Source organism: Rhodopseudomonas sp. G2_2311, from assembly GCF_047501505.1.
GTDB classification, from domain to species: Bacteria; Pseudomonadota; Alphaproteobacteria; order Rhizobiales; family Xanthobacteraceae; genus Rhodopseudomonas; species Rhodopseudomonas palustris_H.
This window is the reverse complement of the sequence record NZ_JAZDRK010000004.1, coordinates 108,074-165,539: the sequence shown is the minus strand read 5'-3', so window position 1 is coordinate 165,539 and position 57,466 is coordinate 108,074. Positions and strand designations below refer to the sequence as shown.

The 57,466-nt window shown below is 65.9% G+C and carries 46 protein-coding genes and 1 pseudogene (1 of these 47 only partly in view); 29 read left to right on the top strand and 18 right to left on the bottom strand.

Annotation, left to right across the window (positions count from 1 at the left end; genetic code table 11):
- The 4 genes from VRZ08_RS08480 to murJ all read left to right on the top strand — a co-directional run.
- Positions 1–154, top strand: the 3' portion of a protein-coding gene (locus VRZ08_RS08480; protein WP_414532272.1) for an NAD-dependent epimerase. Its footprint begins 839 nt before the window's first position; only the last 154 of its 993 coding nucleotides appear in the window; its start codon lies off the left edge, out of view; it ends in the stop codon at positions 152–154.
- 140 nt (positions 155–294) lie between these two features.
- Positions 295–1,290: a Gfo/Idh/MocA family protein gene (locus VRZ08_RS08475; RefSeq protein ID WP_164601509.1), complete on the top strand. Its 996-nt coding sequence runs from the start codon at positions 295–297 to the stop codon at positions 1,288–1,290.
- 56 nt (positions 1,291–1,346) lie between these two features.
- Entirely contained in the window at positions 1,347–2,498 is a 1,152-nt protein-coding gene (locus VRZ08_RS08470; protein WP_107356658.1) for a DegT/DnrJ/EryC1/StrS family aminotransferase, read from the top strand.
- A gap of 221 nt (positions 2,499–2,719) precedes the next feature.
- The gene (gene murJ, locus VRZ08_RS08465; RefSeq protein WP_414532271.1) at positions 2,720–4,249 is read left to right on the top strand and encodes a murein biosynthesis integral membrane protein MurJ; all 1,530 of its coding nucleotides are present in this window, start codon (positions 2,720–2,722) and stop codon (positions 4,247–4,249) included.
- Here the strand turns inward: murJ and VRZ08_RS08460 are convergent, their stop codons facing one another.
- Positions 4,250–6,055 carry a carbamoyltransferase gene (locus tag VRZ08_RS08460; protein ID WP_414532270.1) on the bottom strand — a complete coding sequence of 602 codons (1,806 nt, stop codon included), beginning with the start codon at positions 6,053–6,055 and terminating at the stop codon, positions 4,250–4,252. It lies immediately after the preceding gene.
- A gap of 425 nt (positions 6,056–6,480) precedes the next feature.
- Here VRZ08_RS08460 and VRZ08_RS08455 point away from each other — a divergent pair, with 425 nt between their 5' ends.
- The 4 genes from VRZ08_RS08455 to VRZ08_RS08440 all read left to right on the top strand — a co-directional run bounded on the left by VRZ08_RS08455 (position 6,481) and on the right by VRZ08_RS08440 (position 10,864).
- A complete protein-coding gene (locus VRZ08_RS08455; protein WP_107345668.1) occupies positions 6,481–6,774 on the top strand; it encodes a hypothetical protein in 294 nt (97 codons plus the stop codon).
- Between the two features lie 244 nt (positions 6,775–7,018).
- Positions 7,019–9,340 carry a xanthine dehydrogenase family protein molybdopterin-binding subunit gene (locus VRZ08_RS08450; RefSeq protein WP_414532269.1) on the top strand — a complete coding sequence of 774 codons (2,322 nt, stop codon included), beginning with the start codon at positions 7,019–7,021 and terminating at the stop codon, positions 9,338–9,340.
- A 110-nt stretch (positions 9,341–9,450) separates the two neighbouring features.
- Complete coding sequence (locus VRZ08_RS08445) at positions 9,451–9,900, top strand: c-type cytochrome (protein WP_414532268.1); 450 nt, start codon at positions 9,451–9,453, stop codon at positions 9,898–9,900.
- Between the two features lie 34 nt (positions 9,901–9,934).
- Positions 9,935–10,864: a c-type cytochrome gene (locus tag VRZ08_RS08440; protein WP_414532267.1), complete on the top strand. Its 930-nt coding sequence runs from the start codon at positions 9,935–9,937 to the stop codon at positions 10,862–10,864.
- Between the two features lie 7 nt (positions 10,865–10,871).
- Here VRZ08_RS08440 and VRZ08_RS08435 read toward each other — a convergent pair whose 3' ends face one another.
- Entirely contained in the window at positions 10,872–11,117 is a 246-nt protein-coding gene (locus tag VRZ08_RS08435) for an Lrp/AsnC ligand binding domain-containing protein (protein WP_107345664.1), read from the bottom strand.
- 138 nt (positions 11,118–11,255) lie between these two features.
- Between VRZ08_RS08435 and thiD the strand changes: the two genes are divergently transcribed.
- The 5 genes from thiD (at position 11,256) to VRZ08_RS08410 (ending at position 15,754) form a co-directional block, all read left to right on the top strand.
- Positions 11,256–12,056, top strand: a complete 801-nt coding sequence (gene thiD, locus VRZ08_RS08430; RefSeq protein ID WP_414532266.1) for a bifunctional hydroxymethylpyrimidine kinase/phosphomethylpyrimidine kinase — start codon at positions 11,256–11,258, stop codon at positions 12,054–12,056.
- A 92-nt stretch (positions 12,057–12,148) separates the two neighbouring features.
- A complete protein-coding gene (locus tag VRZ08_RS08425; RefSeq protein WP_107345662.1) occupies positions 12,149–12,805 on the top strand; it encodes a class I SAM-dependent methyltransferase in 657 nt (218 codons plus the stop codon).
- Between the two features lie 53 nt (positions 12,806–12,858).
- Positions 12,859–13,656, top strand: coding sequence for a UDP-2,3-diacylglucosamine diphosphatase (locus tag VRZ08_RS08420; protein WP_164636744.1), 798 nt, complete (start codon positions 12,859–12,861; stop codon positions 13,654–13,656).
- On the top strand, positions 13,656–14,711 hold the full coding sequence (locus VRZ08_RS08415) for a glycosyltransferase family 4 protein (protein WP_414532265.1): 1,056 nt from the start codon (positions 13,656–13,658) through the stop codon (positions 14,709–14,711). The genes VRZ08_RS08420 and VRZ08_RS08415 overlap by 1 nt, the downstream gene beginning before the upstream one ends.
- A gap of 47 nt (positions 14,712–14,758) precedes the next feature.
- Entirely contained in the window at positions 14,759–15,754 is a 996-nt protein-coding gene (locus tag VRZ08_RS08410) for a threonine/serine dehydratase (protein ID WP_414532264.1), read from the top strand.
- 44 nt (positions 15,755–15,798) lie between these two features.
- Here VRZ08_RS08410 and VRZ08_RS08405 read toward each other — a convergent pair whose 3' ends face one another.
- Positions 15,799–17,259, bottom strand: coding sequence for a hypothetical protein (locus VRZ08_RS08405; protein ID WP_414532263.1), 1,461 nt, complete (start codon positions 17,257–17,259; stop codon positions 15,799–15,801).
- Positions 17,260–17,335: 76 nt separating this feature from the next.
- Between VRZ08_RS08405 and VRZ08_RS08400 the strand changes: the two genes are divergently transcribed.
- Complete coding sequence (locus VRZ08_RS08400; RefSeq protein ID WP_414532262.1) at positions 17,336–18,544, top strand: MFS transporter; 1,209 nt, start codon at positions 17,336–17,338, stop codon at positions 18,542–18,544.
- Here VRZ08_RS08400 and dgcA read toward each other — a convergent pair.
- A complete protein-coding gene (gene dgcA, locus VRZ08_RS08395; RefSeq protein ID WP_414532261.1) occupies positions 18,514–19,509 on the bottom strand; it encodes an N-acetyl-D-Glu racemase DgcA in 996 nt (331 codons plus the stop codon). The two genes, VRZ08_RS08400 and dgcA, sit on opposite strands and share 31 nt — an antisense overlap.
- Before the next feature lie 104 nt (positions 19,510–19,613).
- Between dgcA and VRZ08_RS08390 the strand changes: the two genes are divergently transcribed.
- The 3 genes from VRZ08_RS08390 (at position 19,614) to VRZ08_RS08380 (ending at position 22,572) form a co-directional block, all read left to right on the top strand.
- The gene (locus tag VRZ08_RS08390; protein WP_346295436.1) at positions 19,614–20,765 is read left to right on the top strand and encodes an MlaE family lipid ABC transporter permease subunit; all 1,152 of its coding nucleotides are present in this window, start codon (positions 19,614–19,616) and stop codon (positions 20,763–20,765) included.
- Between the two features lie 2 nt (positions 20,766–20,767).
- Positions 20,768–21,541 carry an ABC transporter ATP-binding protein gene (locus VRZ08_RS08385; RefSeq protein WP_107345654.1) on the top strand — a complete coding sequence of 258 codons (774 nt, stop codon included), beginning with the start codon at positions 20,768–20,770 and terminating at the stop codon, positions 21,539–21,541.
- Between the two features lie 137 nt (positions 21,542–21,678).
- Positions 21,679–22,572, top strand: a complete 894-nt coding sequence (locus VRZ08_RS08380) for an MlaD family protein (RefSeq protein WP_263989422.1) — start codon at positions 21,679–21,681, stop codon at positions 22,570–22,572.
- A 241-nt stretch (positions 22,573–22,813) separates the two neighbouring features.
- On the opposite strand, the gene VRZ08_RS08375 is transcribed toward VRZ08_RS08380, so the two are convergent.
- The 3 genes from VRZ08_RS08375 to VRZ08_RS08365 form a co-directional block, all read right to left on the bottom strand.
- Positions 22,814–23,617, bottom strand: coding sequence for an NYN domain-containing protein (locus VRZ08_RS08375; protein ID WP_414532260.1), 804 nt, complete (start codon positions 23,615–23,617; stop codon positions 22,814–22,816).
- A 254-nt stretch (positions 23,618–23,871) separates the two neighbouring features.
- Entirely contained in the window at positions 23,872–25,356 is a 1,485-nt protein-coding gene (locus VRZ08_RS08370; protein WP_414532259.1) for an amidase, read from the bottom strand.
- Between the two features lie 424 nt (positions 25,357–25,780).
- Entirely contained in the window at positions 25,781–31,858 is a 6,078-nt protein-coding gene (locus VRZ08_RS08365; RefSeq protein WP_414532258.1) for a negative regulator of septation ring formation, read from the bottom strand.
- 440 nt (positions 31,859–32,298) lie between these two features.
- On the opposite strand from VRZ08_RS08365, the gene VRZ08_RS08360 reads away from it, so the two are divergent.
- Both VRZ08_RS08360 and VRZ08_RS08355 read left to right on the top strand, forming a co-directional pair.
- The gene (locus VRZ08_RS08360) at positions 32,299–32,658 is read left to right on the top strand and encodes an Hpt domain-containing protein (RefSeq protein ID WP_164570998.1); all 360 of its coding nucleotides are present in this window, start codon (positions 32,299–32,301) and stop codon (positions 32,656–32,658) included.
- Between the two features lie 96 nt (positions 32,659–32,754).
- The gene (locus VRZ08_RS08355; RefSeq protein WP_011159492.1) at positions 32,755–33,075 is read left to right on the top strand and encodes a 2Fe-2S iron-sulfur cluster-binding protein; all 321 of its coding nucleotides are present in this window, start codon (positions 32,755–32,757) and stop codon (positions 33,073–33,075) included.
- 178 nt (positions 33,076–33,253) lie between these two features.
- On the opposite strand, the gene VRZ08_RS08350 is transcribed toward VRZ08_RS08355, so the two are convergent.
- A complete protein-coding gene (locus VRZ08_RS08350) occupies positions 33,254–33,709 on the bottom strand; it encodes an acyl-CoA thioesterase (protein WP_263989418.1) in 456 nt (151 codons plus the stop codon).
- 161 nt (positions 33,710–33,870) lie between these two features.
- Here VRZ08_RS08350 and VRZ08_RS08345 point away from each other — a divergent pair, with 161 nt between their 5' ends.
- Positions 33,871–34,899 carry an NAD(P)/FAD-dependent oxidoreductase gene (locus VRZ08_RS08345; protein WP_107356640.1) on the top strand — a complete coding sequence of 343 codons (1,029 nt, stop codon included), beginning with the start codon at positions 33,871–33,873 and terminating at the stop codon, positions 34,897–34,899.
- Positions 34,900–35,072: 173 nt separating this feature from the next.
- Positions 35,073–36,350: a chloride channel protein gene (locus VRZ08_RS08340; protein WP_414532257.1), complete on the top strand. Its 1,278-nt coding sequence runs from the start codon at positions 35,073–35,075 to the stop codon at positions 36,348–36,350.
- 21 nt (positions 36,351–36,371) lie between these two features.
- On the opposite strand, the gene VRZ08_RS08335 is transcribed toward VRZ08_RS08340, so the two are convergent.
- The 3 genes from VRZ08_RS08335 to VRZ08_RS08325 form a co-directional block, all read right to left on the bottom strand.
- Entirely contained in the window at positions 36,372–37,355 is a 984-nt protein-coding gene (locus VRZ08_RS08335; RefSeq protein ID WP_414532256.1) for an NAD-dependent epimerase/dehydratase family protein, read from the bottom strand.
- A complete protein-coding gene (gene gmd / locus VRZ08_RS08330) occupies positions 37,355–38,341 on the bottom strand; it encodes a GDP-mannose 4,6-dehydratase (protein WP_414532255.1) in 987 nt (328 codons plus the stop codon). The genes VRZ08_RS08335 and gmd overlap by 1 nt, the downstream gene beginning before the upstream one ends.
- Positions 38,342–38,409: 68 nt before the next feature.
- Positions 38,410–39,471, bottom strand: coding sequence for a glycosyltransferase family 2 protein (locus VRZ08_RS08325; RefSeq protein ID WP_414532254.1), 1,062 nt, complete (start codon positions 39,469–39,471; stop codon positions 38,410–38,412).
- 137 nt (positions 39,472–39,608) lie between these two features.
- Between VRZ08_RS08325 and VRZ08_RS08320 the strand changes: the two genes are divergently transcribed.
- The 3 genes from VRZ08_RS08320 (at position 39,609) to VRZ08_RS08310 (ending at position 42,986) form a co-directional block, all read left to right on the top strand.
- On the top strand, positions 39,609–40,949 hold the full coding sequence (locus VRZ08_RS08320) for a glycosyltransferase family 4 protein (RefSeq protein ID WP_414532253.1): 1,341 nt from the start codon (positions 39,609–39,611) through the stop codon (positions 40,947–40,949).
- A gap of 7 nt (positions 40,950–40,956) precedes the next feature.
- A complete protein-coding gene (locus VRZ08_RS08315; RefSeq protein ID WP_414532252.1) occupies positions 40,957–42,225 on the top strand; it encodes an O-antigen ligase family protein in 1,269 nt (422 codons plus the stop codon).
- Positions 42,226–42,314: 89 nt separating this feature from the next.
- Positions 42,315–42,986, top strand: coding sequence for a DUF2147 domain-containing protein (locus tag VRZ08_RS08310; protein WP_414532251.1), 672 nt, complete (start codon positions 42,315–42,317; stop codon positions 42,984–42,986).
- 144 nt (positions 42,987–43,130) lie between these two features.
- On the opposite strand, the gene VRZ08_RS08305 is transcribed toward VRZ08_RS08310, so the two are convergent.
- Positions 43,131–45,206, bottom strand: coding sequence for a hypothetical protein (locus VRZ08_RS08305; RefSeq protein WP_414532250.1), 2,076 nt, complete (start codon positions 45,204–45,206; stop codon positions 43,131–43,133).
- Between the two features lie 93 nt (positions 45,207–45,299).
- Complete coding sequence (locus VRZ08_RS08300) at positions 45,300–46,391, bottom strand: UPF0104 family protein (RefSeq protein ID WP_414532249.1); 1,092 nt, start codon at positions 46,389–46,391, stop codon at positions 45,300–45,302.
- Between the two features lie 392 nt (positions 46,392–46,783).
- On the opposite strand from VRZ08_RS08300, the gene VRZ08_RS08295 reads away from it, so the two are divergent.
- Positions 46,784–47,290 (top strand): ferritin-like domain-containing protein, encoded by a 507-nt coding sequence (locus tag VRZ08_RS08295; RefSeq protein WP_263989409.1) that lies wholly within the window; start codon positions 46,784–46,786, stop codon positions 47,288–47,290.
- Positions 47,291–47,391: 101 nt separating this feature from the next.
- Here the strand turns inward: VRZ08_RS08295 and VRZ08_RS08290 are convergent, their stop codons facing one another.
- On the bottom strand, positions 47,392–47,829 hold the full coding sequence (locus VRZ08_RS08290) for a hypothetical protein (protein ID WP_107345639.1): 438 nt from the start codon (positions 47,827–47,829) through the stop codon (positions 47,392–47,394).
- Positions 47,830–47,945: 116 nt separating this feature from the next.
- Here VRZ08_RS08290 and VRZ08_RS08285 point away from each other — a divergent pair, with 116 nt between their 5' ends.
- A complete protein-coding gene (locus VRZ08_RS08285) occupies positions 47,946–48,575 on the top strand; it encodes a hypothetical protein (protein WP_414532248.1) in 630 nt (209 codons plus the stop codon).
- Between the two features lie 21 nt (positions 48,576–48,596).
- On the opposite strand, the gene VRZ08_RS08280 is transcribed toward VRZ08_RS08285, so the two are convergent.
- Both VRZ08_RS08280 and VRZ08_RS08275 read right to left on the bottom strand, forming a co-directional pair.
- The gene (locus tag VRZ08_RS08280; protein WP_164636700.1) at positions 48,597–49,028 is read right to left on the bottom strand and encodes a universal stress protein; all 432 of its coding nucleotides are present in this window, start codon (positions 49,026–49,028) and stop codon (positions 48,597–48,599) included.
- Between the two features lie 46 nt (positions 49,029–49,074).
- Positions 49,075–49,605, bottom strand: coding sequence for a SixA phosphatase family protein (locus tag VRZ08_RS08275; protein WP_107345636.1), 531 nt, complete (start codon positions 49,603–49,605; stop codon positions 49,075–49,077).
- Positions 49,606–49,745: 140 nt separating this feature from the next.
- On the opposite strand from VRZ08_RS08275, the gene VRZ08_RS08270 reads away from it, so the two are divergent.
- From VRZ08_RS08270 to VRZ08_RS08260, 3 genes are all read left to right on the top strand, one after another.
- A complete protein-coding gene (locus tag VRZ08_RS08270) occupies positions 49,746–51,206 on the top strand; it encodes an NAD(P)/FAD-dependent oxidoreductase (RefSeq protein WP_414532247.1) in 1,461 nt (486 codons plus the stop codon).
- Positions 51,207–51,341: 135 nt separating this feature from the next.
- Positions 51,342–51,839, top strand: a complete 498-nt coding sequence (gene msrB / locus VRZ08_RS08265) for a peptide-methionine (R)-S-oxide reductase MsrB (RefSeq protein ID WP_107345634.1) — start codon at positions 51,342–51,344, stop codon at positions 51,837–51,839.
- 154 nt (positions 51,840–51,993) lie between these two features.
- Entirely contained in the window at positions 51,994–53,487 is a 1,494-nt protein-coding gene (locus tag VRZ08_RS08260) for a glycosyltransferase family 39 protein (RefSeq protein WP_414532246.1), read from the top strand.
- Between the two features lie 36 nt (positions 53,488–53,523).
- Here VRZ08_RS08260 and VRZ08_RS08255 read toward each other — a convergent pair whose 3' ends face one another.
- Positions 53,524–53,796 carry a hypothetical protein gene (locus tag VRZ08_RS08255; RefSeq protein WP_107345633.1) on the bottom strand — a complete coding sequence of 91 codons (273 nt, stop codon included), beginning with the start codon at positions 53,794–53,796 and terminating at the stop codon, positions 53,524–53,526.
- Positions 53,797–53,984: 188 nt separating this feature from the next.
- Positions 53,985–57,380: pseudogene (locus VRZ08_RS08250) on the bottom strand (ATP-binding protein); the annotation flags it as partial.
- Positions 57,381–57,466: the final 86 nt, after the last annotated feature.

Genomic DNA, 57,466 nt, shown 5'->3' with positions numbered 1-57,466 from the left:
CAAGGAGATGCTGCCGATGCAGCCGGGCGACGTGCCGGCGACGTTTGCGGATGTCGAAGCGCTGGTCCGGGACGTCGGCTTCCGGCCTTCGACCCGGATCGAGGATGGGGTCCGCGCCTTCGTGACCTGGTTTCGCGACTACCACCGGGTGTAGTTTCCTGCGTCTAATTCGCAGTTCTGGCCTTACGTGTAATCAATTGAATCAAAACGTGTTTGGGCATGTTTCCCGAACGTTCGCCACATCTGTGGCCGCGTGCTAGGAAGCCGCACCTTCAATTTCCAAGGCGCGATGCCATGACTTCCAGCACTGAAACGGCCAAGACCCCCTCGCTCCGGATCGGCGTGATCGGCGCCGGGGTGATGGGAACCAACCACGGCCGGGTGCTGGCGGGACTGCCGGGAGTGACGCTGGTCGGGATCGTCGATCCGCTGCCGGAGCACCGCGACCGCGCGGTCGAGCTGATCGGCTGTAAGACCTTCGCAACGCTCGACGAATTGCTGCTGGCCGGGGTCGACGCGGTGACCATCGCGGCACCCACCCACCTGCATCATGACGTGGCGCTGACCTGCATCGGTCGCGGTATCCATGTCTTGGTCGAGAAGCCGATCGCCTCGACGGTGGCCGAAGGCCGCGAGATCGTCGCCGCCGCCAAGAAGGCCGGGGTCACCCTGATGGTCGGCCATGTCGAACGCTTCAATCCGGCGGTCGCGGCGATCAAGCAGGCGATTCGTGACGAGGACATCCTGTCGATCGGCATCACCCGGGTCGGCCCGTTCCCGCCGCGGATGTCGAATGTCGGTGTCGTCATCGACCTCGCCGTCCACGACATCGACCTGATCCGCTGGTTCACCGACTCGGAAATCACCGAGGTGCAGCCGCAGCTCTCCAGCGCCATCGCCGAGCGCGAGGACATCGCGCTGCTGCAGTTCCGCACCGCTTCGGGTGTGCTCGCCCACATCAATACCAACTGGCTGACCCCGTTCAAGGCGCGCACCGTGACGGTCGCGACCCGCGGCAAATACGTGATGGGAGACCTGCTGACCCGTCAGGTCACCGAGTGCTTCGGCTTCAAGGCCGACGGCAGCTATTCGATGCGGCATCTGCCGGTCGGGCACGACGAGCCGCTGCGCGCCGAGCTGATCGCCTTCGTCAATGCGGTGAGCAGCAACGGCACGCCCGCCGTGACCGGCGAGGAGGGCGTCGCCAGCCTTGAGATCGCGATCCAGTGTCTCGATCAGCCCGCACGACCCGCGGCGACCGCCGCTGCGCCCCGCCGCGCGGCCGGTTAGCCCAACGCGCGACCTGTCTTCAGCGCATTCCCGTCATCCGAACCCGGCAAGGCCCCATGAATCAGCATCTCCGCAACGACCCGGTGCCCTTCATCGATGTCGGCGCTCAGCGCCGCAGGTTGGGGGCCGGCATCGACGAGGCGGTCGGCAAGGTGCTGAACCACTGCCAGTTCCTCAACGGTCCGGAAGTGATCGAGCTGGAGGCGAAGCTCGCCGCTTTCGCCGGCGCGCGTCACGTCGTGACCTGCTCGAGCGGCACCGATGCGCTGTTGATGGTGCTGATGGCCAAGGGCATCGGTCCCGGCGACGCCGTGCTGTGCCCGTCCTTCACGTTCTGCGCGACCGGTGAAGCGGTGGCGCTGACCGGCGCGACGCCGCTGTTCGTCGATGTCGACGAGGTCACGTTCAACATCGACATTGCCTCGCTGAAGCGCGGCATCGGCACCGCCAAAAAGCTCGGCTTGAAGCCGCGCGCGATCATTCCGGTCGATCTGTTCGGCCAGGCCGCCGATCACACCGCGGTCGGCGCCGTTGCGGCGGACGAAGGGCTGTTCGTGCTCGATGACGCGGCGCAGGGCTTCGGCGCCAGCCACCGCGGCAAGAAGCTCGGCAGCTTCGGCCTCGCCACCGCCACCAGCTTCTTCCCGGCCAAGCCGCTCGGCTGCTTCGGCGACGGCGGCGCGATCTTCACCGATGATTCCGAATTCGCCGAAGCGCTGAAGAGCGTTCGCGTTCACGGCCAGGGCACCGACAAGTACGACAACGTCCGGCTCGGCCTCACCGGCCGTCTCGACACCATCCAGGCGGCGATCCTTCTGCAGAAGCTGACGATCTTCGAAGACGAGATCGCCGCGCGCAACGTCGTCGCCGAGCGCTATTCGGCAGCGCTGGCCGATGTCGTTACCGTTCCGCGCCTTGCCGAGGACTGCACCTCGGTGTGGGCGCAGTACACCATCCGGTTGCCGCACGGTGTCGATCGCGACGGTTTTGCCGCGGCGCTGAAGGCGCAAGGCATCCCGACCGCGATCTATTATCCGAAGTCGATGCACCAGCAGACCGCGTATCGCGGCTTCCCAGTCGCTGATGGCGGCCTGCCGGTGTGCGAGCGGCTGTCGCGTGACGTCATCGCGCTGCCGATGCACGCCTATCTTGATGCGCCGACGCAGGATCGCGTCATCCATGCGGTGCGCGGCGCGCTGGGACGGTAAGGCACCGTCCTTCGGGTCGAGCACTGAGCCTCCCCGTCATTCCGGGGCGCTCGCGTAAGCGAGCGAACCCGGAATCTCGAGGTTGCCGATAGGGTGCTCCCACCACATCGGGATTCCGGGTTCGCGCCCTGACGGGCGCGCCCCGGAATGACTCCCGTGTGAGGGGATCGTAGCCAGCCATTCCTGTTTTGCGCTGTCGCGACTTCCTGTAGAAGCGCCCCATGCTCAAGCGCATTTTCACCGTCGGCGGCTTCACTTTGCTGTCGCGCCTGACCGGCTTTGCCCGCGACATCATGCTGGCGGCGATCCTCGGCGCCGGTCCGGTGGCGGATGCGTTCTTCGTGGCGCTGCGACTGCCAAATCACTTCCGGGCGATCTTCGCCGAGGGCGCGTTCAACGCTGCCTTCGTACCGGCCTATGCGCATGTCCATGGCGAGAAGGGCGAGGCCTCCGCCAAGCTGTTCGCCGACCGCATCTTCACGCTGCTGTTTCTGTCGCAGCTGGTGCTGCTCGCCGTTGCGCTCGCCTTCATGCCGCAGATGATGAGCATTTTGGCGCCGGGTTTCACCGATGATCCGGAGCAGCGCGCGCTGGCGATCGAGCTGACGCGGATCACCTTTCCATACCTGCTGCTGATCACCCTGGTGACGCTGTACGGCGGCATCCTCAACGTGATGCAGCGCTTTGCCTCCGCCGCCGCCGCTTCGATCTTCCTCAACATCTCGATGATGGCGACGCTGGCGCTCGCCGCGTTCTTCCCGAGCGCAGGCCATGCTGCTGCTTGGGGCGTGCTGATTTCCGGCGTGCTGCAGTATCTCCTGCTCGCCGGCGATTTGTCGCTGCACGGCGGACTGCCGCGATTCTCCAAGCTGAAGCTCGACGAGGATGTCCGCGCGTTCTTCCGCGCGCTGGGGCCGGCGACAGTCGGTTCGATGGGCACCCAGATTGCGCTGTTTGCCGATACCATCATCGCGACCTTCCTGCCGGCCGGCGCGCTGTCGGCGTTGTATTATGCCGACCGGCTCAACCAGTTGCCGATCGGCGTGATCGGCATCGCGATCGGCACCGTGCTGCTGCCGGAGATGTCGCGGCAGCTCACCGCCGGCGACGATGCCGGCGCCAAGGCATCGCAGCGCCGCGCGTTCGAATTTACGCTGCTGTTCTCGGTACCTTTCGTCGCCGCCTTCCTTACCGTCCCGGATGAGATCATGCGGGCGATGTTTGCGCGCGGCGCCTTCACCCGCGCCGATGCGATCTCGGCCGGCACCACGCTTGCCGCCTATGCGATCGCGCTGATCCCGTTCGTCTTGATCCGCAGCGCGGTGGCGCCGTTCTATGCGCGCAAGGACACTGCGACTCCGGTGAAGGCGGCGCTCACCGGTGTCGCCACCAACGTGGTGCTGAAATTTGCCCTGATGGGCTCGCTGGCGCAGGTCGGCCTGGCGCTCGCGACCGCCGCAGGCGCCTGGATCAATCTGCTGCTGGTGATCTTCTTCTCGGTGCGTGCTGGTTACCTGGAGTTCGATCGCGAACTGGTGCGCGCGATCTTCAAGTTTGGCGTTATCGGCGTGCTGCTCGGCGCCGCGTTGTGGCTGGCCGCCTTGTTCGCGCCGCCGTATCTGGCATTGCTGCCCGCGCTGCGTAGCGAAGCCGCGCTGGCACTGTTAATCGCGGTCGGCGCCGTCACCTACGGCGCCGCGATCCTGATCCTGTTCGGACCGCGCTGGATCAAGCGCCTGCTGCGCGGCTGATCAAGCCGCGGTGGTCGACCGCACCAAGTTAGTGACGTCGGAATACACCTGCAGCACCGGATTGATGAAGCGGTGCGCCTTGTTCTTCGACACGATGGTGTCGTGCATCACCAGATGGTCGATGCCCGTCGTGAGGAAGCAGGCCATCGCGTCGCGCGGCGTTTCGACGATCGGCTCGCCCTTGATGTTGAACGAGGTGTTGACCAGCACCGGCACGCCGGTCAGCGCTTCGAACTCTTTCAGGATGTAATAGAGGTCGGGCGCGGTCTCTTCGTCCACCGTCTGCACGCGGGCGGAGCCGTCGACGTGGACAACGGCCGGAATCTTGTCGCGCCATGCCGGCGCCACCGGTTTGGCCATCAGCATGAAGGGCGAGTCGCCCTTGCCCTCGAAGATCTCGTCCGCGCGCTCCTTCAGGACGATCGGCGCGAACGGCCGGAACGGCTGGCGATGCTTCACGCGGCTGTTGAGGATGTCCTTCATCTCGGCCCTGCGCGGATCTGCCAGCAGGCTGCGATGGCCGAGCGCGCGGGGGCCGAATTCAGAGCGGCCCTGAAACCAGCCGATCACCTTTTGATCGGCGAGTAGCCGCGCGGTTTCCTTATAGACCTCGCTCGAGCGGACCACGTTGATCTGCGGCTTGACGAAGAACCGCTGCGTCGCTTCCTCGACCTCGGCGTCCGAATACGGCCGGCCGATATAGGCGTGCTTCATCTCGAAGCCACGCTGCTTCTGCTGGATCACCAGGTGGCCATAGTAAGCGCAGCCGATCGCGATGCCATCGTCGCCAGCCGCGGGCTGGATCCAGACATTCTCGAAGCCCGCCTCGCGGGCGATCCGGCCGTTGGCGACGCAGTTGAGCGCGACGCCGCCGGCGATGCACAGGTTCTTGGCGCCGGTGGTCTCGCGCAGCCAGCGCGCACGTTCCAGCAGCACCCGCTCGGTGTCGTCCTGCACCCGCCAGGCGAGATCTTCCCAGTGCCGCATCGACGGGTTGTCTTCCCACTTGCCGGGGCTGTCCATGATGTAGGGCTGGTTCAGTTCCGGCGTCCAACGTGGCACGGTGAGCTTGTTGTTCTCGAACTGCAGCATCGGCGGGATGGCGTCGGGCCGGCCGTAAGGCGCCAGGCCCATCAGCTCGCCGCATTTGTTCCAGTCGCCGAACACGTAGGTGGAGGCACGGCTGTAGTAGGCGCCAAGCCCCGGCATGTTGTAGAACTCGTCGCTGAGAAAGCCTCGTTCCGGCTCCATCCAGACCTTCTTCAGGCACTCCAGCTTGGTGCCGCTGAATTTGTAGTAGCTCTCGGATTCGCGGGCGAGCGGCGAGGCGTCGTCGCCAGGAAACTGCTCGTCGACATCGGCCCGGTAGCTGCCGACGCCGTCGACGATCATCACCACGCCTTCTTCGAACGGGCACGGCGCGAACGCACTGTAGGCGTGCGCGAGGTGATGCGAGATCGTCGCCACCTTGTTGGTGTGGTTGCGGAACAGCGGGTGGCTGCGGGCGGTGCCGCGCTCATGCTCGGGCAGGAAGCCGGGCATGTCCTGGAAGATCAGCCTGTCTTCCATCTCCGGCACCGGCAGAATGTAACAGTTGCGCACCACCAGATCGACGTCCGCCATGGTGATGCCTTCGGCGCTCAGGCAGTAGTCGATCACCTCCTTGTAGAATCCGGATGCGTGCTTCTCGCGGGTGATGCGCTCCTTGGCAACGCCGAAGGCGACCTCGCCGTCTCGCAGCAGGACGGCGCTGACGTCGTGGTCGTAGGTGTTGAGGCCGAGAACGTAGGTGTGCTGACGGGGCATGGGCTGCTTTGTTGTGCGCGGGAGCGGCGCGGGTGAGGCGAGTGTCGTCACTTGACAGTCGATCCGTACCGCGATGCGGTTCAGTTGAATGGCACTATAGCTGGACCAGTAAAGTTGGACATCGGTGAGACGCCCGCAGGCGCGTCGTGTTCCCCGAGCGATCGGTCCGGCCCATGCGGCGCTGCACGCGAGAGAGCGAGCATCGGCGTGGCTGGAACATCTCGGCCGCTCCGACGTTTGGCAGCATCTCGCCGCGTTCAGCGCCGATCGCGGCTTGACCAAAACCCTAGCTTGATCATAAGCTTGACCGCCGAGGCCGATCACGGGGGCGCATTGACCCCGCGCATTTGAACCGTCTTCCCGCACGACCCCACCAACAACGGGACATGACGGTAACCTGCTCAACGACCGGGAGAACAATCCATATGGCTCAAACTGCTTCCAAGGCCCGCAAGGGATGGACGACGCGCGTTCTCGCCGCCGTCACGCTGACCGCGATTTACGGCTTCAGCCTCGTCGGAACCTCGGCGCTGTTCCTGACCGCAAGCACCGGCAAGGCTGAGGCCCAGCGCGGCCGCGGTCGCGGCCGTGGGCGCGGCTATTACGGCCGTGGGCGTGGTTGGGGCCCTGGCTATTATCGCGGCCGTGGCCGTGGCTACTATCGTGGCTATGGCGGGTGTGTGTTCAATCCGGTTTACGGCCGGGTGATCTGCTACTAATTCGCCGCGGCGGGGCGGAGACGCCCCGACCGGCGTGAGCTTCCGAACAGGTGTATCGGGTAACCGATGCACCTGTTTCATTTTGCGCTGGCGCGTAGGCGAGCGCGCTGCAGGCGCAAATGTGCAGATTGCTGCCACTGGGTTCATATTTCGGTGTTCGGCCGCGAAGCTCGCGCCGGCGCGTTTGCTCCTGTCATCGATCCGCTGCAAGATGCTTTCCAATCGCATCGGAGGTGACGGTCCCATGGCTCCAACCAAGTTGGCTCCCACCAAGTTCGGCGTCGGCCAGAGCGTGTTGCGCAAGGAGGACGATCCTCTGATTCGCGGCAAAGGCCGCTACACCGACGACGTTGCGCCGGCTTCGTCCGCTTACGCGCTAGTGCTGCGCTCGCCGCATGCCCATGCCACCTTCAAGCTCGATGCGAGTGCGGCGCGCGGCCTCCCCGGCGTGCTGACGATCCTGACCGCGGATGACGTCGCCGATCTCGGCGGTCTGCCGTGCCTGTTCAATCTGCCGGACAAGCCGTTCAAGGCGCCCGATTATCCGATCCTGGCGCGCGATGAGGTCCGCCATGTCGGCGATGCGATCGCCTTTGTGGTCGCCGACACGCTCGCGCGTGCCCGCGACGCGCTGGAAGCGATCGCGGTGGAGTGGACGCCGCTGCCGGCCGTGGTTGGCGCCGCGCGCGCGGTCGAGCCCGGCGCGCCGGAGGTGTGGCCCGACCACGCCGGCAACGTGCTGTTCGATGCCGGCATCGGCGACAAGGCCGCGACTGACGAGGCGTTCGCCAAAGCGCATGCGGTCGCTGAAATCCGCATCGTCAACCCGCGCATCGTCACCAACTACATGGAGACCCGCGCGGCGGTCTGCGAATACGATGCCAAGCGCGATCACTTCACGCTGACGGTCGGCAGCCAGGGCAGTCACCGGCTGCGCGATATCCTGTGCCAGACCGTGTTGAAGATCCCGGTCGAGAAGATGCGGGTGATCTGTCCGGATGTCGGCGGCGGGTTCGGCACCAAGCTGTTTCCGTATCGCGAATACGCGCTGCTGGTGGTCGCCGCCAAGAAACTGCGCAAGACCGTGAAGTGGACTGCCGATCGCGGCGATCACTTCGTCGGCGACTCGCAAGGCCGCGACAACGTCACCACCGCGCGGATGGCGCTGGCGGAGGACGGCAAGTTTCTTGGGATGGATGTCGATCTGATCGGCGACGTCGGCGCCTATCTGTCGACCTTCGGCCCCTACATTCCTTACGGCGGCGCCGGCATGTTGCCGGGGCTGTACGACATTCAGGCGTTCCACTGCCGCATCCGCACCGTGTTCACTCACACCGTGCCGGTCGACGCCTACCGCGGCGCTGGACGTCCCGAAGCTGCTTACGTGGTCGAGCGTCTGGTTGATGCCTGCGCGCGTAAACTGTCGATGTCGCCGGATGCGATCCGGCGCAAGAACTTCATTCCGCCGCGCAAGCTCCCCTACAAGACCGCGACCGGCAAAGTGTACGACTCCGGCGACTTCGCCGCGCATCTGAAGCGCGCGATGGAGATCGGCGACTGGAAGGATTTCGCCAAGCGCGCCAAGGCCGCCAAGAAGCAGGGACTGGTGCGCGGCATCGGGCTCGCCTCGTACGTCGAGGTCTGCGGCACCATGGGCGAGGAGACCGCCAAGGTGGTGCTCGATCCCGACGGCGACATCACCGTGCTGATCGGCACGCAGTCGAGCGGGCAGGGGCACCAGACCGCTTATGCGCAGATCGTTGCCGAGCAGTTCGGCGTGCCGCAGGAGCGGGTACGCGTGGTGCAGGGCGACACCGACCGGATCGCCACTGGCCTCGGCACCGGCGGCTCGGCGTCGATCCCCTCCGGCGGCGTCAGCGTGCAGCGCGCTACCCATCAGCTCGGCGAGCAGCTCCGCGACATCGCCGCCGATGCGCTGGAGACCAGCGCCGCCGACCTCGAAATCAGCGACGGCACCATCCGGATCGCCGGCACCGACCGCTCGATCAGCTTCGCCGATCTCGCCAAGCGGCCCGGCGTCGATCCTGCCAAGCTCAATGCCAGCGCCACCTTCGCCAGCGCCGACGGCACCTATCCGAACGGCACGCATCTGGTCGAAATCGAGCTCGATCCGGCGACCGGCAAGATCAGGATCGTCAACTACGTGATCGTCGATGATTTCGGCGTGACGCTGAATCCACTGCTTCTCGCCGGCCAGGTCCACGGCGGCACCATTCAGGGCATCGGCCAGGCGCTGATGGAGCAGGCTGTTTACAACGCCGAGGACGGCCAGCTCGTCACCGGTTCGTTCATGGACTACGCGCTGCCGCGCGCGGCCGATGGCGCGCCGATCACCTTCGAAACACACAACGTGCCGTGCGCCACCAATCCAATGGGCGTGAAGGGTGCGGGCGAGGCAGGGGCGATCGGCTCCTGCCCGGCGGTGATGAATGCGATCATCGACGCGCTGTGGCGGGAATACCGGATCGACCACATCGATATGCCGGCGACGCCGGAGCGGGTGTGGATGGCGATCCGCGAACACGAGCGCCGGCACCGGCTGTAAGCCGGGTCGATCGAACGAGACCTAATAGAGTGGCGTTAAGCCACCGCTGCGAAGGCCGCCGAACCGGCGGCCGGTGACGGAGTTGAAACAACCAAGCGGGAGGAATTGCGATGTTGCGAACTGTGATCGTGGCCGGAGCGGTTTTGTTGACGGCGAGCGCCGTGATGGCGCAGCAGGATCTGGTCGATAAGACCCAGAAACTGATGAAGGACAACGGCCGGAACATGATGGTGCTCGGCGCCATGGCCAAGGGCGAGAAGCCCTACGATCAGGCCGCGGTCGATGCGGCGCTGAAGCAGTTCGACGAAACCGCCAAGGACCTCCCCAAGCTGTTTCCGGACGGCGCCAAGGGCCTGAAGCCGTTCGACAGCAAGTACAGCGCCTCGCCGAAGATCTGGACCGAGCGCGCCAAATTCGACGGCGAGATCTCCGACTTCGCCAAGGCGGTCGACGGCGCCAAGGGCAAGGTCAAGGACGTCGATACGCTGAAGGCCGCGATGCAGCCGATCGGCAAGGCATGCGGCAGCTGCCACGAGAATTTCCGTCAGAAGGAAGGCTAACGCGGCAACCGCCGCCGGCAGCGGAGAATCGGCCGTGGCCAGGACTCTCGGAGTCGTAGTGGGGGTCGCGGCGATCATCGGCGTCGCCGCGTTCTGGCTGCTGACGAGGCCGGCCACGGTGTCGGCTGACCGCCTGCCGACGCGCACCGCCAACCTCGAGAATGGCCGTACCGCGTTCTACGCCGGCGGTTGCGCCGAATGCCACGCCACGCCGAAGCAGGACGATCGCACCAAGCTCGGCGGCGGGCTGGGACTGAAGTCGGAGTTCGGCACGTTCTACGTGCCGAACATCTCGCCCGATCCGAATGACGGTATCGGCAAATGGACCGAGGCGGAGTTCGTCAGCGCGGTGATGCGCGGCACCGCGCCCGGCGGCGTGCATCTCTATCCAGCGTTTCCGTATCCGTCCTACGCACATGCGCGGCTCGACGACGTCCGCGATCTGTTCGCCTACATCAAGACGCTGCCGGCGGTGGCCGGCCGGGCGCCGCCGAACGAGGTGCCGTTCCCATTCAACATCCGCCGCGCGGTCGGGCTATGGAAGCTGCTGTTCTTCGACGACACGCCGTTCACGCCCGATCCGGCGCAATCGGCGCAGTGGAATCGCGGTGCTTATCTGGTGAACAGCTTCGGCCATTGCGCCGAGTGCCATAGCCCGCGCAACGCGCTGGGCGGCATCGTCGCGGCGCAGCGCTTTGCCGGCGGGCCCGATCCCGAGGGCAGGGGCTGGGTGCCGAACATCACCCAGAAGGGGCTCGGCGACTGGAGCGCCGGCGACATCGCCTATTTCCTGGAGACCGGCATGACGCCGGAAGGCGACAGTGCCGGCGGCTCGATGGCGCAGGTGATCCGCAACACCTCGCAACTCGGCAAGGATGACCGCGAGGCGATCGCGGCCTACATCAAGTCGCTGCCGCCGGTGCAGGGGCCGGTCCGGCCCCCGCGCAAGGCCAAGGCCGAGTGACCGGCGATCACTTCGGCCCGAACGCCTTGAAGGTGATGATGGTGTGGGTGTCCTTGATGCCGGGGATCACCTGGACCTTGTCGGCGACGAAATGGCCGATATCGGTCGAGCGATCGACGTAGAATTTCACCAGCAGGTCGTAGTCGCCGGCGGTCGAATAAATCTCCGAGGCGATCTCGGCTTCGGCGATCGCGTTGGCGACGGCGTAGGACTGGCCGAGCTGGCATTTGATCTGGACGAAAAACGGCACCATCGCGGGTCTCTCCGGCAGCTTGATTTGCGCCATCAAGCCTAAAACACCCTGTCGGCGCAAGCTCTTGCCGCTGCGGCGCGGGCGCGCTACGACCGCGATCGGCTGCCGGTCCGCCCTCTCATTCAATCGAGCACGTTGATGGCCATTCCGATCGCACTCACCATCGCCGGCTCCGACTCCGGAGGCGGCGCCGGCATTCAGGCCGACCTCAAATCGTTTTCTGCGAACCGTGTCTATGGCGCCTCGGTGATCACCGCTCTGACCGCGCAGAACACCCGCGGCGTCACCGCGATCCACGATGTTCCGGCCGCGTTCGTCACCGCGCAGATCGATGCGGTGTTCAGCGATCTTGCGATCGCCGCCACCAAGATCGGGATGGTGGCGCAGCGCGGCGTGATCGCCGCGATCGCCGAAGGGCTGGATCGCTGGCACGCCGCCAATGTTGTGCTCGATCCGGTGATGGTCGCGACCTCCGGCGACCGGTTGATCGCGGACGACTGCGTCGAGGCGCTGCGCACCACGCTGATCCCGCGTGCCCGTCTCATCACCCCGAACCTGCCCGAAGCCGCTGCACTGCTCGACGAGCCGGTTGCCGACGAGCCGGCCGAAATTGAACGCCAGGGACAGCGCCTGCTCGCGCTCGGCTGCGAAGCGGTCCTGATCAAAGGTGGACACGGCACCGGGCCGACCAGCACCGATTACCTGTTCGTGGGAACCGAGGTGGAAGCGTTGGCGGCGCCGCGGATCATTACCAACAATACCCACGGTACCGGCTGCTCGCTGTCCTCCGCGATCGCCGCCAATCTCGCCAAAGGCCAGTCATTGCAGGCCTCTGTGGCCGCCGCCAAGCAGTGGGTGAGCGCCGCCATCGCCGCGGCGGACAAGCTTTCGGTCGGGCACGGCCACGGTCCGATCCATCATTTCCAAGGCTTCGACTAAGGCCCAAACCGGCCGACCGTGCGCTGTCGTCCAGTCGTCGTACTCCGCTGATAATCCGAATTCGTAAGTAACTTACGATTCGAACGGAACCGATGACTCCCGATCTCGACAAGTCCCTGATTGAAACCGCCTACGCTCGCTGGGCTCCGATCTACGACGCGGTATGCGGACCGGTGATGGTGAAGGGACGACGCGCCGCGGCTGCTGAAGCGCGCGCGCATGGCGGCAAGATTCTCGAAGTCGGTGTTGGTACCGGGCTATCATTCGACGATTACGACGCCACGACCGAAATCACCGGTATCGATCTGTGCGAGCCGATGCTGGAGAAGGCGCGCGCCAAGATGGCGACCGGGCGCTATCCGTGGGTCAAAGACGTGCGCCAGATGGATGCGCACGCGATGGAGTTCGCCGACGCGACGTTCGATTGCGTCGTCGCGCAATTCGTCATCACGCTGGTCGCTAATCCCGAGCAGGTTCTGTCGGAGTGCCACCGCGTGGTAAAGCCGGGCGGGCGCATCATTCTGGTCAATCATCTGTACTCGGAAGTCGGCGTTGCCGCGGCGGTCGAGCGCTGGGCGGCGCAGAAGACACGCGCGCTCGGCCTGCGTCCGGAGTTTCCGTTCGCGCGGCTGCAGGCCTGGGCTCAGGCCACCTCCGACGCGATCCTGGTCGAGCGGCGCAAGCTGAAGCCGTTCGGCATCTACACGCTGGTGTGTTTCGAGCGGACTCCCACGCCGATGGCGGCCTGAGAGCGGGTTCGAAACGTCGCCGCCCGCGGGCGGCCTTGGATGGGACAAGACCGATGAGCGACGACGGTCCGGAACGACGCTTTCGCACCCTGTTCATTTCCGACGTCCATCTCGGCGCGCGAGGATCGCAGACCAATCTGCTGCTCGACTTTCTCCGCGTCCACGATGCCGACACCATCTATCTGGTCGGCGACATCATCGACGGCTGGGCGCTGAAATCGAGCTGGTACTGGCCGCAGTCGCACAACGACTTTGTGCAGAAGCTGCTGCGTAAGGGCCGCAAGGGCGCGCGCATCATCTACGTGCCCGGCAACCACGACGAGTTTCTGCGCAACTACTACGGCACGCATTTCGGCGGCATCGAAGTTGTCGAGAACGCGATCCACACCGGCGCCGACGGCCGCCGCTATCTGGTGATCCACGGCGACATCTTCGACCTCGTGGTGCAGAACGCCAGGTGGCTCGCCCATGTCGGCGACAAGGCTTACGATCTCGCGATCCGGCTCAACCGCGTCGTCAATGCGTTCCGTCGCTGGTTCGGCGTGCCGTATTGGTCGCTGTCGCAATGGGCCAAGCACAAGGTCAAGAATGCGGTGAACTACATCGGCGCGTTCGAAGAGACGCTGGCGCAGGAAGCCCGCCGTCATGGCACTGATGGCGTGATCTGCGGCCACATCCACACCGCCGCGATCCGTGACTTCCACGGCATCAACTACATGAACTGCGGCGACTGGGTCGAAAGCTGCACGGCGCTTGCCGAGCACGAGGACGGCCGGTTCGAGATCATCACCTGGACCGATCTGCTGAAGCGCAATCTGCCGGTGCCGACGGTCGCTGCGCGGGCCGCCTGATGCGCATCCTGATCGCGACCGATGCGTGGCACCCGCAGGTCAACGGCGTGGTGCGGACGCTGACGATGATGGCCGAAGCGGCGAAGTCGCTCGGCGTCGACGTGGTGTTTCTGACGCCCGAAACGTTCCCGACGGTTGCGCTGCCGAGCTACCCGGACCTGCGGATCGCGATCCCCAATCCGATCCGGGTCGCGCATCTGATCAATGCCGCGCAGGCCGATTGCATCCACATCGCGACCGAAGGCCCGATCGGGCTCGCAGCGCGACGCTACTGCCGCAAGCGCGGGCTGCGCTTCACCACCAGCTTCCACACGCGTTTTCCCGAATACGTCTCGGCCCGCGCGCCGATCCCGGAGTCCTGGGTGTGGTCGCTGCTGCGCCGGTTTCACGGCGCCAGCCATGCGGTGATGGCGGCGACGCCGGCGCTGGCCGACGAACTGCGCGGCCGTGGCTTCCGCAACGTCGTGCTGTGGCCGCGCGGCGTCGACGGGCATCTGTTCCATCCGCGCCAGGATGCCGATCTCGGCTTGCCGCGGCCGGTGTTCCTGTCGGTCGGGCGGGTCGCCGTCGAGAAGAACCTCGAAGCGTTCCTGTCGCTCGATCTGCCCGGCACCAAAGTGGTGGTCGGCGACGGGCCGGCGCGGGCGGCGCTGGAACGCGATTTCCCGAACGCGGTGTTTCTCGGCGCCAAGCAGGGCGAGGCGCTGGCGAAGGTCTATTCCGCCGCCGATGTGTTTGTGTTTCCGAGCAAGACCGACACCTACGGCCTAGTGCTGCTCGAAGCGCTGGCGAGCGGTGTGCCGGTCGCAGCGTTTCCGGTGACCGGGCCGCGCGACGTGATCGGTGATTCCCCGGTTGGTGTGCTGAGCGAGGATCTGCGCGCGGCGTGTCTCGGCGCCCTGGAGATCTCGCGCGAGGCTTGCCTGGCGTTCGCCGCCGATCACACCTGGGAAGCGTCGGCACACGCCTTCCTCGACAACGTCCGCCGAGTGTCGATGCTGGACGCGGACCGGCTTCATCCTCACGGCGCCAAGCCGCATCGGATGGTGGCCTGAAGCGCGCGTATCATCGCACCTTGTCGGCGCGCGCGGCGCGGCGTTAGATGCCGGCCATGACCAATTCCCCTGTGCTGCCTGTTTCCGTCGCCGATATCGATGCGGCTGCCGAGGTGCTCGCGCCCTTTGCGGTGCGGACGCCGCTGCTCTCGTCGCCGGCGCTCGACGCCGCGACCGGGGCGCGGGTGTTCCTCAAGCCCGAAGTCCTGCAGCGCACCGGCTCGTTCAAGTTTCGCGGTGCCTTCAACAAGCTGGCCTCGATCCCGGCAGAGGCCCGGCGCGGCGGCGTGGTGGCGTTCAGCTCGGGCAATCACGCCCAGGGCGTTGCCGCCGCGGCGCAGCTGCTCGGCGTCCACGCCACCATCGTGATGCCGTCGGATGCACCAGCCTCGAAGCGCGAGCGCACCGCCGGCTATGGCGCTGAGGTGGTGCTGTACGACCGCGACCGTGAGGACCGCGAGGCGATCGCCCGCGCCATCGCCGAGCGCAGCGGTGCGACGCTGGTGCGGCCGTTCGACGATCCGATGGTGATCGCCGGGCAGGGCACGGTCGGTCGCGAGATCGCCGAAGACCTTGCGGCGTTGGGCATCGCGCCGGATCTGGTGGTGGCGCCAGCCTCGGGCGGCGGGCTGATCGCCGGCACGGCGCTCGCTGTCAAAGCGCGGTTTCCGCAGGCGCTGGCGATGTCGGCCGAGCCGGAGGGCTTCGACGACCACGCCCGCTCGCTGGTGGCGGGGCGCCGCGAGTCCAATCCGGCCGGTGGACGCACGATCTGCGATGCGCTGATGATGTCGATCCCGGGCGAGGTCACCTTCGCAATCAATCGCGTGCTGCTGGCCGGTGGCGTTGCGGCGTCCGATGTCGAGGTCGGCCGTGCGGTCGGCTTCGCATTCCGCGAACTGAAGCTGGTGGTGGAGCCGGGCGGCGCAGTGGCGCTGGCGGCGCTGCTCGCCGGCAAGCTGGACGTTCGTGGCAAGACCGTCGCGATCGTGCTGTCGGGCGGCAATGTCGATGCCGACCTGTTCAGCCGCCTGATTGCCTGATTTCGAGCCTGATTTCGAAAACGCGTTCGCGCCGCAGCCGCTGATTACGAGAAAAACGCGATCTTCTCGGCCTGGCTCATCCGCCGGATCGGCACCAGCGCGTCGCTACGCATCGGCGGCGGGGCCGCAACCGCGCCGCTGGCGATCGCCGCAGCGCCGAGCGAAGCAGGCGCAGCAGCAGCGACTTCGCTCGCGACAGTGGCGGTCGCCATCGTCACCGGTGCAGCGACCGCATGGATGGCGATCGGCTCGGCCATGGCCTCCATAGGCGCGGCTTCACCGATTTCGCCGACCGGTTCGAACGCGGCTTCCGGCTCCGGCTCCGCCTCGAATGCCTCTGCGGCGGAGGCCGGTGCGTCGTCGATCGCCATCGGCTCCGGCGACACCGCGATCTCTTCGCTCAGCGCCTGCTGCAGTGCTGCGATGTCGGATTCGATTTCCGCGGCGGTGCTGGCCGCGGCCGCCGCATAGGCATCATCCTCGGGCCGATATGGCTCCGAGACCTCGGGCGCCGACATCTCGCGGGCGACCAGATCGAGCACCGCGTCGTCTTCCAGGCCCTCGGCGTCCAGCGCCACCACCTCGTCGAGCAGGTGAGCGGCTTCCGACTGCTCAGCTGCGCTGACGGCGGCAGGAGCTTCGGCGGGCGCCACCGCCGCCGCAGCGGGGGCGGGCGTCTGGTCTTCGGCTTCGACGAATTCGAGTTCTTCCGACGGCGTGCCCTTGACCACCACGAACGCCGGGGCAGCTTGCGCCTGCGGAGCGGAAGTCGGTTCTGCCGCCTCGGGAGCGGCGGCCTGCGGCGCAACCGCCTGCGTTGGAACGGGCTCCGCCGCGGCCGGCTGCGGCGCGACGGCTTCGGGCTCAGCGACGGCCTGCGGCGCAGCGGCGGGCTCGTCCGTCGCCGGTGTCGCGGCAGGGGCCGCTGCGGCTGTCGTCTCCGGCGCGGCCCGGTTTGCTGCGGCTTCGGGAGCGACGCCGGAGATTGCCGCGACGTGCTGCAGCATCCGGTCGAATGCTGCGTCGATCGCATCGCGATCGATTCCTGCGACCAGCCGGTGGCCGCTGTCGATGGCGGCGACTTGCTGGTCGAGCAAATCGCAGATCCGGGAGTCGGCGCCGCATTCGCGCAAGGTCGAAGCCACCTCGCTGATCGCGCGGGCACCGCGATGCGCAGCCACCAGGGTCGCGGTGTCGTGGAGCGTCGCGATCGCCTTGGCGACGCTGGCGCGCGCCTCGCCGATCACCGCGCGGATCGCCGCCAGCGACTCCACGGCGGCTTCGGCCTGGGCCTGCTTCTGCGCGGCGAGGGTTTGCTCGATCCGCGCCACCGCATCGAGCACCATGCTGGTGTCGGCGTTGCGGTTGCGCTTGGCGTATTCGGTGAGGAACCAACGGCCCCGCGAGGTCTCCATGAAGGCTTCGCGGATCGCATCGTAGTCCGCATCACTCGGCATCACCGGGCGGGCGGAGATCGGCGAAAGGGCGAAGGCTTCGTCGGTCATCAAGGGACTCGTTGCACAATTCACTGCGCGTCACGATAACGATCACCACGATCCGCGTCGAATCGCAATTGAATTGATGTCTCCCGAATCACAAATCCCCATCCCATCACCGGATGCGAAGCGATTCGCGTCGCGGCTCGCCGTGTTCTACGCGACCAGCTTCACGGTCGCCGGCACCTACCTGCCGTTCTTCACGGTGTGGCTGAAGGCCGTTGGAATCGAGGCTTCTTTGATCGGCCTGATCGTCGCGGCGCCTGCGGTGACGCGCTTCACGCTTCTGCCTTTCATCACTGCCGCGGCCGAACGGCGCAACGCGATCCGCGCCGCGATGATCATCACCGCGGTGATCACTGCCCTCGGATTCTCCCTCCTCGGGATTCTACGTGCTCCGCTGCTGATCTTCGTGGTGTTCGTGCTCACCGCCTGCTTCTGGACGCCGATCGTACCGCTGACTGACGGCTACGCGCTGAAGGCCGTGGCACGCTATGGGCTGAATTATGGGCCGCTGCGGTTGTGGGGCTCGGCGGCGTTCATCGCCGGCGCGCTGGTGAGCGGCGTGCTGGCCGATCTGGTGGCGGCGGAGCAACTGATCTGGCTGATCGTCGCATTCGCCTGGGTCGGCGCGCTGGCCGGCTTCGGCTTGCGGCCGCTGGATGCACCGGCCAAATCGGCGACGCCGCAGCGCGGCGCCTCGCTGCTACGCAATCCGACGTTCCTGACGATCGTGGTCGCGGCGGCGCTGATCCAGGGCAGCCATGCCGCGTACTACACCTTCGCGTCGATCGCCTGGCAGGGCGCCGGTCTCAGCGGCACCACGATCTCGGTGCTGTGGGTGCTCGGCGTCGTCGCCGAGATCGTGGTGTTCGCGCTGTCGCCGCGGTTCACCTGGTCGCCGATGTGGCTGATGCTCGGCGGCGCACTGAGTGCAGTGCTGCGCTGGTCGATCACCGCCCAGGATCCGTCGCTGCCGGTGCTCACCGTGGTGCAGTTACTTCACGGCTTCACCTTTGGTCTGACCCAGGTCGGTACCATGGGGCTGCTGGTGCGCCATGTGCCCGGCCATGTGATCGCGCGCGGGCAGGGCTACTACACCGCGGCCGCGGGCTTCGTCATGAGCGCCGCGTCGATTGCCTCCGGCGCGGTGTTCGCCCGACATGGCCTCGCCGTGTACGACATGATGGCGGCGATGGGGCTGGCGGGTGCCATTGTGCTGGTGGTGATGCGTCGCCGGCTGCTTGCGCCGGTGAGCGCCGATCAGCCCCACAGCGCCGGTTCGGGCGGATAGACCGTGCTGCCGTCGTAGCGCAGGCCGTCATCGCGATCGCGCGCCAGCAGCAACGGGCCGTCGAGATCGATGAAGCGGGCGAACGGCGTCAGCAGCATCGCCGGGGCCATCGCCAGCGAGGTGGCCACCATGCAGCCGACCATGATCTGCAGGCCGAGCGCTTGCGCGTCCTGCGCCATTGCCATCGCTTCGGTGAGGCCGCCGGTCTTGTCCAGCTTGATGTTGACCGCATCGTAGCGGCCGCGCAGCGCGGCGAGCGAAGTGCGGTCGTGCACGCTCTCGTCGGCACACACTGCGATTGGGCGCGCGATGGTGGCCAGCGCCTCGTCATGCCCGGCCGGGAGCGGCTGCTCGACCAGCGTCACGCCAGCGTCGGCGCAGGCGGCGAGGTTGCGGGCGAGATTGTCCGGCGTCCAGGCTTCGTTGGCATCGACGATCAGTTCGGCATTCGGCGCGGCGCGACGTACCGCCGCAATCCGTGCGTCGTCGCCGTCGCCGCCGAGCTTGATCTTGAGCAGCGGCCGCGCCGCAGCCTTGGCGGTCGCCTCGGCCATCGCTTCAGGTGTGCCGAGCGAGATGGTGTAGGCGGTGGTGGCGTGGCGTGGCGCGGCGCTGCCGAACAGCTCCCAGGCGCGCTTTCTGCTGATCTTGGCTTCGAGATCGACCAGCGCGCAGTCCAGTGCATTGCGCGCGGCGCCGGGCTGCATTGCGGCCTGCAGCGCGCTGCGATCGAGACCGCCCGCCAGCGGCGCGCGCATCGCCTCCAGGGCGGCGAGCGCCGCTTCCGGGGTCTCGCCGTAGCGCGCATAGGGGACACATTCGCCGCGGCCGACGTGGTCGCCGCTGCGCAGCTCGGCCACCACGACGATCGCTTCGGTCTTGGCTCCGCGGCTGATGGTGAAAGCGCCGGCGATCGGCCAGCGTTCGATGCGCCCGGTCAGTTCAGGCGCTATCAGGGAGTTCATTTGCAGGCCTTGTCAGCTCAAACCGAGGGTTGCCCGGAGCTGACAAGTATGGCTGGTAATGAGCTTGGCCCGCAAGGCGGCGTTCGAACCCGGATTGGCTCAAAATGACACAGCAGATAGCGTTGGAGGGCGGTCCGTCGCTCGAACGGATCGCGCGTGGCGAAGAGCTGGCGCTGCGCGCCTCGGGAACATGGACCGCGCGGTTCGCGCCGGCGCTGGAGCGGTTGGTCACCGAAGCTGAGAAGATCGGCGAGACCAAGCCCAACGTCTTCATCGACGTCTCCGGAATTTCGCGGCTCGATACGTTCGGGGCGTGGTTGATCGAACGGATGCGGCGCAATCTCGGTCAGGACGGGACCGAGGCGCGGATCGCCGGGCTCTCGACCAACTATGCCAGCCTGGTCGATGAGGTGCGTCAGGTCGGCGACACCGGACCCGCGCCGCGCCGCGGCGGATCGCTGCGCGCGCCGATCGAGCGGCTCGGTCGCACCATGTACGCGTTCTTCGACGACATCGTCGCGCTGATCAGCATGATGGGCGCGGTGATGGCCGGCGTGCTGCGCGTGATCGTCCGGCCGACCTCGTTCCGGTTGACCTCGACCGTGCACCACCTCGAGCAGGTGTGCTGGCGCGCGGTGCCGATCATCCTGCTGATCACCTTTCTGATCGGCTGCATCGTCGCTCAGCAGGGCATCTTTCATTTCCGCAAGTTCGGCGCCGACGTGTTCGTGGTCGACATGCTCGGCGTGCTGGTGCTGCGCGAGCTCGGCGTGCTGCTGGTGGCGATCATGGTGGCGGGCCGGTCCGGCAGCGCCTACACGGCCGAGCTCGGCTCGATGAAGATGCGCGAGGAGATCGACGCGCTGCGGACCATGGGGTTCGATCCGATCGACGTGCTGATCGTGCCGCGGCTGATCGCGCTGGTGCTTGCGGTGCCGATCCTCACCTTCCTCGGCGCGATGGCGGCGTTGTATGGCGGCGGGCTGGTCGCCTGGCTGTATGGCGGCGTCGATCCGGAAGCGTTTCTGCTGCGGCTGCGCGATGCGATCTCGATCGATCATTTCACCGTCGGCATGATCAAGGCGCCGGTGATGGCGGCCGTGATCGGCATCGTCGCCTGCGTCGAGGGGTTGGCGGTGCAGGGCAGCGCCGAGTCGCTCGGCAGCCACACCACCGCGTCGGTGGTGAAGAGCATCTTCTTCGTGATCGTGATGGACGGCGTGTTCGCGATCTTCTTTGCGGGAATTGGAATCTGACGATGACGGGTGCGGCCGATCCGATCATCCGGGTGCGCGACGTTTCCGTGCAGTTCGGCGCGACGCGGGTACTGAACGGGCTCGATCTCGACGTCCGGCGCGGCGAGATTCTCGGCTTTGTCGGCCCCTCCGGCGCCGGCAAGTCGGTGCTGACCCGGACCATCATCGGCCTGGTGCCGAAGCTGAGCGGCAGCATCGAGGTGTTCGGTATCGATCTCGACAAAGCCAGCAAGTCCGAGCGGCGCGGTGTCGAGCGGCGCTGGGGCATCCTGTTTCAGCAGGGCGCGCTGTTCTCGTCGCTGACCGTGCGGCAGAACATCCAGTTCCCGGTGCGGGAATATCTGAAGCTGTCGCAGCGGCTGCTCGATGAGATCACCATCGCCAAGCTGGTGATGGTCGGACTGAAGCCGGAAGTGATCGACCGCTATCCGTCCGAACTCTCCGGCGGCATGATCAAGCGCGTGGCGCTGGCCCGCGCCCTCGCGCTCGATCCGGAGCTGGTGTTCCTCGACGAGCCGACCTCTGGCCTCGACCCGATCGGCGCCGGCGATTTCGACGAGCTGGTGCGCACGCTGCAGCGGACTTTGGGCCTGACGGTTTTCATGGTAACCCATGACCTCGACAGCCTGCACACCGCCTGCGACCGCATCGCGGTGCTGGGGGATGGCAAGGTGATCGCAGCCGGAACCATCGCCGACATGCAGGCCTCGCAGCATCCGTGGCTGCGTTCGTATTTTCACGGCAAGCGCGCCCGCGCGGTGGTCGGTTCGCCATGATCGGGGCGCGTCAGGAAATTTCGACCGCCGCACCGCGGCTGCGTCGTTTTGCTTCCGCATTCTGCGCTCAAAGCCTGCCGCGTGGCGCGGCGGCTGATGAGCCGGCGGCGCCGCAGATTGGTTTGGAGTAGAGGCGAATGGAAACGCGTGCGAATTACTTCCTGATCGGGACGTTCACCCTCGCGGTGATCGCCGCGGCGTTCGGGTTCGTGCTGTGGTTTCAGAGCCTGCACACCACCAAGGCGCGCAGCCCGCTGCGGGTGGTGTTCGAAGGCGCGGCCTCCGGCTTGCGCAACGGCGGCAGCGTGAATTTCAACGGCGTCCGGGTCGGCGAGGTGGTGTCGGTCAAGCTCGACAATCCGCGCCGCGTGGTGGCGCTGGCGATGGTCGAGAACACCGCACCAATCCGCAAGGACACCCAGGTCGGCCTCGAATTCCAGGGCCTGACCGGCGTCGCCGCGATCTCGCTGAAGGGCGGCTCGGAAACCGCGCCGCCGGTGCCGCTGGATGACGACGGCACCCCGGTGCTGACCGCCGATCCCGAGCTGCTGCAGGACATCTCCGAGTCGATCAAAGCGACGCTGCGCAACGTCAACCGCCTGGTCTCCGAGAACCAGGAGTCGGTGAAGACCTCGCTGGAGAATTTGCAGACCTTCACCTCGAGCCTGGCGCGCAGCTCCGACAAGATCGACAGCATCATGTCGCGGGTCGACGGCGTGATCGCCAAGACCGACAGCGTGATGCAGGGCATCGACGCGCTGGCCGGCGGCAAGGATGGCGGCGAGCTGTTCCAAGCGGTGAAGTCGTTCCGCGAACTCGCCGACAATCTCGACAAGCGTTCCGGCGCCCTTATCCTCGACGGCCGCCGCACGCTCGCCGACATCAGCCGCGCGGTGAACAATTTCGACCGCAACCCGACCCGGGTGCTGTTCGGGCCGAGCAACACCGCTCAGCAGGAGCAGCCGGCCGCAGCGCCGCCCACCGCCGCCCGCGCCGAACAGCCGCGCCCGCCGCGCCGCCGACAGCAGTAAGGCGGCTCCGGGAGAGCCCTCATCAACTCGCAGCGGATGGTTCGAGACAGTGCTTCGCCGCTCCTCACCATAAAGTCGCGAGCGCGCCGAAGAATGGTCCCACTTCGATCGTAAACGATGCTCTCGGATTTCAGCGCGCCCGCTGACGTCTCAAAGCACGGATGCGGCTTCGCGCGTCCGTGCGACGCTTGCTGATAGCGAGATCTGCACGCCAAGCTGATCCGCGATCCTCGTTGAACGATCAGGACGTAGCCCCGCCGGTGCGGCGCGTGTCCTGTCTTGCAGGACGCTTCCTCGGGGATGCCGGCTTGTCGGCCGGAGTGCCGTGCGGCTTCAGGCGAATCCGCATCGCGTGGCCGCCCTGATGCTCCAATTCGAACGCGTTGGTCTTGCGCACGAGGTCGCTCAGCTTGCGGAAGCCGAAGGTTCTGGGATCGAAGTCGGAAGCCAGATTGGACAGGTGCTTGCCGACTTCGCCGAGCGATACCCAGCCGTCTTCGCTCTCCATCTGTTTGATCACCCGCTCGATGATCGGAGTGGCCGCGCTCGGCGGCTGAAGCGGTTTCGCCGTCGACGCCGTACCCTTGCTGTCGCTCGCTCCGGCGATCAGGTTCTCGGTGTAAACGAAGCGCCGGCACGCCTGCCGGAAACTCTCCGGGGTCTTCTGTTCGCCAAAGCCGAATACATCGACGCCTTGCTCGCGAATCCGCGAGGCGAGGCGGGTGAAGTCGCTGTCGGACGAGACCAGACAGAAGCCTTCGAAGCGGCCGCTGTGAAGCAGGTCCATCGCGTCGATCACCAGCGTGATGTCGGAGGCGTTCTTGCCGGTGGTGTAGGCGAACTGTTGCTGCGGGATGATGGCGTGTTTCGCCAGAATGTCGGCCCAGCCTTTCGAGCGCGAGGTGGAGAAGTCGCCGTAGATCCGGCGAACGCTGGCTTCGCCGATTTTCGCGATCTCCTCAAACAGTCCGTCCGCGATCTTGGCGGATGCGTTATCCGCATCGATCAGAACGGCAAGGCGAGGCGAGCGGTGTTCAGAAGGCATGGTGCGTCCTAGACTGAGGTGGCCCAGAAACTGTAAGGCGTCTTGGTGGGAGACGAGATAGTGCAATCGCCCGGTTTCATCAAAGGCCCAACGAAAATCAAACTATAGCGCAGACGAGCGCACCCACATCCGCATAAGCCGTTCCCGACGCAAGTCCGGCTCCTGTTGCGCTCATCCGAGCTGCACCTGCCACAGCTGGCGTCGAACAGCCGCGCCCGCGCGCCGCCGACCACAGCAGTAGATTCAGAAAGCAGCTATCCGGCGAACACCGGCGGGTATTTGCTGGCCCAGGGCTGCGCAGCCTCGAGCTGATACGCCAGTTCTAGCAGCGTCTTCTCGCCGCCGCGCGCGGCGGAGAACTGGCTGCCGATCGGCAAGCCGGCGTCGTTCCAGAACAGCGGTACCGACATTGCCGGTGTGCCGGCGAAGTTATGCAGAGCCGTGTAGGACGCGTAGGCGAGCGAGCGCTCGCGCAATGTCGCGTAGGGGACGGTAGGGGCGAATTCGCCGAGCTTCGGCGGCGCGCGATCGACCACCGGAGTCAGCCACGCATCGTATTTGGCGAAGAACGCATCGAGCCGGCGGACGATCTCCTGTCGATAGGCGAGCGCCTTCTGCACCGCGTCCTTCGGCAGCTTCTCGAAGACGGCGGCGTTGCCGAGCGTCCACGGCTCCAGCACCGAGGAAGGATCAAACCCGCGCTTCCTGGCGAGCTTGACCAGGGCCGCCGCGTCTGTGGCGAACAGGGCAATGTAGGCGTCGATGATTTGGTGATCGCCGGCCAGCGGATGCGCGGCCGGGATGACCTCATGACCGAGATCGGCGCAGAGCTTCGCGCTACGCTCGATCGCCGCTTTGACGTCGGGCGCCGGCGCCGCCCCGAGGGCGTTGTCCATCGTCAGCGCGATCTTCAGCTTCTTGCTGCCGGGGCCGGAAACGTAGCCGATCGGCGCGAAGGCCGCCTTGCGGCCGGTGGCTTCGGTGATCGACAGTGCCATCGCGCTGTCGCGCACGCTGCGCGTTTCCATGTGATCGGCCACCATCACGCAGGAGATGTCGGCATAGCCGAGCTCGATTCGGCCAAAGCTCGGCTTGAGACCGAAAACGCCACAGCACGACGCCGGAATCCGGATCGAACCGCCGATGTCGTTGGCGTGGGCGAACGGCACCATGCCGGCGGCAACGGCCGCTGCGGCACCGCCGGATGAGCCGCCGGTCGAATGCTCGGTATTCCAGGGATTGCGGCAGGGCCCGAGCAGCAAAGGCTCGGTGGTCGGCAGGAAGCCGTATTCGGGCGTGTTGCTCTTGCCGACGAAGATGATGCCGGCGCGGTCATAGGCGGCCAGCAGCGGCTCGGTCTTGGTCGAGATGTTGTCGGCGAACAGTCGGGAGCCGAAGGTGGTGCGGACGCCTTTGTAGTCGTTGACGTCTTTGGCCAGGCTGGGCACGCCGGCAAACGGACTGTTGGGTAGCGGCTTACGGGCGGCCTTGCGCGCCCGGTCGAACATCGCGGTCACCACCGCATTGAGCTTCGGGTTGACCTGATCGATGCGCTGGATCGCAGCGTCGACCAGTTCGAGCGCGGTGACCTCGCGTTTGCGGACGAGCTCGGCCTGGGCCAGCGCGTCGAGCCGGGCGAGATCTGGTGCAGCGGTAGCCTTGGTGACGAAACCGGGAATTGCGGAGGCGACCACGCAGGCGGCGGTCGATTTCAAGATGAAGCGGCGGGAGCAGGGCATCGGTGGCCTCTGAGCGATCAACAACAGAACGCCGAAACGGACGCACGCGTCGATATCGAGCGACCGGCGGAATGCTGCGGGCCGCTTGCTCACTTCGGCTGAGGGCAATGGAGCCGAGGTGAGCCGATTGATTACTTGTAAGACAAACTAAGCGATCGCCGCGCGAGAAGCGATCCTCGGGATCGACCGATATCCGCCTGCGGAGCGGTAAAGTGTCTGCCGTGGTTGCCGGCGCGTGAGTACGTCCCGGCAAAAACACGTCGTCTGGTAATCAGATGCAGCGAAAGGCCGGCCCACTTTATTGGGCGCTGGCAATTGGGATCGTTTGCCCCGGAGGCCGGTGTGCATCGGGCAAAGAAAAAGCGGAGGCGCGAGGCCTCCGCTTGAATCGTTATGGCGTCCTTGTCGCCGCCAGGCCAACCGATCAGCCCAGCCGTCCGGCTGCGTGGGCCAGCAACGTGTAGACCAGGCCGGTCTCGGACGAGAGGTGGCCGCGCAGAGCCTGCGGGGCGTTGTCGTCACGGGCGACCTCGTCGAGCAGGCGCTCGAACTCGGCGATGTAGCGGTCGACGGTCTGCTTGAAGCTGCGCTCGCTGCGATATTTGCGGGCGACTTCGTCGAACGCCTTCTGGCCGGCCGGAGTGTAGAGCCGCTTGGTGAAGGACTTCGCCTCACCGCGCTGATAGCGCTCCCACATCTCCAGCGCGAGGTTGCGGTCCATCAGCCGGCCGATGTCGAGCGACAGCGACTCCAGCGGATTGCCGCTCATCGCAGTCTGCGCCTGCTGGGCGGCGCGGCCGCGCGGCGGCTCGCGCTCGGCACTGGTGTCGGCGCGGTTGAGCAGCTCCGACAGCCAGCCGTCACGGCCCTGGTCGGCGTTGCTCGGCGCGACCGGCGGCGCTTCGGTGCGGCGCGGGCCGACCGGCATGCCGAGGTCCGGCGGGGGCAGCGTCGCGGCGCTGGATTCCCGGCTGCGCGGGGCAGGGCGGGCGGCGACCGTTTCGGCACGTCCAACGCTGGCGGTGGCCAGCACTGGCTCTTCCTCGCGGGTGGTCGCGGTGGCGGCGCGGGTCGGCGTCACCACGTCCATGCCGCGGCCGTGGCGTGCGACGATGCGGTTGAGCTCGGCGAGCGCCTCGATCTGGTCGACGATCACCTTGCGCATCTGCGCGGTGCTCTCGGCGGCCTCCTGCGGGATTTCGAGCACGCCGCGGCGCAGCTCTTCGCGGGTGGATTCGAGCTCGTGCTGCATCTCGGCGGCCATCTGCTTGATGCCCTGGACGATCGAGGTGAAGCGATCGGCCGATTGCTTGAACAGCGCGTCGGCTTCCTGGGTGCCTTGCTTATAGACCTGATGCATCGCCTCGACGGTGAGACGGCGCTCCTGCTCGGCGGCGCTGCGCACCGCTTCGAACTGCTGCGTGATGCTGGCGGAGCCGGCACCGGCGGTTTCGGCGACGATCCGCGCGACGTCGCGGGCGCGCTCCTCGGCGGCGGCGAGCGATTCATCCAGCAGGCTGGTGAACCGGCCGAGCCGCTGGTCGAGATCGGCAGTGCGCAGATCGAGGGTGGTGACCAGCGATTCCAGTGCTTCCTTGCGATCGCTGACCGAGGTCGAGGCCTGGCGGTTGCTGTGCTCGAGCAGGTCGGCAGCCTCGGCCAGAGCGTGGCCGTGAGCTTCGAACTGCGCCGACAGTGCGCCGAGATCTTCCAGCGCCCGCGCGGTCTTGGTGTGGAAGCCGGTGAGCTGGTCTTCCAGCGTCTGCGTAGCGGCACCGCTGCGGGCGTTGACCTCGTTCATCGTGGTGACGAAGTCGGCGACGCGGGTGACCAGCGCGCGCTCCAGCGAGTTGAGGTTCTCGTGGGCGCCGGTGAGCACTTCCTGCAGCAGGATGTTGCCTTCACGCAGCCGCTCGAACAGAGCCACGGTGTCGGTGCGCAGGATCTTGCTGGTCTCCTGCATCTCGGTAACCGCGGTGATCGAGACCTGGCGCGACTGTTCGATCGCCGACCGCGACGCGAGGTCGAGGTCCTTGAGCGACTTGTTGATCGCATTGGTGGCCAGATCGCCGGCGCCGGTGATCGAGCGGGCGACTTCGGTGCCGTTGGTCAGGATCGAGTTCGAGAAGGTCTTGCCGCGCGACTCGATGGCGTTCAGCGCATCGCTGGTGACGCGATCGATTTCATTTGTGAGCTGGTTGGTCTTGCCGGCGATGGCTTCGACCAGCACGCCGCGCTTGCCGTCGATGATCAGCGACAGCCGTTCGGCCTGCTGCTGCACGTAGCCGACGATCTCCTCGCTCTTGGCGGTGATGGTCGAGCCGAAGCTGCCGCTGGCGGCGAACACCGAACGCTCGACGTCGGCCGAGGTCGACTTGATCTTGGCGCTGACCTCGTTGGACATCGCCACCAAGGTGGCCTGGGCCGCCGAGGCGCTGACCTGGATGTGGTCGGTGGTGTTGGCGGTCACAGCCGACAGCGTCTGCTCGATCTCGGCAGAGAGCGCCTTGATCTGGCTGGCGGCATCGACCGAGCTGGTGGTCAGCGTCGACTGCACCTGGCGGGCGCTGTCGAGGATGGTCGACGCAGTCGCGGCACCGACGCTGGTCAGCGTACGCTCGACATCGATCGCCAGCGACTTGACGTGGTTGGCGGCTTCGCCCGACGCGGTGGCCAGGGAAGTCTGCGCCTCACGAGCACTCGCCACGATCGAGTCGGCGGTGCTGCGGCCGGCAGCCACCAGCGTGCGCTCGACATCGGCGGCGATCGAGCGGACCTGATCGGCCGACTCGGTCGACGTCGACACCAGGGTGGTCTGGACTTCGCGCGCACTGGCCAGCAGCGTGCCGGCGGTTGCGCTGCCGGCGGCAGTCAGCGTGCGCTCGATGTCGCTGGCCAGCGACTTCACCTGGTTGGCGGCCTCGGTCGAGGTTGCCACCAGCGTGTTCTGCGCTTCACGCGCACCGGCCACGATGGTCTCGATGGTGTTGGCGCCCGAAGCGGACAGCCGGCGTTCGACGTCGGCGGTGAGGGTCGTGACCTGGTTGGCCGCTTCCGACGACGCAGCGACCAGCGTGCGCTGGATGTCGTCGCTGAGCGATTTGACCTTGTCGGAGGCTTCTTCCGAGGCCGAGACCAGGGTGGACTGCGCCGACCGGGCGCCGCTGAGCACGGCTTCGGCGGTGGCGTTGCCGGCCGCATACAGCGTGCGTTCGATGTCGGTCGACAGCGAGCGGATCTGCCCGGTGACTTCGGACGATGCCGACACCAGCGTGGCGTGAGCTTCGCGGGCGCTCGCCAGCACCGAGGCCGAGGTGGTATCGCCGGCACCGGTGAGAGTGCGTTCGATGTCCACGGCGAGCGACTTCACCTGATTGGCGACGTCGGCCGAGGTGGTGGTGAGGGCGGTCTGGGCCTCGCGAGCGCTGCTCAGCACCGACGCTGCGGTGCTGCCGCCGGCTTCGGTCAGGCTGCGCTCGATCTCCGAGGCGAGCGACTTCACCTGGGTGGCGACTTCGGTCGAGGTCGAGGTCAGCGTGCTCTGCGCTTCGCGGGCGCTGCCGAGCAGCGACGCAGCCGCGTGGCCGCCAACTTCGCTGAGGGTGCGCTCGATGTCGGACGCCAGTGACTTCACCTGAGTGGTGACGTCGGTGGAAGTCGCGACCAGCGTGGTCTGGGCCTCGCGGGCGCCGGCCAGCACGGTGGCGACGGTGGCGGTGCCGGCGGCCGACAGCGTGCGTTCGATGTCGTCGGACAGCGAGCGGAACTGCATCGCGGCTTCGCTCGACACCATGGTGAGCTTGGCCTGAGCTTCGGTCGCGCTCGATACGACGGTGGCGGCCGCGGTGGTGCCGACCGTGGTGAGGGCGCGTTCGATCTCCGCCGAGGTGACCTGCAGCTGGGCGCCGACATCGTTCGACACCGACAGCATCGAGTCGCGTGCCGACTGGGTGCTGCTGCGGATGGTGTCGCTGGTGCTGACCACCAGATGGGTGAGGGTGCGTTCGGCGTCGGCGACGTTGGTCTTGATGCCCTGCGACAGCTCTTCGGCACGCGCCATCAGCATCTCGCTGGCCTCGCGACCGCTGCTCTCGAACCGGCCGGCGACCGCTTCGATGCGCGAGCCGAGCAGGTCTTCGAACTGCGACACGCGGAGGTCGACGTCGTTGATCACCGCAGTGACGCGATTCTCCAGGCCGTCGTGGATCTCCTGGAAGCGTGCGCTGACGGTGGTGCTGAGATTGGCGGTGCGGCTGTCGATGGTCTCGGTGACCGCGCCGATGCGACGGTCGATCGCGTCGATCGCCTGGGCGGTACCGTCGGTGAGCGAGTGGGTGAGGTGGGTGAGCCGGGAATCGATCGCTTCGATCGCCTGCACCGTCCCGGTGGACAGCGTGGTGGTGAGCGTGGTGATGCGATCGTCGATCACTTCAACGGCGTTCGCGGCGCCGGTCGACAGCGTCGTGGTCAGCGTCGCGATGCGGCCGTCGATGATGTCCGCGGCACTCGAGGTGCCGGTCGACAGCGTGGTGCTGAGCTGCACGATCCGCGAGTCGATCGCTTCCACCGCGTTCGCTGCGCCGGTCGACAGCGTCGAGGCGAGCTTCTCGATGCGGCCGTCGATGTTGCCGGTAACGGCTTCGGTGCGGGTGTCGAGGATGCGTTCGAGCGAGTTGAGATGATTGCCGACGGTGTCGTCGAGCGACTTGAGGCGGTTGTCGATCGTGCCGTCGAGGCTGCCGACGCGGGTGTCGAACAGGCTTTCGAATTGATGCAGACGGTCGTCCAGCCGCGCGGTGATTTCGCCGGAGCTGCTCGCGACGCGCTGATCGAAATTGTCGACGTAGGTCTTCAGGGTCTCGTTGATGTCCTGGGTGCGCTGGCCCATCCGCTCGACGATCTCGCCGCCGAACGTCTTCACGGTGCGGTCGAATTCGGAGATGTGGCGGGTGATCAGTGCGCCGAGCGTGCCGCTGTCGCGCGCGAACTTCTCGGCGAGCTCGGTGCCCTGCTGCTTCACCAGGTCGTCGAACGCGCTCATCTGGATGCTGAGCGTGTCGTGGGTCGCTTCGGTCTGGCTCACCACCTTGGCGACCAGCGTGTTGACGGTGACGTCGAGCGCTTCGCTCGCCTTATCGCCGCTGGTCAGGATCTGATCGGCGAGACGATGGCCGGCGTCGTCGATCTTGTTGACCAGATCGGTGCTACGCAGCTCAAGTTCGAGCAGCAGCGAGTCGCCGGAGTTCTTCAGCGAATCCTGCACCTGCTCGGTGCGCTCCGAAATGCCGTCGATGATGGTCGAGGAGCGCTGCTCGAAATCGGTGGTGATGCGGTCGAGCCGCTCGTTCATCATGTCATGCACGCGGTCGGCCAGTTCGACGAACTCGGCGTGCACATGGCCGGTCTTGAAGTTCAGGCTGGTGGTCAGCCGCTCGCTGGCGTCGAGCACCGCGCGGGTGGTCTCGGAGCTGGCTTCTTCGAGGCGGTCGAGCAGTTCGCCGCCGCGCTCACCGAGCGCGAGAATCATGTTGTCGCCGGCGTGGCTGAGGGCGCTGGTGATGTGGGCGCCGCGCTCTTCCAGGGCGCTGGTGATGCTCTTGGCGACTTCGTCGACGCGGCTGGCGATCGCGTCCGAGATCAGCGCGATGTCGTGGCGGAGGTCGATCTGCACGCCGGAAATGGCGCTGCGAACCTGCTCGGCCTGACCGACCAGGTTGTCGCGCTGATGCGCGATGTCCTGCAGCAGCGCGCGAATACGTACTTCGTTGTCCGAATAGGCGCGCTCCAGCGCCGACACTTCGTTCGCGACCAGTGCTTCCAGTTCGCTGGCGCGCGCAATCGCACGCTCGACGCCGTCGCCCATCGCGGCGACCTCGCGGCGGATCGCCTGACCGACGGTTACCACCGAGTCGCTGGCGGCGATTTCGGGCTCGGAAAAGCGGATCGCGACCTGCGCCATCGACTGCGCGATCATCCGCAGCTCCTGGCCGCGCCAGGCGAGGCTGGCGAGGAAATAGAACAGCATCACCGGCGCGAAGAACAGCGCGGCAAGGCCGGCGAGCGCCAGCGTTCCGCCGCTGCCCTGGCCGACCAGCGCCTGCAGGGCGGGCAGGAAGCTGACGGTGAGAATGATGCCGCCGAACACCCAGACGCCGGCGAAAATGGTGGCGAGCGTATAGACGTTACGGGTGGTGCGACCCTTCTGCAGCGACTGCAGCAGCTGGCCGATGGTTTCGCGGTCGTCGTTGGCGGGGCGGCTGGCGAAGCTGCGCTCGGCGGCCGGCTCGAAGCTCGGCGCCGGCGGGGTGATCCGCGGCTCCCCGGCCAGCTCCGTCAGCTCGGAGAAGCTGGGCTCGGGGCTGTCCGAATTTGGCACACTTTCCTGTGGCCCGGCGGCCTGATCGTCACCGGCCGGAGGCGCGTCGGGGATATTCAGGGCTTCCTGAATCGCCGACAGCGCGACTTCGGTCGGATCTTTGATCTTCTTAGGATTGTTCGCCATCTTGATTTACGCCCTTGTTACGCATCCGGGGACGTCGGTTCAGTGGAGACCGCAGAAAGGCCCCTCGGTGCTCCCCCAGCACGGCGAAGTTGAACCCCATTCCCACCGCGCTTTTGTCCGCCACTTCCTGAAACATCCTATTGGCTCGATCGCGCGAATGAAATGGTTCGGATTAAGACTTTCTTAATCATCGTTAACGGCATACCCGGCTAAGCCCTTCGGAGGACGCAAAAATCCTACCGGCCCGAGCGGTAACGGTGGCATTTTAGCGACATCATCGCGGCAACTCGGCGACGTTGTGCCAAAACGGTGCGGCTGCACCTGCAAGGATGCGTTAACTAGACTCGTGGTTCGCTTCTCGGCCTGGATTGCCGAGATGTGGAAAACCGCAATTCTGTGCCGAGGTGAACGTGCCGATACAGGTCGAACGGATCGAATGGATGCCATCGCCGCCGCTGGTTCCGGACTTCGAGCCGATCGATGACGCGCATCTTTATAAGATGACGCTGGGCGACGCCGCGCTCGAGCGCGAAGTGCTGCTGCTGTTCACCGCGCAGGCCGCGAGCCTGATGGCGCTGCTCGCCTCCTGGCCGGCCGACGCCGCCGCGCTCGCGCACACGTTGAAGGGTTCGGCCCGCGCGATCGGGGCGTTCGCCGTGGCGGAAGCCGCCGCGAGTCTCGAGGACGCCTTGCGCCGCGGCGAGGATGCGGCGGAACCGCTCGCCGTATTGGAAGCTGCGGTCGATCATGCCCGGGCCGCGATCGACGACCGCTTCAACCCGACTCGTCCTGGCTTTTGAAAGGCGTAACGGCTGGCGGAACGCCGGCCGAGACGCTATAGGACTGGCGCGTCAGCCCATAATTCATAAAACGAGCAAAGCGTCCGACGAGCAATCATGGCCAAGATTAACTTCGTTGATCACACCGGTGAAACCCGCACTGTCGAAGTCGAAGAAGGCGCTACGGTGATGGAAGCGGCGATCCGCAATGCCATCCCTGGCGTTGAGGCAGAATGCGGCGGCGCCTGCGCCTGCGCGACCTGCCACGTCTATGTCGACGAAGCCTGGCGCGAGAAGGTCGGCGGCCCGTCGCCGATGGAAGAAGACATGCTCGACTTCGGCTACGACGTGCGCCCGAACTCGCGGCTGTCGTGCCAGATCAAGGTCTCGAACGAACTCGACGGGCTGATCGTCACCACGCCCGAACGCCAAGCCTGATTTCCGCTATTGCTATCGAAGACGTGTCGCGCGGTCTGCTGCGCGACAGTCTCTCGTATGAGTTTGTTTCTCAGAACTAAGCCTGCCGCGCTCAGCGCGGCGGCTGCCCGGTTCGTTGGGCGCGCGCAGCCCATTTTGTCTCGGCTGATTTCAAAACTCAGCATCAGCGCCGCTGATATCAATCGTGTTCGATGCCGCGGCGCCACCACGGCCCGAGATTGGTGATGATCTGTTCGGTCAGCGGCGTCGGCTTACGGCTGGTCTCGTCGACCAGCACGGTTACGGCGCGCGCCGAGGCGACGCAGACTCCCTCGGAAAACACCACCTGATCGAAATGCGTCGACGTGCGGCCGAGTTTCACCAGGCCGAGCCCGAGCTCGATCTTGCCCGGCCAGTGCAGTTCGCTGCGAAAGTGAATATCCAGCCGCACCAGCACCCAAGATAGTCCCGGCGGGATCAGTCCGGCGTTCGGATCCTTCATCAGCGTGACCCGGCCGGTCTCGAAATAACTGGCGTAAACCGCGTTGTTGACGTGGTTATTTGGGTCGAGGTCGGCGAAGCGGACGTTGTCGGCGAGACGGAAGGGGAAATCAGCGAGCTGCGGCAGCGCGTGGTCACGAGATCGTGCGGTCAAGGGCCATTCTCCGGGCTTTTTAGAACCATTGAACGCAAAACTTGCGCTAGAACAAGATACCAATATCCATTTATGTCTTTTCTCCCCTGCCGGCCTTGGTTAGACAGGCCGCGACCGGACCGCCCGCGTCCGAACATCTTCAACTGACAAAGAAAACAAAGATGACCGAAACGATCAAAACCGATGTGCTGATTGTTGGCGCGGGTCCGTGCGGACTGTTCGCCGTGTTCGAGCTGGGCCTGTTGGACGTCAAAGCGCATCTCGTCGACATTCTCGACAAGGTCGGCGGCCAGTGCGCCGAGCTCTATCCGGAGAAGCCGATCTACGACATTCCCGGCATTCCGATGGTGACCGGCCATGGCCTCACCGAAGCGCTGATGGAGCAGATCAAGCCGTTCAATCCGACCTTCCATCTCAGCGAGATGGTCGAAAACGTCGAGAAGATCGGAGACCCCGGGTTCCGCGTCACCACTAACGCCGGCAAGGTGTTCGAATGCACCGTGCTGGTGGTCGCGGCTGGTGGCGGCTCATTCCTGCCGAAGCGTCCGCCGGTGCCGGGCGTCGAAGCTTACGAAGGCACCTCGGTACACTACGCCGTCCGCAAGATGGAAGACTTCCGCGGCAAGGACATCCTGATCGTCGGCGGTGGTGACTCCGCGCTCGACTGGACGCTGAACCTCAACCCGATCGCCAAGAGCATGACGCTGGTGCATCGCCGCGATGACTTCCGCGGCGCGCCGCATTCGGTGGAGCAGATGCGTCAGCTCGTCGCCAGCGGCAAGCTCGATCTCAAGATCGGCCAGATCACCGAGCTGCAGGGCGACAACGGCCAACTCACCGGCGCGACCGTGAAGCTGAACGATAACTCGACCGCGCAGATCAAGTGCGACGCGATGCTGCCGTTCTTCGGCCTGACGATGAAGCTCGGCCCGGTTGCCAACTGGGGCCTGGATCTGGAGAACAACCTGATCCCGGTCGATACCGGCACGTTCGAAACCAATGTCCCCGGCATCTTCGCGATCGGCGACATCAACACCTATCCGGGCAAGCTGAAGCTGATCCTCTCGGGCTTCCATGAGGGTGCGCTGATGGCGCAGAAGGCCGTCAAGTACGTCTACCCGGACAAGCGCGTGGTGTTCCAGTACACCACCTCGTCCACCAATCTGCAGAAGAAGCTGGGCGTGAACTAAGAACGCCGGCTTATTTGATCCTTGGAGCGCGCCGGTCGGCGCGCTCTTTTGTTTTGGGGGCCTATCCCGCGTAGGTCACGTCAAAGTGACGCCGGTATGCGCTGGACTTGCCTGAGCGATGCGCGTCAAGAAAGACGTCTCATTCAAGCCTTTCCAAGCTGCTGATCACGGCAATGAAGTTCGCTCTGTCCCATCGCCACAAACGCATCCTGATCATCGCATCCACGCGGTCGCGGCGGCGGGCGATCTTTCTGCTCGGCGGCGTCGTGGTCGGCGCCGCGGCGGCCGCGCTGGCGCAGCTTGCCGATTGGGCGCAACTTCTATTCTCTGAATTCCTCGGACACTCGCGTTACCTGCCGTTTTTGGTGACGCCGCTCGGCTTTCTGCTGTCGGTGTATCTGACCAACCGCTTCTTCCAGAATGCGCAGGGCAGCGGCATCCCGCAGGCGATCGCGGCGCGGCGCCTCACCGACCAGACCGCGCGGGCCAAGCTGGTGTCGCTGCGGATCGCGATCGGCAAATTCCTGCTGACGCTGTTCGGTCTTCTGGTCGGTGCCTCGGTCGGCCGCGAGGGGCCGACCGTGCAGATCGGCGCTTCGATCATGTTCGCGCTCGGCCGCTTCTCGCCCCGCCGCCAGCCCGGGCTGATCCTGGCCGGCGCCTCGGCCGGCGTTGCCGCGGCATTCAACACGCCGCTGGCGGGCATCATCTTCGGCATCGAGGAAATGAGCCGCTCATTCGAAACGCGATCGAGCACGCTGATTATTGCTGCGGTGGTGGCGGCCGGCCTGACGTCCATCGCTCTGCTCGGCAACTACACGTATTTCGGCACCAGCGCGATGGGACTGCGCGGCGGCATCGACTGGCTGGCCATTCCCGCGTGCGGAATCGTTGGCGGAGTGGCCGGCGGCCTGTTCATCCGATGTGTTGTGGCAGCCGGCGCCAGCACGGCGTTCAATCGTCGTCCGCTGATCGTGGCGCTGCTCTGCGGTCTGGCGGTCGCAGTTTGCGGCTTCGTCTCCGGTGATACGATCTATGGCACCGGCTACAGCCAGGTGAAGACGGCGCTGGAGAGCGGCACGGCGCTGCCAGAAGATTTCGGCGTGCTGAAATTCCTCGCAACCACGCTGTCCTCCGTCAGCGGCCTGCCTGGCGGCATCTTCTCGCCCTCGCTCGCCGTCGGCGCCGGGCTTGGCAGCAACGTCGCGACGTTGTTTCCAGCAACGCCGATTGCGGCGATCATGCTGCTCGGAATGGTGGCTTATTTCTCCGGCGTGGTGCAGGCGCCGATCACAGCCTTCGTCATCGTGATCGAGATGACCGACAACCACGCGATGGTGATCCCGCTGATGGCCGCCGCCCTGATCGCCTACGCGACCTCACGGCTGATCGCCGAGGAAGGGATCTACCACGCGCTCGCCAAGCGTTTTGTGCAGCAGCCAGCAGCTTAGCCCACGCGGCTCGGTCACGCTTTACTTTGCGGTCTTGGCGACCTCGGATCTTTGATCATCGAGCACGTCAGCAAGAGTCTGCTCGAACGCGATGGTCGGCCGCCAGTCGAGCATCGATCGTGCTCGGCTTGCATCGCCAAGGATGACATCGGCAGCGTCACTCTTGCCCCGTGACGGATCGTTCTGCACGGCGATTGGCACGCGTGCCATTCCGAGCAATTGTTGCAGCATGTCGCCGATCCGGCGCGGCACGCCTGAGGCGATGTTGAGGATCGTGTCGGGCGCGAGGCTGTCGCTGCGGACGATCGTCTTGACATAGGCGGCGACTACGTCGCGCACGTCGAGAAAATCGCGCTGGCCGTCGAGGTTGCCGACCTGCATCTGCGGAGGTGCAAGGCCTGCCTCGATCCGCGCGATCTGGCGGGCGAATGCTGGAACGACGAACGCGTCGGTTTGACCGGGGCCGGTGTGATTAAATGGCCGCAACCGGATGCTGTGCAGTCCCTTGGCGATCAGCGGGCCGAGTGCAACGTCAGCTGCGGCCTTGGAAGCTCCGTACTCATCCGTCGGGGCAAGCACCGTGTCCTCGCTGGTCGGACGGATCGGCGGACGGTTCTTTCCGTAAGCAAGTCCTGAACCGACATGCACCAGCACACAGGCCGGAGCTGCCTGCAGGATTGCGCGTCCGATATTGCGCGGCCCGTCGAGATGCACACGCCAGCTCGTTGACGGATCCGCATTGGCCGCAGAGGGGGCGGCGAGCGCCGCGAGATTGACGATGTGGCTCGGTTGATGCTCGGCAATCGTCGTGGTGACCGCGCTCGGATCGGTGACGTCGAGAGCGATCACGTTGCCGAGGGCCGGATCGTTGCCAGCGTGAAGCGCGGTTGAAATGATCTCGGCGCCAGAGCCAAACGTCCGACGGATTGCAGTGGCCAAATGCAGCCCGACGAAACCGGTCGCGCCAGTGATGAGAATCCGGAACGGCCGCGCCGCAGCCGCCATTACAGTCGCTCGCCGCTTTTGAGGCGGGCCAAGTCGGCCTCAACCATCTCGGCGATCATCTGCTCGAGCGAGGTCTCGAACTTCCAGCCGAGCTTCCGCTTGGCCTTGGCCGCATCACCTTGAAGGTAATCCACCTCCGCGGGACGCAAATAGCGCGGATCGGTCACGACGTATTCGTTCATGTCGAGTCCGACGCAGCCGAACGCCATTTCGCAGAATTCGCGCACAGAAGCGGTCCGCCCCGTGGCAATTACGTAGTCGTCCGGCACGTCCTCCTGCAGCATCAGCCACATCGCCCGGGTGTAGTCGCGGGCATGGCCCCAGTCACGCTTGGCGTCTAGATTGCCGAGCGACAGTGTGGTTTGCAGGCCGAGTTTGATCCGCGCAACGCCGTCGGTGATCTTGCGAGTGACGAACTCGATGCCGCGCAGCGGCGACTCGTGGTTGAACAGGATGCCGCACGACGCGTGCAGACCGAAGCTCTCGCGATAGTTGATCGTCATCCAGTGGGCGTAGAGCTTGGCTGCCGCGTAGGGCGAACGCGGGTAGAATGGCGTAGTTTCGCTTTGGATCGGCTGCTGGATCAAGCCGTACATTTCCGAGGACGAGGCTTGATAGAAACGCGCGTTCGGGCAGGCGATCCGCACCGCTTCGAGGGCGTTTACGGCACCAAGCCCCGTTACCGTTCCGGTGAGCAGCGGTTGTTGCCAAGACGATTTAACGAACGACTGTGCCGCCAAATTGTAGACCTCGTCTGGCTGCAGATCCGTCAGCAGCCGGATCAGGCTGGAGAGGTCGGTTAGGTTGCCATCGTGCAGCGTCACCTGGTCGGCAATACCGAGCCACTTCAACCGGCTGGTCATGCCATCCGCCGAGGCGCTGCGACGGAGCAGACCGTGAACGGCGTAGCCCTGCGCGATCAAATGCTGGGCCAAGTAGGCACCGTCCTGTCCGGTAATGCCGGTGATGAAAGCCGTCTTGCTCATGGTCGTCAGACTATTCCTATTGTTCGGTCATCGTGCGGACAGGGCGGAGATCGCCGGATGCCGCCTGTTTAGCGGTTTCGAAGCTGCCGTGCCGCCTTAATCGCCTTGAGCGGTCCAAGTCTGACCAGCAAAAGGATAGCGGACCACCTGGCGGCCGGAGATGGCAGCTTGTTGACGCGCAACAGATTGAGCAGCGCCGCCTGCGCGAATTTGTGCTCGCCGGCCGTCAGGGTGCCAAGCTGCGAGGCGATCGCTTCGAGATCGATCTTCGAGGAGGGGATGCGGGCCGCGGCGGCCGGGTCGGCCAGCTCCAGCATTCGGAACAGCCGCGAACTGTCGCGCTCGAACGGGCCGGGGCTTGCATCATGCCACTCTGGCGGTGCGGCGAGCGCGGCCGAGGGGTCGGGCTGCCCGGCTTGGCGCGCGGCGGCGGCGAGCTTGGCGAGGCGGGCGGAGTAGATCTGGCGCAGCTGTCGTGTGCGGGTGACGCTGCTGCTGTGTTCACGGTAGCGGATCAGCAGTTCTGGAAGGATCGCGAGCTCGCCGACATCAGCGAGTCGGAGCCAGAAATCGTAATCTTCGCCGGCCTCGAAGGCGGCGTGATAGCCGCCGACCCGGCGCGCCGCTTCGGCGCGGAGCATGACGGTCGGATGGATGAACGGGCTCTTCTTCATCAGCGTCGCCCGCAGATCGTTCGGGCTCGGGCGCATCTCGCGTCCCTTCGGCTGCCCGTTCTCGTCGATGATGGTGGCCCAGCCGCCGAGCAGCACCACATCCGGGTGGGCCGCCATGTAATCCACCTGCCGGGCCAGTCGGTCAGGCAGGGCGATGTCGTCGGCGTCCAGCCTGGCGATCAAGGGGGCGCGGGCTGCCGCCAGGCCGCGATTGAGACCCGCGACTAAGCCGTCCCGGTGCTGGGTGAGCACGACAACGCGCGGGTCGGCTGCAGCCGCGTCAGCCAGAATTGCGGGCGTCGCATCGGCAGAGCCATCGTCGATCACCAATAGCTCGAAATTTCGGAACGTCTGATTCTGAACGCTGCGGATCGCCTCGGCGACCCAGCGTTCGCCATCGCGCACCGGCATGATCACCGAGACTTTGGGCTGCTCCGGCGGCACGCCATCCCTCATTGCTGTTCCGCCCTAGAAGGCGGGCGGGGGAGGAACTTAGACTGCGGGCGGGCTGGCAATGCAAGCGGCCGGCATTGACGCTGCAAAGCCGGACCCGCTAGACCCGCCGGTCAGCGGCCGAGGGGCCGATCGCGGAAATGACGGACAGCACCTTGGATCAGACCGCCGACCGGCACGATCAGCCCTGGCTGTGGATGGACGTCTCGACCAGTGCGCGGGCGCGCTCCGGCCAGATGAACGGCACGCTCCGGGTTGAACAAAGTTACATCCGCGCATTGTCGGCGGAGATGGCTCCGGAGCTGCGGTTCTGCCGCTACGACCCGCTCCGTAGCGACTACGTCGCGGTCGCGACTCCGCCCGACCTGAGCGGCAAGCCGGTCGCCGGCAAGGCCAAGTCAAAGCAGGCGAGCGGGATCGCCGCCGTCCTGAAGCCGATAGGCAAGTCCGTTGAACGCACCGTCAAGACCGCAATCCGCGGCGCGACCGCGTCGCTGCTGCGCAAGACCAGCCAGGCTGAGCCGCTGCCGAAACTTGGAGGGGACGGCCTCGGCGAGGTGCTTTTTCTCGCAGGTGAGAACTGGTCGCGGGTCGACTTTGCCACGGTTGCCCGGATGCGCCGCGAGCGCGGCACCAAAGTGGCGGCGCTGTGCCAGGATTTCATCCCAGCCGTCGCGCCGCAGTTCTTCGCCGGCGGCGATTTCGTCACCAAGTTCGACGCCTACGCGCAGTTCCTGATCAAGGAAGCCGATTTGATCGTCTCGATCTCGGAGGCGACCAAGCGCGATATTCTCGGCTACGCTCAGCGCCACGGCGGGATGCGCGGCGCTGTCGAGATCGTGCATCTCGGCGCTGATATTCCTGCGCCGCAGATGGCGCGACGACCGGATGCGCTGAGCGATACGCAGGCCGCGCGCTTCGTGATCAGCGTCTCGACCATTCAGTCGCGCAAGAACTTTGATCTATTATACCACCTCTGGCACAGGCTCACCGAGCAGAACACGCCAGACCTGCCGACGCTGGTGATCGTCGGTCAACCCGGGTTCGGCAGCAGTGATCTGTTGTGGCAGATCGCCAATGATCCGGTGACTGCCAGCTCGATCCTGCATCTGCCGCGCGCCGGCGATGATGAGCTGGCGTGGCTATATCAGCACTGCCTGTTCACGCTGTACCCGTCGTTCTATGAGGGGTGGGGGTTGCCGGTATCTGAAAGCCTCGCCTTCGGCAAATACTGCCTGGCCTCCGATGCCTCGTCACTGCCGGAAGCCGGCGCAGGCCTTGCGCGTCACCTCGATCCGCTTGATTTCGCTGCTTGGCGAGCCGCCGTCCTTGACCTGATCGCGGCGCCTGAGCAACTTGCCCACCACGAAGCCGCGATCCGCGCCGGTTATCGCCCAGTGACCTGGGCCCAATCGGCAACGCGACTCGCCGACGTGCTACGCGGCCTGGCCGCGACGGGGGCCACCGCCCACCCCAGATAGAGGTCTTATGGTGTCAGTTGTCGCCCATTCGTCACCGTCCCATTCGGTGTTTGACCGGAGCCGTGCCTGGCTGGTGGCGGTGAAAGCGCCCGAGCGGCTGTTCGTGCTGGTGATGTGCCTGATGTATGTGATGCACAACATCTGGCTGGCCCGCACCATCCTGTGGTTCCTGGTGCTTCCGACCCTGCTGATCACCGCCCTGCCGCTGCGCAATCTGACGCCGATCGTCAAGTCCGGTGTCTTCCTCGCCTCGGCTGCCTTCCTCGGCGTCATCATCGCCACGTCGTTGTTCGGTGATGGCGTATCAGGATCGCTGTTGTGGAAGAACATCCGTTACGTCGCAGCGGTGCTGGTGTTCATCACCATCGTGGCTCATCTCGCCAGCCGCGACGGCGATTTTCTTCGCCTGCTGTTCCTGTGGCTTGCGCCCGTGGCTGCGCTTGCCGCGATCCGCGACGTCGGCACGTTTAGCCATTGGTCGGTGACGGAGATGCTGACGGTGCGGTTGCAGGGCACCAAGGGGCTCAGCCTGTACTACAATTCCAACGTCGTCGGCCTGATGTATGCGATGCCGTGTGTCGGCGCGGTGGCGATGATGGCAACCCGCCGTCTGCGGTCTTGGCAATTTGTGTTGCTGTTTGTTTCTGCGCTGGTGCTTCTCGCGGCTGTGCTGCTGTCGGGCAGTCGAGGTTCGCTGATGGCCGCGCTGGGAGGCATCGGAGTGGCGGTGCTGCTGGCAGCCAATTGGCGGATCGCGGTGGCGGTCGCGGCTTTGCTGGCGATCGCGGCCGTCGCTGCCCTGCTGACGCCGCTTGCCGGTGAATTGGTGCAGCGGAAGGACAGTCTGCGGTTCGAGCTGTGGCCGGTGTATCTGCACATGGTCACATTGAAGCCGTGGCTCGGCTATGGACTTGCGTTCGACACCAGGGTCATCCTGCCGAATGGCATGGAGGTGATGAACGGCCACAATATCTTCATGTGCGCCGCGGTCCGTGGCGGAGTTATTGCGGCGCTGGCGCTGGCGGCAGTGGTCTTGGCCGCGGCGGTGAGCGGATGGCGGGCATTTCGCAAGTCCGGCGAAGTGACCGCGCTGGCGCTACTCGCGTCCTGCCTGGCAGCGAGCGCTGTCGACTACGAGATCATTCCGAGCGATCTCAGTTATCTCTATATCCTGTTCTGGCTCCCGGTCGCGATCTGTCTCGGCGCTGCCTTGGCGACACTGCGAGTTCCCGTTCAGCGACCTGCTACGCCGCCGGCTGACATCGCTGTGTCATAGAATCGATCCCGAACCGCCGCGCTCTGCTCACTGGATTGCCGGATCGATCCGCCATATTGTCGTCCCATCGCGGTGTTTCAGGTGTTGCTATGATCACACATCGACCGACTCCACATCGACCGATCCGATTAGTCGCGCGGGCTGCTGTCGCGGCTTTCGCGCTGTTGCTATCCGCGGCCGCCCCGTCGGTTGCCGCGGAACCGACCGCCGCCGGCCTCTGGCAACGCACTGACACCGGCAAGCCCGGCGGAAAGCCGGTGGTCTGGGTGCTGATGCTCGATCGCGGCAACAACATGTACGAGGGCATCGTCGCCAAGAGCTTTCCGCAGGCCGGACAGCCCAACCTGACGATCTGCGAAGAGTGTGAGGACGATCGCAAGAACCAGCCGATCCTCGGCATCTCGCTGATCCGCGACATGAAGCGGAAGGGCCGTGTCTATGAGAACGGCAACATCCTCGATCCGCGCAACGGTGACGTGTGGAAGGCGATGCTGACGGTCAGTCCCGATGGCCAGACCCTGACGCTGCGCGGCTATCTGATGACGCCGGCGCTCGGCAAGGACGAAGACTGGTTCCGGCTGCCCGACACCGCGATCTCACAGCTCGATCCGGAGATCGTCACCAAGTTCATGCCAGAGCAGGCAGCCATGCAGGCAGCCCAAGCCGGCAAGCCGCCGGTGGCTGCGCCTGGAACGGCCGGCAAGGCCAAGGCTCCGCCGCCCCCGGCCCCGAAGGGCGGCGCGATGGCGCCGGCGAAGTAGCGCTTCACTTCCTGAAATCGGACGTCAGAGATTCTCGAACTTGCAAAGAGCGTTCTCCGCGGAGGGCGCTCTTTTCATTTGCCGGCGGCGGAGCCTCTTCGAGTCTGACCTCCCATTTTCAGAAGCGGTCCGACCAAACGATTCTTACTCAACGCGCTGCGGAATGGCGCCGGGCGGCGGGGGCAGCGGCTGGCTGGTAACGTCGGGGCCGGACTGCAGCGACAGCACGGTCTCGGCCGCCGGTAGAGCGGCATCGGCCATGGCGGCGTGGCCTTCGGCGGTCGGATGGATGGCACCGCCATACACCGCCGACACCACGCCCCAGGTCGCGTCATGGATGTCGGCCGGCTGGATCGCCGCCGCGAGGCCCTGCGGATAGGTCATCGCCGCGAAGTAACTGTCGTTGGCGTCGCGGATCCAGCGGGCGCGGGGCAGGTAAGCCCGGTAGTTGCTCGCCCCGGCGCCGCAGGTCATCGGCGAGTTGCCGGCGGTGACGATATCGGCGTTGAAGCTGTTGCCGCTCTGCGAGAAACAGACGCGATCGAATTCCGGATCCGTGGCGGCGCGGGCGCAGAAGCCGTGGTCGGCGAACACCCGCTGATGCGAGTCGACGAACGTCATCCGCTCGGTCGACGGATCACGGCACAGCACGCCGTTGGAGCATTGCGCCAGATCCTTCAGCCGCGGCAGGAACTCATTGTCGACGAACGATGTGACGGCGCCGAGCCGGGTCGGATCGGCATTGAACGAGGGGTGGATGTCGAAGCCCGCCGGGCCGCCGGGGCAGGGCGTGCCACGGTTCGACAGCGCCGGATTGCCGTAGGCGACATAGACCACCCGCGACAGATCTTCGACCATCGGCTTCAGCGCCTCACGCAATCGGGCGAAATCGCGCGGCAGAGTGCGGGCCAGTGCGGTACGCGATTCTTCCACCGAGCCGATCACGCCGGAGCGTCGGAACAGCGCGCGCTCGGTCGGCGAGTCGACGATGACGTCGGCGACGAGGCCCGAGAAGTTGATGTCGTTGGCGCCGATCGACAGCAGCACCAGGTCGAGCGTGCGCTCCGGCTGACGGCGGTGCGCCGCTGTGAGGGCGGCGCGCAGTTCGCCGAGCTGACCGTCGACGCTGCCGGGACACGAGGTTCCGGATTTGGTGCGGAAGCACTCGCGGGCGCGTTGCGAGCCGAACAGCCCGTCGGTGATAGTGGCGCCGGTGCAGGCGAGCGGCAGATAGGTGACGGCGATGTGCGGATGGCGGACCGCCAGCGCCAGCGCCGTGCGCGTCTGGTAGCTGTACAGCGAACGGTGGCAGGCGGCATTGAACCAGGTCGCCGAATAGCGCTGCCAGTTCGCCAGCGTGTCCGGGGCCTCGCAGGCGCGGCCGCCTTTGAAGCCGGCCCGGCTCGGCCGGTAGAACTGGCCGATCCCACTGCCGAGATACGACTTGAAGCAGAAGCCTTCATCCGACAGCGCGATGGCGCGGTCCGGATTGCCTTCGCCCGAGCCGATCGAGTCGCCGAGGCCGGCGATGAAGAAGTCCCGCACCATGATCTGGGTGGTGACGCGGAGCGGCGCGTCGGCGCCGCTGGTAATGTCCACCGTGGCGACCGTCGGCTTGCCGTAGCGGGCACGGAAGTTGATCGGCTCGGCGCAGTCCTGTGTGGCGTTACGCGGCCCGTCGCCGTCGTCGAATGTCCAGGCGCAGATCGCGCCGACCGGCACGGCGCCGGCGAGGCGGACCGTCACCGGGTGCTCGGTCGGGGTCAGGTAGCTCTCCTTGACGCCATCGCGGGTGCACGGCTCGTTGACCCGCCCAGTGAGGTCGATGCACAGCCGGTTGACGACGTTGCGGGCCCAGCCGCGGCCTTCGCTCTGCCGGCCGAGGGTCTGCTCGGAGGCCAGCACTGTTAGCCCGTTCAGGGCGTCGACCTGCTCGCGGAAATCGCGCTCCTCCCGGAACAGGCGGAAGCGGTTGCGCACCTCCCAGGCGATCTGGATCGAGCCGTCGGTGACCGGCACCGCGGCAACGGCTGGTGCGGCGGAAGGCGGGGCGACAGGCACCGTCGGAGCCGGAGCCGCCGCCGGGGGCGCGGCGGGCGCAGCCGGTTCGGGGCTGCTCGAGCCGCCGAACAGGGGGATTTGAGCGGAAGCAGGGAGCGACGAGGCGCTCGCCGCCACGGTCAGCAGCAACAGGAGCGCCAGGGAGCGGAAACGGGACATGTCACCACGCGGCCATGAGGAGATCGCGGCCATTGACGCCGCTGTTGAGGCCAAAATATGGGCCTCGGCGGCGTCGACAAGTGATTGCCGCTGTCAGAGCTTTGAGGAGCGCTGGACAATCTGACCGACCGGGGCCCGGGCGGGCGCGGTGGCCGGGGCGGCGGTGGCCGCATGCTCGTTGCCGTTGCAGGCGTTGCGGCGTTCCTGCCATGGCTTGATCACGCTGAGCCAGATTTCCCGCACGCCCATGATCGAGATCGCGATCCCGAACGGCAGCAGGAAGTACAGCACGCGATAGATCAGCAGCGTCGCGATCACGTCTTCGCGGGCGAACATCGGCAGCGCCACCAGCATCGCGGCGTCGAACACACCGAGGCTGCCCGGCGCATGGCTGGCGAAGCCGAGCAGGGTGGCGAGGATGAACACCACCGCCAGCGAAACGTAGTCGATGTAGGGGGCGGACGGCATCAACAGGTACATCGCCAGGGCGCAGAAGCCGAGATCGACCACGCCGATCAGCACCTGCACCAGCGTCAGCTTGGCCGACGGCAGCACCACCTTCCAGCCGTTCTGGCCGAGCTCGCGGCGCTTCTTGCCGGTCGCGAGCCAGACAAAATAGGCGGCGATACCGGCCAGACAGGCGACGCCGATCAGCCGGTTGATCTCGTCCGGCAGCAGATCCATCGCGCTGGCGGCGGCCGGGTGCCAGATCATGCCGATGCCGAGCACGAAAAGATTGCCGAGCCAGAATGTCAGGCCGGAGATAAAGCAGATCTTGGCGACATCGATCGCCGACAGGCCGTAGTCCGAATAGATCCGGAACCGGATCGCACCGCCGGTGAAAACTGTGGCACCGAGATTATGGCCGATCACGTAGGAGGTGAACGCGGACATCGCGGCGATGCGGTACGGCACATGCAGCTTGCCGATCGTGCGCAGCGCGAAGAAGTCGTAGAACGTCAGGGTGCAGAACGCACCGACCACGCAAAGCGCCGCCATCCCGATTTGGGCCGGGCTCTTGTCGGTCAGCGCGGTCAGGATGACGTTGTGATCGACTCCCTTGAGGGTGCGGATCAGCGACGAAATCGCAAAGCCGATAATCAGGATGCTGGCGACGATACCGACACGTTTCCAGCCGATATACGTCTTGAAGCCACGCCCCAGCGCGCTCAGCAGTCGATGCATTCGTCCTCCCGGCGGGGCGGCAACGCGACGGACTCCGCCTGCAGCGCGACCCTGCTCCCGGCGTCCGACTTACTCATCCGCGCAATTCCTTAGGGCATAAACGGCCCGTCGTGCAATCCGCCGTACTGTCGCGTGCGGACCGCTCATCCATGGGACGGGCGGCGGAATGCGCCCTTGACGTGGCGCAAACGAGCCGTCCGGCGGCTGCATGGCGGCCCCGAGAGGAGCCCGCCAAGCCGGCCTGTCCGATATAGGCGCCAGACGCGCTGCGCGCCATTGCGACTCGATGCGCAGATGGAACCCGGAACGGTGATCGCTGCCGCTGGTTAACGCCGCGACGGCATGGCAGGCTTGGAAAGGGCCGCCGGGCGCAAACCGAAAGAGGATCCGCAATGGGACTTTTCACCAAAGACATCAAGACGATGGATGACCTGTTCGTGCACCAATTGCAGGACATCTACTACGCCGAGAAACAGCTCCTGAAGGCGATCCCGAAAATGGCCGACAAGGCCTCGGACCCGATGCTGAAGCAGGGGTTCCTGACGCATCTGGATGAGACCAAGGGGCACGTGAAGCGGCTGGAGCAGGTGTTCGAGATGCACGGCGTACAGCCGAAGGCGGTCGATTGCCCGGCGATCGACGGCATCATCGAGGAAGCCGATGAGACTGCGGGCGAAGTCGAGGATAAGAAGGTGCTCGATGCAGCGCTGATTAACGCCGCTCAGGCGGTGGAGCACTACGAGATCGTCCGCTACGGCAGCCTAGTATCATGGGCCAAGCTGCTCGGCCGTAACGACTGTGCCGCGGTGCTGCAGAAGACCCTCGATGAAGAGAAGGCTACCGACAAGAAGCTCAATACGCTTGCGGAGAGCCAGATCAATCTTCGCGCCGCCGGCTGAGCCGGTTACGACATTGATGTGACGTCACGATGAGGCCAAAGGCCGCGCGAATATCCGCGTGGCCTTTGGTGTTTTCAACAGCAGTCCTGACGCGGTCGCGTTCAGACTTTGCGCAAAGCGAAATAAGCGCCGCAGAAAGCCATCGCGGCGCCCAGCAACAGGGTCGCCAGCCCGGCAAGCACGCCGGCTGCGGTGGGCACTGCGGACGGCGCCGAAGCGGCTTGGCCGGCGGCGGCCAGCACCAGCACCAGCACCACGATGAGAAACTGGCGCAGCTTGGGCGGGATCTGTCCGGCGACCGCATGATTCATCAGCCGCGCCGTGAAGTAACCGCCGGCGAAGCCTCCGGTCGCGACCAGCCACCACGCCAACGCGGCGCTCGCCGGCATGAAGCTGCCGGAATCGTTGCGCCACAGCCCGCCGAGGTCGAGGCCGACGCTCTGGCCGAGCATATGCAGCGCCAGCGCCATCAACAGGCCGGACATCAGGGCGCCGCCCAGGATCAGGTGGCGAGGGTAGTGCGCTTCGGTGTTCGGCATGATCCGGTCCGTGTGTCACCGAATTGTAGAAAACCGAAGCCCTGCCGACAAGTTATCCGGTACGGGCGACACCCGGTGGGCTGAACGCCGCATTGCATCGCCGCGCCGGCTCCGGCATGGACGGCGGGACCGGCAACAGGGGCTTTCGGGTGACGCCACGATCCAACCGAGACGAGGACGGCGATTCAGGCACGGCTTACGCCTACAAGGCCTCGCTGATCGGTGCCGCCCAGCAGTTCGAACTCGGCGACGACGGGCTGATCTGGCGGATCGGCCCGAAAGCCGGGGTGTGGCCCTACGCGACGATCGCGAAGGCTCGGTTGAGCTATCGGCCGGTGTCGATGCAGTCCCGCCGCTATCGGGCCGATCTCCAGGACGTCTCCGGCGGTCGGCTGCGGATCGTATCCACCACTTGGCAAACGGTGGCGCTGATGGCGCCGCAAGACCAGGCCTATCGCGCGTTCATGATCGAGCTGCACCGGCGGATGCGCGATGCCGGCAGCCGCGCCGAACTGATCGGCGGGCTGCCGCCGGCGGTCCATACCGGTGCTTTGGTGCTGATCGCGCTGGTGGCCGCCGCCCTGACCGGACTGCTGGCACGCGCGGTGGCGGTGGGGTCATGGTCTGGCGCGTTGTTCCTGGCCGGCTTTGCGCTGCTGTTCGGCTGGCAGATCGGCGGGTTCATCCGTCGCAACCGCCCACGCCGCTACACCTTCGACGATGTGCCGAAGGATCTGCTGCCGTAAAGCGGTCCGTATCGCTCGGGGTTATGTGCCGTCCCGCACCACCAGCACCGAGCACGGTGCGTAGCGCACCACGTGGCCGGCATTGGAGCCGAGGAAGTAACTTCGCATCGCCGGCCGGTGCGAACTCATCACGATCAAATCGGCGCCGACCGCCGCGACCTCTTCGAGGATTTCGTGGTAGATGCCGCCCTGGCGCACGCTGGTCGACAGCCGCTGCGCCGGAATGCCCGAGGTGCGTGCAATCTCGGCCAATGCGGCTTCGGCCGACTGCCGCTGCTGATCGTCGAAATCCGCAGGGACATATTCGGCCAGCATCACAGGAGTGATCGCCAGCACGTGCAGCAGCCGCACCTTGCCGTCGTAGCTGTCGGCGAGCTTGGCTGCGGTGGCGATTGCTGGCTGGGCCAGCGCGGTATCGGCCAGGTCGATCGGGACGAGGATGGACTTGAACATCTCCGGCGCCTCCTGGTCAGGGGAAGGGCGACGCCATGCTCCTCCGTCAGCTCGCTTCGCGCAACACTTTCGGGCTGACGAAATGCTGCAGCTTGCCAGTGCCGAACGAGGCATCCGCCCAGTCGGCGATCGGGAAGTCGATCACCACCACCGCCGCGGTCGGCATGCTGCCGGAGAGCTTGCGCCGCTCGGCCTCGTTGCAGGTGCAGGTGAGGGCCAACGCCAGTTCGTGCAGGCCCGGATTGTGCCCGATCAGCATCAGCTGGTTGATGCCGGCCGATACCTCATGGATCGCCTGCAACAACTGCGAAGAACTCGCGCTGTACATTTCCGGCAGGTACTCGACCTGCGGTTCGCGGTTCGCCGGAAACAGTTCGGATAGAACGTCCCAGGTCTGCCGGGTCCGGGTCGCGGTCGAGATCAGCACCTGATCGGGGACCAGATGCTCGGCGGCGAGCCAGGCGGCGATCTCGGCGGCGTCGCTGCGGCCGCGATCTTCCAGGCGGCGATCGTGGTCCTTGCCGCTCGGCGCGTCCCTTTCGGTTTTGGCGTGTCGCAGCAGGATCAGACGGCGCATGAGTTCTTTCCAAAGGGCGGAGCTTGCGGATTAATCGAGACCGGCCGGCAGGACAAGGTGACAACCGTCCGTGCTGTCCGTATTGAACGCGTATCTCGCAAGATAGCCTCGTTTGCGGATGCGCTCTTTTAGGAAACGGCATGGATTCGCTCCCGACAAGTGCGACGAATGGACCGGCCGGCTTGTCCGCCGAAGCCGATGCGGAACCGCATGCGCGGCTGACCTTCGACCTCGACGTCGATCTCTGCGTGATCGGCGCCGGCCTTGCCGGACTATCGGTTGCGCTGGAAGCCGCGCAGGCCGGGCTCAGCGTCGCCGTGCTGGAGAGCGGGCGGATCGGCTGGGGTGCGTCAGGGCACAATCTTGGCACGGTGACACCGGGTTACGGCGTGCCGATCGGCGATCTGATCGCCCGGGTGGGGTTGGATCACGCCAGCGCCCTGTGGGCGCTGACCCGCGAAGGCATAGAGATCGTCCGCGCTCGCGCCACCGAGGAGGCGATGCCCGGCGTCGCGCTGTCGTACGGCGCGCTGGAAGTCTCCAATGTCGATATTGGGGACCGCCTCGTCGAGCGGCTGCAGACGCTCGGCGTCGATTTCGGCTCCGAAGTCGAAGGCTGGCCGATCGACAAGGTCCGCGATGTGTTGCGGACCAACCGCTATTTCCACGGCATCCACTACCCGACCGCGTTTCAGCTCGACGGCCGCCGTTACTTGCGCGGCCTGGAGCGGCTGGCGCGGCAGGCCGGGGCGCGGATCTTCGAGGAAACGCCGGCGGTCAGCATCGATTTCGCCGGCATCCGCAAGCGGATCTCGACGCCGAATGCGCGGCTGCGCGCTTCCGACATCGTGCTCGCCGGCAGCGTGCATCTCGGCGCGCCGTCGCCCCGCGTCGCCGAAACCCTGCTGCCGGTTTGGCGCACCGCAGCGCTGACGGCGCCGCTCGGCGAGAAACTACCGGAGGCGATTGCGTTCGCCGGCTCGATTGCCGACACGGACGGGGTCGATCACTACAGGATCGTCGGTGGTGACCGGTTGCTGTGGGCGAGCGGCGAGACCACCTTCGATGTTGCACCGCAGCGGCTCGCCGGAATCATCCGGCGGCGGATCGCAACGCTGTTCCCCCAGCTCGGGCAGGTCGAAATAGCTCAGACCTTCGGCTCCGCAGTCGGGATGACGGTGCACGGCATGCCGCAAATCGGTGAATTACGGCCGGGGCTGTGGGTCGCCAGCGGATTCGGCCGGCAGGGGCTCGCCACCACCGCGATTGCCGGGCGTCTGATCGCTCGGGGGCTGACCCATAGCGACGAGCGCTGGAAGCTGTTTTCGCCGTTCGATCTGGTGTGGGCAGGGGGCACCATCGGCCGCATCGTCGGGCAGGGGGTGTATTTCGCCACCCGGGAGGGCGCACTCGCCGCCGGCGCGCTGGCCCGTTACCGCGAGCGGGCCGCCGCCCGGACCCGGGTCCGCGATGCGCGTGCCGAGGTGAAGCGGGAGGAGCGTCGCGCTCGTGTTGCGCTGCTGCGGGCTGCCGAGGCCGCAAATGTGCCCCCTCCCAATGCGCCGTCGCGCCGGCCGGTGCCGCCGCCTTCGCCGGAATAGATTCCGGCGGCGTCGACGTTCTCGCGACAATGTGAGCGGGCTAAAATACCGGCGGTGTAACCTGAGGCGCGGCAGCTTCGTACCTGACGGAAGTGCCGCCGGGGCGCCCGCGCCCGTCACGCAGGGAACATCACCATGATCGATCGCCGCATGTTGCTCGCTTCTGCCGCCCTTGCCGCCGTGTTCGGTTTCCGCTGGCTGCGGCCGGACGCCGCCCGCGCGGCCGAGAAGTTCGAGATCGAGAAGACGCCCGAGGAATGGCGCAAGCAGCTCACGCCGATGCAGTACCACATCCTCCGCGAGGAGGGCACCGAGCGGCCGTTCTCCAGCCCGTTGCTCAAGGAGCATCGCAAGGGCACGTTCGCCTGCGCCGGTTGTGATCTGCCGTTGTTCTCGTCCGATACCAAGTTCGATAGCGGCACCGGCTGGCCGAGCTTCTGGCAGCCGCTGCCGAATGCGGTCGGCGAACGCAGCGACTCCACGCTCGGCATGACGCGCACCGAAGTGCATTGCCGCCGCTGCGGCGGTCATCTCGGCCACGTGTTCGATGACGGGCCAAAGCCCACCGGGCTGCGCTACTGCATGGATGGCTACGCGCTGACCTTCCATCCCGCGACGCCAAACGCGAGCTGACGCACACGGTTGTGACAATCCCGCGAAAGGCTTGTTTCCGCGTCTCAAATGCTGCGGCCGGCGTGGGGAAGTCGCCCGCTTGAGTTGACAATCCGGGCGTCGCCCCCGCATATCCCGAGCACATTAACTTTCAGAAATGTGGCGGCCGGCCCTGATGCAACCTGTGGTGTCGCAGCCGGGGGGCTCCCGTAGCCTGCTGGCCATTCTCGCGGCGGCGATCGTCCTGCCGGTGGTCCTCGCGGCGATCGTATTTCCGACGCCGCTCTACGACACCCGCGAACTGGTCGCCTGGGGGCGCCACTTCCCGCTGATCACCCCCGTGCACCCGCCGATGATGGTGTGGGCCGGCGGCGTGGTCGACCGCCTGTTCGGGCCATCCGGCACCGCTATCGTCGCCGCCAATCAGGTGCTGATGGCGATCGGCTTCGCGTATCTGTACGCGATCCTAAGGCTGCTGGTCGAACGGACGATGGCGATCTACCTCGTCGTGCTCGCCGGGACGTCGTTCTACGCCGTGTTCGCCCCGCTATCCTGGGCGCTGAATGCCGATATCCTGCAGCTCACCTCATGGCCGGCGGTGGTTTATCACTTCCTGCGTGCGCGGCAGGACAATCGCTGGCGGGATTGGGTCTTGCTCGGCGTGTGGGCCGCGATCGCAGCGCTGACCAAATACAACGCGGCGGTGCTGTTTCTGGCGATGGCGATCGGCGTCGTCGCGCTGCCGTCGTTCCGTCGCTGCCTGACGCGGCCCGGCCTGTATGTGGCGGTGCTGATCGCCACGGTGCTGCTGCTTCCGCATGTGGTCACTGCGGTGAAGTTCGGCAGCACCATCGCTTACGGCGAGCGGCATTTCACCGGCTTCGGATCGATCGGGGATACCGCCCGCCGCATCGGCCTCCTGGTTGCCGGCTATCTGCCGATGCTGCTGCCTGGTGCGGTGATCATCGCGGTGTCGAGCGCCCGCCGGATGATCAATGTGCGGGTGCCGCGGTTTGCCGAAGCCAGCGACGAACTGAAGTTCATCGTCATCATCGATGTGGCGATGGTGTTGATCCTGCTCGGCATGATCGTCGGGCTCGGGCTGGAGTACATCGCCCGCTACGGTGCACCGTTCTCGCTGCTTGCAGTGCCGGCACTGGCGCCGCTGCTGCGCTGGAACGAGGCGCGGCGCGACACCTGCGAACGTCAGACCGGTTGGACGCTGTCGGGGCTCTATACGGTGATGAGCGCGGCGGTGATGATCGCTTATCTCGGCCCCGCCTCGCACAGCGGGCTGCAGGAGCCGACCGCCGACGCGGCGCGCCTGATCCTCGAGGACTGGCGCAGTCAGTACAGTTGCGGACCCGGCTATTTCCTCGGCGATCGCCAGACGGTGTACGGCATCGGCATCGCGGCCGGGCCGGAGGGCGATTCGGTCACCATTCACTTCATTCCGGCGACCCGCTGGTTCGACCAGCGCAAGCTGGAGGATCAGGGCGCGGTGCTGGTCTATACGCTGCCGCAGGTGCCGGCGCATTTTGCCGCTGCCTATCCGGGCCGGGCGATGTCGGATGAGAAGCGCATCGATGTGCCGGTGCTGCGCACCCACAACGGCAAAACCAAAGAGTATTTCTATCGCTTCGTGGCGCCGAAAGCGTGCAGCAAGTAGCTGGCGGAATTTAGCTCAAAAGACTCGATCGGCGGCTCAGCCCGCCAGCGCCCGCCATTTTTCGGCGGCATCGATCGCTGCGGGGCGCAGGTTGTCGGCCGGCAGGCCGCGATGCAGGGCCTTGGCGTATTCGCAGATCGCCATGAAGGTCGATGAGCGGGCCTCGTCGACCTCGCAGGAGTGCACGGTGCCGGCGCCGTGGATGTAGCTGATCAGTCCCTTCAGCGACGACACTGCAGAATGCGGCTCCGCCGTTTCGGTCTGGTGCAGGCAGGACAGCACCTGCTGGGCGATCTCGATCTCGGTCATGGGTACGCTCTTCGCAACGCTCGCGGACAAACATGCTCGGGCCGGAATGAGGGCTTCGATGCCACGCTTGAATGTCCGGAGAAATGATCTGCCTCAATGCGATAGCGCAGGCCCGACAGGGTGGCGATCACATTGACGCGAACGTTGCATCTGCCGTGCATTTGCCGGTTCCGCGGGCGGAACGCCGCTCAGGTCCGCTCGGCCATCGCCTTGCGTAAGACTTTCGACAGATCCTCGACCGAGTAAGGCTTGTGCAGCAGTTCGAAGCCGTGATCCTCGTCGGCCAGCATGTGAGCGTAGCCGGAGTTCAGCACCACGGGCAGCTCCGGCAAACGCTTCTTGATTTCCCGGCCCAGGGTCACGCCGTCCATGCCCGGCATCGCAACGTCGCTCAGCACCAGGTCGAAACGTTTGGCGTTGTCGCCGAGTAGCGCCAGCGCCTGTTCGCCGGAGGCGGCTAGCACGGTCTGATAGCCGAGATCGTGAAGCAGCTGGGTGGAGAACTCGCCGACCTCGGCGTTGTCCTCGACCACGAGGATGCAGCCGCGCTGCCGGCCGTCGACGGCGTTGGTGCCGATGCCGTTGCGGCGCTGGATCGGTTTGTCGCTGAGCGGCAGCCGAAGCGTGATCGTGGTGCCGCGGCCGATCGCGCTGTCGACATTGATGCTGCCGCCGGACTGCTGGACGAAGCCGTAAACCTGCGACAGCCCGAGGCCGGTGCCGCGGCCGATGTCCTTGGTGGTGAAGAACGGCTCGAAGATCCGTTCGATCTGCTCGCGTGGAATCCCGCAGCCGGTGTCGGCGATCGACACCTCGACGAAGCCGCCGCGGCCTGCGGCGGCTTCCTGGGGTGTCGGCGCCGAACCTGTGACCGAGATGGTGAGGGTGCCGTGACCGTCCATCGCGTCGCGCGCGTTCGCCACCAGATTGACCAGTGCGGCGTCGAACTGATTGGTATCGGCCTCGACCGGCAGCGGTCGCTCGGCGATGTGGAGATTGAACACAGCACGGGAGCCGAGTGCTGTCTTCAGCATGTCGGAGACGTGCTCGATGTGATCGGCCGCGTCGAACACTTCGCGGTTCTGTGCATGGCGACGCGCGAAGGTGAGGAGCTGGCCGGTCAGCTTCGCTGCGCGATCAGCCGTATCGGAGATCGCATCGACGTAGCGGCGGATCCGCTCCGGCGGCAGTTCGCGCCGGCGCAACAGATCGGCCGACGACCGGATCACGGTCAGCATGTTGTTGAAGTCGTGGGCGACGCCGCCGGTGAGCTGGCCGATCGCCTCCATCTTCTGCGCCTGCCGGAATGCTTCTTCGGCTTTGCGGCGCTCGGTGATGTCGACCGCCTCGGGCACGATCGCGATCACCTTGCCCTGCGGGTCCTGCACCGGGCGCATCTGCAGATCGAACCAGCGCCAGCCGCTGGCTGGCAGATTGACGTGAAGTTCGCGCCGCACCGTCTCGCCGGCCGCGACGGCAGCGATGTCGCTGCGGATCATCTCAGGCAGTCCCGGCGTGCTGCCGAACCACGGCGTGGCCCAAACCGGCTTGCCGACCACGTCCTCGAGCTCGGCCGCGATGCCGGCGAGTGCGGTGCGGTTGGCGTCGATCACCACGCCGTCGACGTCGAGCAATGCCTGATAGGTGTAGCTCGCCGCGAAGATGGTGCGGAGCCGGGCTTCCTTCTGCTGCAGTTCGGCTGTGCGCTCGGCCACCTGCTCCTCGAGCTGCTCGTTGATGTCGCGTAGTGCCGCCTCGGCCTTCTTCTGCTCGGTGATGTCGCGGAAATACACCGAGATGCTCTTGCCGTTGGTCGGCGCCACCCGCAATTCGAACCAGCGCTTGCTCGGCGGATGATAGCTTTCGAACTCGCAGGCGACGCGTTCGGTCATCGCGCGCCGATAGGCCTGCTCGATCTCGGTGCCGAGCATCATCGGATAGACGTCCCAATACACCTTGCCGATCAGCTCGCCGGCTCTGCTGTTGATCAGCCGTTCGGCGGCGGCGTTGACGTAAGTGAACCGGTACTGTTCATCGAGCGCGATGAAGCCGTCGCTGATCGAGGCCAGAATGCCTTCGGCATGCTTCCGGGCAGCCTGTGCTTCCTGGCGCAGCACATATTCGGTCCGCAGTGCCGTCCGCCGGATCGCCGCGGTGTCGAGATTGGCGCGGACGCGTGTGAGTAGCTCGCGGGCGCTGAACGGCTTGCTGAGATAATCGTCGGCGCCGGCTTCCAGCCCCTCCAGCTTGGCTTCTTCGCCGGCCCGGGCGGACAGGAAGATCACCGGCAGATCGGCCATCGTTGGATCACCGCGCAGCGCTTTCAAAAGTCCGAGGCCGTCGAGCCGCGGCATCATCACGTCGCTGAGCACAAGATCCGGCCGGCGCTTCTTCGCGGCTTCGAGCGCTGCGGCGCCGTCGGCAACGGCTTCGACCTCATAGGCATCGCCGAGCAACCGTGCGACGTAGTCGCGCATGTCGTGGTTATCGTCGGCCAGCAGAATGTGAGGTCGTCCTGTGGCAGGCGCGGTGACGACGCCGAGATCCTGCGCGCCTGAAGCTGGCGGCAGATCGGCATCGCCACTGTCATCGAGCCAGCCGATCGCCTCGTCGAGATAGGCCTGGGCGCGGACATTGGTGGAGACCTGGAGCGCGGCATGTCGCGGCCGCTCGGCCGGGAGATGCGCGGAGCCGAATGGCAGGGTTACACGAAAGGTCGAGCCGCGGCCGATCTCGCTCTCGACGGCGATCGAGCCGCTGTGCAGCTTGATCAGCTCCTGCACCAACGCCAGTCCGATACCACTGCCCTCGATCGAGCGGCCGCGCGCGCCTTCGACCCGCCGAAAGCGCTCGAACAGATGCGGGATCTCGGCCTGCGGGATGCCGGTGCCGGTGTCGCTGACTTCGATCACGGCGTGACGGCCGTCCGGATCGGTGCGGACCCTGACCGCGATTTCGCCTTCGAAGGTGAACTTGAATGCGTTGGACAGCAGGTTGAGGACGATCTTCTCCCACATGTCGCGGTCGACATAGACCGGCTGCGGCAACGGCGGCGCATCGATCACGAAGCGCAGGCCGGCACGGTCCAGCGCGGAGCGGAAGTTCGAAGCGAGTTCGGCGGTGAACGACGACAGATCGACCGGGGTGAAGTGCGCGGTGACGCGGCCGGCTTCGATCCGGGCGAAGTCGAGCAGGGTGTTGACCAGCTTCAGCAGACGCAGACCGTTGCGGTGGGCGATGCCGAGGAGCGATCGCTGTTCGTCCGCAATGCCGTCGCGGCCGAGTGCTTCTTCCAGCGGGCTCAGCATCAGCGTCAGCGGCGTGCGGAACTCATGGCTGACATTGGAGAAGAACGCGGTCTTGGCGCGATCGATCTCGGCTAGCGCCTCCGCCCGGCGGCGTTCCTCCTGGTAGGCGTCGGCATTGGTGATCGCTGCCGAGATTTGGCCGGCCACCAGCGTGAGGAAGTCCTGGTAGGCGGTGTCGTACAGCCGGAACGGATTGAGCCCCGTGATCAGGAAGCCGGACCGGCCGGTGTCGCCGCTGGCCGGGATCGGCAGCACCACCGCTCGGGTCGGGGGGGGGGGGGCGCCCGCGGGGGGGTTCCAGTTTGCCCCCCCGCCCCAGTTCTACCCGCCCCACCACCCCGCGGGGGGCGCGGACTCCGACG

Bases quoted from the DNA above. Each gene is read 5' to 3' on its own strand.
- VRZ08_RS08475 (WP_164601509.1), top strand. From the start codon at position 295: ATGACTTCCAGCACTGAAACGGCCAAGACCCCCTCGCTCCGGATCGGC.
- VRZ08_RS08470 (WP_107356658.1), top strand. From the start codon at position 1,347: ATGAATCAGCATCTCCGCAACGACCCGGTGCCCTTCATCGATGTCGGC.
- murJ (WP_414532271.1), top strand. From the start codon at position 2,720: ATGCTCAAGCGCATTTTCACCGTCGGCGGCTTCACTTTGCTGTCGCGC.
- VRZ08_RS08460 (WP_414532270.1), bottom strand. From the start codon at position 6,055: ATGCCCCGTCAGCACACCTACGTTCTCGGCCTCAACACCTACGACCAC.
- VRZ08_RS08455 (WP_107345668.1), top strand. From the start codon at position 6,481: ATGGCTCAAACTGCTTCCAAGGCCCGCAAGGGATGGACGACGCGCGTT.
- VRZ08_RS08450 (WP_414532269.1), top strand. From the start codon at position 7,019: ATGGCTCCAACCAAGTTGGCTCCCACCAAGTTCGGCGTCGGCCAGAGC.
- VRZ08_RS08445 (WP_414532268.1), top strand. From the start codon at position 9,451: ATGTTGCGAACTGTGATCGTGGCCGGAGCGGTTTTGTTGACGGCGAGC.
- VRZ08_RS08435 (WP_107345664.1), bottom strand. From the start codon at position 11,117: ATGGTGCCGTTTTTCGTCCAGATCAAATGCCAGCTCGGCCAGTCCTAC.
- thiD (WP_414532266.1), top strand. From the start codon at position 11,256: ATGGCCATTCCGATCGCACTCACCATCGCCGGCTCCGACTCCGGAGGC.
- VRZ08_RS08425 (WP_107345662.1), top strand. From the start codon at position 12,149: ATGACTCCCGATCTCGACAAGTCCCTGATTGAAACCGCCTACGCTCGC.
- VRZ08_RS08420 (WP_164636744.1), top strand. From the start codon at position 12,859: ATGAGCGACGACGGTCCGGAACGACGCTTTCGCACCCTGTTCATTTCC.
- VRZ08_RS08415 (WP_414532265.1), top strand. From the start codon at position 13,656: ATGCGCATCCTGATCGCGACCGATGCGTGGCACCCGCAGGTCAACGGC.
- VRZ08_RS08410 (WP_414532264.1), top strand. From the start codon at position 14,759: ATGCCGGCCATGACCAATTCCCCTGTGCTGCCTGTTTCCGTCGCCGAT.
- VRZ08_RS08405 (WP_414532263.1), bottom strand. From the start codon at position 17,259: ATGACCGACGAAGCCTTCGCCCTTTCGCCGATCTCCGCCCGCCCGGTG.
- VRZ08_RS08400 (WP_414532262.1), top strand. From the start codon at position 17,336: ATGTCTCCCGAATCACAAATCCCCATCCCATCACCGGATGCGAAGCGA.
- dgcA (WP_414532261.1), bottom strand. From the start codon at position 19,509: ATGAACTCCCTGATAGCGCCTGAACTGACCGGGCGCATCGAACGCTGG.
- VRZ08_RS08390 (WP_346295436.1), top strand. From the start codon at position 19,614: ATGACACAGCAGATAGCGTTGGAGGGCGGTCCGTCGCTCGAACGGATC.
- VRZ08_RS08385 (WP_107345654.1), top strand. From the start codon at position 20,768: ATGACGGGTGCGGCCGATCCGATCATCCGGGTGCGCGACGTTTCCGTG.
- VRZ08_RS08380 (WP_263989422.1), top strand. From the start codon at position 21,679: ATGGAAACGCGTGCGAATTACTTCCTGATCGGGACGTTCACCCTCGCG.
- VRZ08_RS08375 (WP_414532260.1), bottom strand. From the start codon at position 23,617: ATGCCTTCTGAACACCGCTCGCCTCGCCTTGCCGTTCTGATCGATGCG.
- VRZ08_RS08370 (WP_414532259.1), bottom strand. From the start codon at position 25,356: ATGCCCTGCTCCCGCCGCTTCATCTTGAAATCGACCGCCGCCTGCGTG.
- VRZ08_RS08365 (WP_414532258.1), bottom strand. From the start codon at position 31,858: ATGGCGAACAATCCTAAGAAGATCAAAGATCCGACCGAAGTCGCGCTG.
- VRZ08_RS08360 (WP_164570998.1), top strand. From the start codon at position 32,299: ATGCCATCGCCGCCGCTGGTTCCGGACTTCGAGCCGATCGATGACGCG.
- VRZ08_RS08355 (WP_011159492.1), top strand. From the start codon at position 32,755: ATGGCCAAGATTAACTTCGTTGATCACACCGGTGAAACCCGCACTGTC.
- VRZ08_RS08345 (WP_107356640.1), top strand. From the start codon at position 33,871: ATGACCGAAACGATCAAAACCGATGTGCTGATTGTTGGCGCGGGTCCG.
- VRZ08_RS08340 (WP_414532257.1), top strand. From the start codon at position 35,073: ATGAAGTTCGCTCTGTCCCATCGCCACAAACGCATCCTGATCATCGCA.
- VRZ08_RS08335 (WP_414532256.1), bottom strand. From the start codon at position 37,355: ATGGCGGCTGCGGCGCGGCCGTTCCGGATTCTCATCACTGGCGCGACC.
- gmd (WP_414532255.1), bottom strand. From the start codon at position 38,341: ATGAGCAAGACGGCTTTCATCACCGGCATTACCGGACAGGACGGTGCC.
- VRZ08_RS08325 (WP_414532254.1), bottom strand. From the start codon at position 39,471: ATGAGGGATGGCGTGCCGCCGGAGCAGCCCAAAGTCTCGGTGATCATG.
- VRZ08_RS08320 (WP_414532253.1), top strand. From the start codon at position 39,609: ATGACGGACAGCACCTTGGATCAGACCGCCGACCGGCACGATCAGCCC.
- VRZ08_RS08315 (WP_414532252.1), top strand. From the start codon at position 40,957: ATGGTGTCAGTTGTCGCCCATTCGTCACCGTCCCATTCGGTGTTTGAC.
- VRZ08_RS08310 (WP_414532251.1), top strand. From the start codon at position 42,315: ATGATCACACATCGACCGACTCCACATCGACCGATCCGATTAGTCGCG.
- VRZ08_RS08305 (WP_414532250.1), bottom strand. From the start codon at position 45,206: ATGTCCCGTTTCCGCTCCCTGGCGCTCCTGTTGCTGCTGACCGTGGCG.
- VRZ08_RS08300 (WP_414532249.1), bottom strand. From the start codon at position 46,391: ATGCATCGACTGCTGAGCGCGCTGGGGCGTGGCTTCAAGACGTATATC.
- VRZ08_RS08295 (WP_263989409.1), top strand. From the start codon at position 46,784: ATGGGACTTTTCACCAAAGACATCAAGACGATGGATGACCTGTTCGTG.
- VRZ08_RS08290 (WP_107345639.1), bottom strand. From the start codon at position 47,829: ATGCCGAACACCGAAGCGCACTACCCTCGCCACCTGATCCTGGGCGGC.
- VRZ08_RS08285 (WP_414532248.1), top strand. From the start codon at position 47,946: ATGGACGGCGGGACCGGCAACAGGGGCTTTCGGGTGACGCCACGATCC.
- VRZ08_RS08280 (WP_164636700.1), bottom strand. From the start codon at position 49,028: ATGTTCAAGTCCATCCTCGTCCCGATCGACCTGGCCGATACCGCGCTG.
- VRZ08_RS08275 (WP_107345636.1), bottom strand. From the start codon at position 49,605: ATGCGCCGTCTGATCCTGCTGCGACACGCCAAAACCGAAAGGGACGCG.
- VRZ08_RS08270 (WP_414532247.1), top strand. From the start codon at position 49,746: ATGGATTCGCTCCCGACAAGTGCGACGAATGGACCGGCCGGCTTGTCC.
- msrB (WP_107345634.1), top strand. From the start codon at position 51,342: ATGATCGATCGCCGCATGTTGCTCGCTTCTGCCGCCCTTGCCGCCGTG.
- VRZ08_RS08260 (WP_414532246.1), top strand. From the start codon at position 51,994: ATGCAACCTGTGGTGTCGCAGCCGGGGGGCTCCCGTAGCCTGCTGGCC.
- VRZ08_RS08255 (WP_107345633.1), bottom strand. From the start codon at position 53,796: ATGACCGAGATCGAGATCGCCCAGCAGGTGCTGTCCTGCCTGCACCAG.